59 protein-coding genes, 3 tRNA genes and 2 pseudogenes (1 of these 64 cut by a window edge) are annotated in these 56383 nt (G+C 55.6%); 30 read left to right on the plus strand and 34 right to left on the minus strand.

Features of this window, described 5'->3' with window-relative positions; genetic code table 11:
• The 3 genes from FYJ63_RS08550 to FYJ63_RS08560 form a co-directional block, all read left to right on the plus strand.
• On the plus strand, positions 1–280 hold a 280-nt coding region (locus FYJ63_RS08550), incomplete at its 5' end, for an integrase core domain-containing protein (protein ID WP_154545755.1).
• A complete protein-coding gene (locus FYJ63_RS08555) occupies positions 277–906 on the plus strand; it encodes a type IIL restriction-modification enzyme MmeI (protein WP_338106899.1) in 630 nt (209 codons plus the stop codon). The genes FYJ63_RS08550 and FYJ63_RS08555, both read left to right, overlap by 4 nt.
• A gap of 367 nt (positions 907–1273) precedes the next feature.
• Positions 1274–2236, plus strand: a complete 963-nt coding sequence (locus tag FYJ63_RS08560) for an amidohydrolase family protein (protein ID WP_154545759.1) — start codon at positions 1274–1276, stop codon at positions 2234–2236.
• Here the strand turns inward: FYJ63_RS08560 and FYJ63_RS08565 are convergent.
• Positions 2233–4080 carry an ABC transporter ATP-binding protein gene (locus FYJ63_RS08565; protein ID WP_154545761.1) on the minus strand — a complete coding sequence of 616 codons (1848 nt, stop codon included), beginning with the start codon at positions 4078–4080 and terminating at the stop codon, positions 2233–2235. The genes FYJ63_RS08560 and FYJ63_RS08565 overlap by 4 nt on opposite strands.
• Positions 4080–5825, minus strand: a complete 1746-nt coding sequence (locus FYJ63_RS08570) for an ABC transporter ATP-binding protein (protein WP_195839372.1) — start codon at positions 5823–5825, stop codon at positions 4080–4082. The genes FYJ63_RS08565 and FYJ63_RS08570 overlap by 1 nt, the downstream gene beginning before the upstream one ends.
• Positions 5826–6014: 189 nt before the next feature.
• Here FYJ63_RS08570 and FYJ63_RS08575 point away from each other — a divergent pair, with 189 nt between their 5' ends.
• Genes FYJ63_RS08575 through FYJ63_RS08585 form a run of 3 tightly spaced genes read left to right on the plus strand, consistent with a single transcriptional unit; the run spans position 6015 to position 8140 of the window.
• Positions 6015–6425, plus strand: a complete 411-nt coding sequence (locus FYJ63_RS08575; protein ID WP_154545763.1) for an ACT domain-containing protein — start codon at positions 6015–6017, stop codon at positions 6423–6425.
• Positions 6426–6470: 45 nt separating this feature from the next.
• A complete protein-coding gene (locus FYJ63_RS08580) occupies positions 6471–7844 on the plus strand; it encodes a DUF4921 family protein (protein WP_154545765.1) in 1374 nt (457 codons plus the stop codon).
• A gap of 38 nt (positions 7845–7882) precedes the next feature.
• Entirely contained in the window at positions 7883–8140 is a 258-nt protein-coding gene (locus FYJ63_RS08585) for a DUF4235 domain-containing protein (protein ID WP_154545767.1), read from the plus strand.
• Between the two features lie 25 nt (positions 8141–8165).
• Here FYJ63_RS08585 and FYJ63_RS08590 read toward each other — a convergent pair whose 3' ends face one another.
• The 3 genes from FYJ63_RS08590 to FYJ63_RS08600 all read right to left on the minus strand — a co-directional run bounded on the left by FYJ63_RS08590 (position 8166) and on the right by FYJ63_RS08600 (position 10568).
• Positions 8166–9197, minus strand: a complete 1032-nt coding sequence (locus tag FYJ63_RS08590) for a hypothetical protein (protein ID WP_154545769.1) — start codon at positions 9195–9197, stop codon at positions 8166–8168.
• Between the two features lie 21 nt (positions 9198–9218).
• Complete coding sequence (gene dcd, locus FYJ63_RS08595; RefSeq protein ID WP_287847917.1) at positions 9219–9890, minus strand: dCTP deaminase; 672 nt, start codon at positions 9888–9890, stop codon at positions 9219–9221.
• Positions 9891–9989: 99 nt separating this feature from the next.
• Positions 9990–10568, minus strand: a complete 579-nt coding sequence (locus FYJ63_RS08600; RefSeq protein ID WP_154545771.1) for an FKBP-type peptidyl-prolyl cis-trans isomerase — start codon at positions 10566–10568, stop codon at positions 9990–9992.
• Positions 10569–10696: 128 nt separating this feature from the next.
• On the opposite strand from FYJ63_RS08600, the gene FYJ63_RS08605 reads away from it, so the two are divergent.
• Positions 10697–10767: transfer RNA gene (locus tag FYJ63_RS08605), tRNA-Gly, on the plus strand.
• A gap of 202 nt (positions 10768–10969) precedes the next feature.
• Here FYJ63_RS08605 and FYJ63_RS08610 read toward each other — a convergent pair.
• Complete coding sequence (locus FYJ63_RS08610; RefSeq protein WP_229770089.1) at positions 10970–13066, minus strand: beta-glucosidase family protein; 2097 nt, start codon at positions 13064–13066, stop codon at positions 10970–10972.
• Between the two features lie 189 nt (positions 13067–13255).
• Between FYJ63_RS08610 and FYJ63_RS08615 the strand changes: the two genes are divergently transcribed.
• From FYJ63_RS08615 to FYJ63_RS08635, 6 genes and pseudogenes are all read left to right on the plus strand, one after another.
• On the plus strand, positions 13256–13876 hold the full coding sequence (locus FYJ63_RS08615; protein ID WP_154545773.1) for a DUF4126 domain-containing protein: 621 nt from the start codon (positions 13256–13258) through the stop codon (positions 13874–13876).
• Positions 13873–14439, plus strand: coding sequence for a response regulator (locus FYJ63_RS08620; protein WP_229770090.1), 567 nt, complete (start codon positions 13873–13875; stop codon positions 14437–14439). Before FYJ63_RS08615 ends, FYJ63_RS08620 begins: the two co-directional genes overlap by 4 nt.
• A 12-nt stretch (positions 14440–14451) precedes the next feature.
• Positions 14452–14637, plus strand: a pseudogene (locus FYJ63_RS11235) (winged helix-turn-helix domain-containing protein); the annotation flags it as partial.
• Between the two features lie 260 nt (positions 14638–14897).
• Positions 14898–15335 (plus strand): annotated as a pseudogene (locus FYJ63_RS11540) (histidine kinase dimerization/phospho-acceptor domain-containing protein); the annotation flags it as partial.
• Between the two features lie 173 nt (positions 15336–15508).
• Complete coding sequence (locus tag FYJ63_RS11545) at positions 15509–15901, plus strand: sensor histidine kinase (RefSeq protein WP_277028059.1); 393 nt, start codon at positions 15509–15511, stop codon at positions 15899–15901.
• 219 nt (positions 15902–16120) lie between these two features.
• On the plus strand, positions 16121–16840 hold the full coding sequence (locus tag FYJ63_RS08635) for a Fic family protein (RefSeq protein WP_154545777.1): 720 nt from the start codon (positions 16121–16123) through the stop codon (positions 16838–16840).
• Positions 16841–16886: 46 nt separating this feature from the next.
• On the opposite strand, the gene FYJ63_RS08640 is transcribed toward FYJ63_RS08635, so the two are convergent.
• The 5 genes from FYJ63_RS08640 to thiM form a co-directional block, all read right to left on the minus strand.
• Positions 16887–17702, minus strand: coding sequence for an alpha/beta hydrolase (locus FYJ63_RS08640; RefSeq protein WP_154545779.1), 816 nt, complete (start codon positions 17700–17702; stop codon positions 16887–16889).
• 147 nt (positions 17703–17849) lie between these two features.
• On the minus strand, positions 17850–18503 hold the full coding sequence (locus FYJ63_RS08645; protein WP_154545781.1) for an HAD family hydrolase: 654 nt from the start codon (positions 18501–18503) through the stop codon (positions 17850–17852).
• Between the two features lie 4 nt (positions 18504–18507).
• Complete coding sequence (cytX, locus tag FYJ63_RS08650; protein WP_154545783.1) at positions 18508–19803, minus strand: putative hydroxymethylpyrimidine transporter CytX; 1296 nt, start codon at positions 19801–19803, stop codon at positions 18508–18510.
• A gap of 26 nt (positions 19804–19829) precedes the next feature.
• Positions 19830–20669: a PfkB family carbohydrate kinase gene (locus FYJ63_RS11450; RefSeq protein WP_338106896.1), complete on the minus strand. Its 840-nt coding sequence runs from the start codon at positions 20667–20669 to the stop codon at positions 19830–19832.
• Positions 20656–21477 carry a hydroxyethylthiazole kinase gene (gene thiM, locus FYJ63_RS08660; protein ID WP_154545785.1) on the minus strand — a complete coding sequence of 274 codons (822 nt, stop codon included), beginning with the start codon at positions 21475–21477 and terminating at the stop codon, positions 20656–20658. Before thiM ends, FYJ63_RS11450 begins: the two co-directional genes overlap by 14 nt.
• A gap of 297 nt (positions 21478–21774) precedes the next feature.
• Between thiM and FYJ63_RS08665 the strand changes: the two genes are divergently transcribed.
• Positions 21775–22983, plus strand: a complete 1209-nt coding sequence (locus tag FYJ63_RS08665; protein ID WP_195839373.1) for a polysaccharide deacetylase family protein — start codon at positions 21775–21777, stop codon at positions 22981–22983.
• A 3-nt stretch (positions 22984–22986) separates the two neighbouring features.
• On the opposite strand, the gene FYJ63_RS08670 is transcribed toward FYJ63_RS08665, so the two are convergent.
• From FYJ63_RS08670 to FYJ63_RS08710, 9 genes are all read right to left on the minus strand, one after another.
• Positions 22987–23385, minus strand: a complete 399-nt coding sequence (locus FYJ63_RS08670) for a type II toxin-antitoxin system VapC family toxin (protein ID WP_154545789.1) — start codon at positions 23383–23385, stop codon at positions 22987–22989.
• Positions 23382–23639, minus strand: a complete 258-nt coding sequence (locus tag FYJ63_RS08675; RefSeq protein WP_154545792.1) for a type II toxin-antitoxin system VapB family antitoxin — start codon at positions 23637–23639, stop codon at positions 23382–23384. Before FYJ63_RS08675 ends, FYJ63_RS08670 begins: the two co-directional genes overlap by 4 nt.
• A 74-nt stretch (positions 23640–23713) precedes the next feature.
• Positions 23714–25192 (minus strand): alanine/glycine:cation symporter family protein, encoded by a 1479-nt coding sequence (locus FYJ63_RS08680; protein WP_277028048.1) that lies wholly within the window; start codon positions 25190–25192, stop codon positions 23714–23716.
• 118 nt (positions 25193–25310) lie between these two features.
• Complete coding sequence (locus FYJ63_RS08685) at positions 25311–26021, minus strand: thiamine diphosphokinase (protein ID WP_338106897.1); 711 nt, start codon at positions 26019–26021, stop codon at positions 25311–25313.
• 9 nt (positions 26022–26030) lie between these two features.
• Entirely contained in the window at positions 26031–26996 is a 966-nt protein-coding gene (locus FYJ63_RS08690; protein ID WP_154545794.1) for an SPFH domain-containing protein, read from the minus strand.
• A gap of 75 nt (positions 26997–27071) precedes the next feature.
• Entirely contained in the window at positions 27072–28463 is a 1392-nt protein-coding gene (locus tag FYJ63_RS08695; RefSeq protein WP_154545796.1) for an MFS transporter, read from the minus strand.
• A gap of 82 nt (positions 28464–28545) precedes the next feature.
• Entirely contained in the window at positions 28546–29604 is a 1059-nt protein-coding gene (locus FYJ63_RS08700; protein WP_277028045.1) for an esterase/lipase family protein, read from the minus strand.
• A 133-nt stretch (positions 29605–29737) separates the two neighbouring features.
• Positions 29738–29983, minus strand: coding sequence for a HypC/HybG/HupF family hydrogenase formation chaperone (locus FYJ63_RS08705; protein WP_154545798.1), 246 nt, complete (start codon positions 29981–29983; stop codon positions 29738–29740).
• A 97-nt stretch (positions 29984–30080) separates the two neighbouring features.
• Positions 30081–31343 (minus strand): nickel-dependent hydrogenase large subunit, encoded by a 1263-nt coding sequence (locus FYJ63_RS08710; protein ID WP_154545800.1) that lies wholly within the window; start codon positions 31341–31343, stop codon positions 30081–30083.
• Positions 31344–31366: 23 nt separating this feature from the next.
• Here FYJ63_RS08710 and FYJ63_RS08715 point away from each other — a divergent pair, with 23 nt between their 5' ends.
• The gene (locus FYJ63_RS08715; protein WP_154545802.1) at positions 31367–31732 is read left to right on the plus strand and encodes a hydrogenase maturation nickel metallochaperone HypA/HybF; all 366 of its coding nucleotides are present in this window, start codon (positions 31367–31369) and stop codon (positions 31730–31732) included.
• Here FYJ63_RS08715 and FYJ63_RS08720 read toward each other — a convergent pair.
• The 4 genes from FYJ63_RS08720 to FYJ63_RS08735 are packed head-to-tail and all read right to left on the minus strand — an operon-like array spanning position 31729 to position 36525.
• Complete coding sequence (locus tag FYJ63_RS08720; protein ID WP_154545804.1) at positions 31729–32286, minus strand: hydrogenase maturation protease; 558 nt, start codon at positions 32284–32286, stop codon at positions 31729–31731. The genes FYJ63_RS08715 and FYJ63_RS08720 overlap by 4 nt on opposite strands.
• Positions 32286–33575, minus strand: a complete 1290-nt coding sequence (gene cybH, locus FYJ63_RS08725; protein WP_154545806.1) for a Ni/Fe-hydrogenase, b-type cytochrome subunit — start codon at positions 33573–33575, stop codon at positions 32286–32288. Before cybH ends, FYJ63_RS08720 begins: the two co-directional genes overlap by 1 nt.
• Entirely contained in the window at positions 33572–35314 is a 1743-nt protein-coding gene (locus FYJ63_RS08730; RefSeq protein WP_154545808.1) for a nickel-dependent hydrogenase large subunit, read from the minus strand. The genes cybH and FYJ63_RS08730 overlap by 4 nt, the downstream gene beginning before the upstream one ends.
• A 5-nt stretch (positions 35315–35319) precedes the next feature.
• On the minus strand, positions 35320–36525 hold the full coding sequence (locus tag FYJ63_RS08735) for a hydrogenase small subunit (RefSeq protein ID WP_338106898.1): 1206 nt from the start codon (positions 36523–36525) through the stop codon (positions 35320–35322).
• A gap of 220 nt (positions 36526–36745) precedes the next feature.
• On the opposite strand from FYJ63_RS08735, the gene FYJ63_RS08740 reads away from it, so the two are divergent.
• The 4 genes from FYJ63_RS08740 to hypD are packed head-to-tail and all read left to right on the plus strand — an operon-like array spanning position 36746 to position 39629.
• Positions 36746–37009, plus strand: a complete 264-nt coding sequence (locus FYJ63_RS08740; protein WP_154545810.1) for a HypC/HybG/HupF family hydrogenase formation chaperone — start codon at positions 36746–36748, stop codon at positions 37007–37009.
• A 3-nt stretch (positions 37010–37012) separates the two neighbouring features.
• Positions 37013–38128 carry a hydrogenase expression/formation protein HypE gene (gene hypE, locus FYJ63_RS08745; RefSeq protein ID WP_154545812.1) on the plus strand — a complete coding sequence of 372 codons (1116 nt, stop codon included), beginning with the start codon at positions 37013–37015 and terminating at the stop codon, positions 38126–38128.
• A gap of 30 nt (positions 38129–38158) precedes the next feature.
• Complete coding sequence (locus FYJ63_RS08750; protein WP_154545814.1) at positions 38159–38434, plus strand: HypC/HybG/HupF family hydrogenase formation chaperone; 276 nt, start codon at positions 38159–38161, stop codon at positions 38432–38434.
• A gap of 55 nt (positions 38435–38489) precedes the next feature.
• Complete coding sequence (gene hypD, locus FYJ63_RS08755) at positions 38490–39629, plus strand: hydrogenase formation protein HypD (protein WP_154545816.1); 1140 nt, start codon at positions 38490–38492, stop codon at positions 39627–39629.
• A 280-nt stretch (positions 39630–39909) separates the two neighbouring features.
• Here the strand turns inward: hypD and FYJ63_RS08760 are convergent, their stop codons facing one another.
• The 3 genes from FYJ63_RS08760 to FYJ63_RS08770 all read right to left on the minus strand — a co-directional run bounded on the left by FYJ63_RS08760 (position 39910) and on the right by FYJ63_RS08770 (position 42948).
• Positions 39910–40725 (minus strand): hypothetical protein, encoded by an 816-nt coding sequence (locus FYJ63_RS08760; RefSeq protein ID WP_287847535.1) that lies wholly within the window; start codon positions 40723–40725, stop codon positions 39910–39912.
• Between the two features lie 102 nt (positions 40726–40827).
• Positions 40828–41457, minus strand: coding sequence for a LytR C-terminal domain-containing protein (locus FYJ63_RS08765; protein ID WP_154545818.1), 630 nt, complete (start codon positions 41455–41457; stop codon positions 40828–40830).
• The gene (locus FYJ63_RS08770) at positions 41458–42948 is read right to left on the minus strand and encodes a uracil-xanthine permease family protein (RefSeq protein ID WP_154545820.1); all 1491 of its coding nucleotides are present in this window, start codon (positions 42946–42948) and stop codon (positions 41458–41460) included.
• A 74-nt stretch (positions 42949–43022) separates the two neighbouring features.
• Here FYJ63_RS08770 and FYJ63_RS08775 point away from each other — a divergent pair, with 74 nt between their 5' ends.
• Positions 43023–43361 (plus strand): hypothetical protein, encoded by a 339-nt coding sequence (locus FYJ63_RS08775; RefSeq protein ID WP_195839375.1) that lies wholly within the window; start codon positions 43023–43025, stop codon positions 43359–43361.
• 39 nt (positions 43362–43400) lie between these two features.
• On the opposite strand, the gene FYJ63_RS08780 is transcribed toward FYJ63_RS08775, so the two are convergent.
• Together FYJ63_RS08780 and FYJ63_RS08785 are read right to left on the minus strand one after the other, a co-directional pair.
• The gene (locus FYJ63_RS08780) at positions 43401–44612 is read right to left on the minus strand and encodes a threonine/serine exporter family protein (RefSeq protein ID WP_229770093.1); all 1212 of its coding nucleotides are present in this window, start codon (positions 44610–44612) and stop codon (positions 43401–43403) included.
• Between the two features lie 483 nt (positions 44613–45095).
• A tRNA-Leu gene (locus FYJ63_RS08785) sits at positions 45096–45179 on the minus strand.
• Between the two features lie 132 nt (positions 45180–45311).
• Between FYJ63_RS08785 and FYJ63_RS08790 the strand changes: the two genes are divergently transcribed.
• Positions 45312–46142, plus strand: a complete 831-nt coding sequence (locus tag FYJ63_RS08790; RefSeq protein ID WP_154545822.1) for a MetQ/NlpA family ABC transporter substrate-binding protein — start codon at positions 45312–45314, stop codon at positions 46140–46142.
• A gap of 135 nt (positions 46143–46277) precedes the next feature.
• Here FYJ63_RS08790 and upp read toward each other — a convergent pair whose 3' ends face one another.
• Positions 46278–46913: a uracil phosphoribosyltransferase gene (gene upp / locus FYJ63_RS08795; protein WP_154545824.1), complete on the minus strand. Its 636-nt coding sequence runs from the start codon at positions 46911–46913 to the stop codon at positions 46278–46280.
• 56 nt (positions 46914–46969) lie between these two features.
• On the opposite strand from upp, the gene tadA reads away from it, so the two are divergent.
• The 3 genes from tadA (at position 46970) to FYJ63_RS08815 (ending at position 48703) form a co-directional block, all read left to right on the plus strand.
• Entirely contained in the window at positions 46970–47443 is a 474-nt protein-coding gene (gene tadA / locus FYJ63_RS08800; RefSeq protein WP_287847542.1) for a tRNA adenosine(34) deaminase TadA, read from the plus strand.
• A 10-nt stretch (positions 47444–47453) separates the two neighbouring features.
• Positions 47454–47855 (plus strand): peptide-methionine (R)-S-oxide reductase MsrB, encoded by a 402-nt coding sequence (msrB, locus tag FYJ63_RS08805; protein WP_154545826.1) that lies wholly within the window; start codon positions 47454–47456, stop codon positions 47853–47855.
• A 467-nt stretch (positions 47856–48322) separates the two neighbouring features.
• The gene (locus FYJ63_RS08815; protein ID WP_154545830.1) at positions 48323–48703 is read left to right on the plus strand and encodes a hypothetical protein; all 381 of its coding nucleotides are present in this window, start codon (positions 48323–48325) and stop codon (positions 48701–48703) included.
• Between the two features lie 39 nt (positions 48704–48742).
• Here FYJ63_RS08815 and FYJ63_RS08820 read toward each other — a convergent pair.
• Both FYJ63_RS08820 and FYJ63_RS08825 read right to left on the minus strand, forming a co-directional pair.
• Positions 48743–48827, minus strand: a tRNA-Ser gene (locus FYJ63_RS08820).
• A gap of 314 nt (positions 48828–49141) precedes the next feature.
• Entirely contained in the window at positions 49142–50203 is a 1062-nt protein-coding gene (locus tag FYJ63_RS08825; protein WP_154545832.1) for a methyl-accepting chemotaxis protein, read from the minus strand.
• A 136-nt stretch (positions 50204–50339) separates the two neighbouring features.
• On the opposite strand from FYJ63_RS08825, the gene mtnN reads away from it, so the two are divergent.
• Positions 50340–51104 (plus strand): 5'-methylthioadenosine/S-adenosylhomocysteine nucleosidase, encoded by a 765-nt coding sequence (gene mtnN, locus FYJ63_RS08830; protein WP_154545834.1) that lies wholly within the window; start codon positions 50340–50342, stop codon positions 51102–51104.
• Between the two features lie 119 nt (positions 51105–51223).
• On the opposite strand, the gene FYJ63_RS08835 is transcribed toward mtnN, so the two are convergent.
• Positions 51224–51685, minus strand: a complete 462-nt coding sequence (locus FYJ63_RS08835; RefSeq protein ID WP_154545836.1) for an S-ribosylhomocysteine lyase — start codon at positions 51683–51685, stop codon at positions 51224–51226.
• Positions 51686–52157: 472 nt separating this feature from the next.
• On the opposite strand from FYJ63_RS08835, the gene nrdH reads away from it, so the two are divergent.
• The 5 genes from nrdH (at position 52158) to FYJ63_RS08860 (ending at position 55776) form a co-directional block, all read left to right on the plus strand.
• Entirely contained in the window at positions 52158–52403 is a 246-nt protein-coding gene (gene nrdH / locus FYJ63_RS08840; RefSeq protein WP_154545838.1) for a glutaredoxin-like protein NrdH, read from the plus strand.
• A 97-nt stretch (positions 52404–52500) separates the two neighbouring features.
• On the plus strand, positions 52501–52944 hold the full coding sequence (gene nrdI, locus FYJ63_RS08845; RefSeq protein WP_154545840.1) for a class Ib ribonucleoside-diphosphate reductase assembly flavoprotein NrdI: 444 nt from the start codon (positions 52501–52503) through the stop codon (positions 52942–52944).
• The gene (nrdE, locus tag FYJ63_RS08850) at positions 52941–55085 is read left to right on the plus strand and encodes a class 1b ribonucleoside-diphosphate reductase subunit alpha (protein WP_154545843.1); all 2145 of its coding nucleotides are present in this window, start codon (positions 52941–52943) and stop codon (positions 55083–55085) included. The genes nrdI and nrdE overlap by 4 nt, the downstream gene beginning before the upstream one ends.
• A gap of 74 nt (positions 55086–55159) precedes the next feature.
• Complete coding sequence (locus FYJ63_RS08855; RefSeq protein ID WP_154545845.1) at positions 55160–55402, plus strand: type II toxin-antitoxin system Phd/YefM family antitoxin; 243 nt, start codon at positions 55160–55162, stop codon at positions 55400–55402.
• Entirely contained in the window at positions 55399–55776 is a 378-nt protein-coding gene (locus FYJ63_RS08860; protein WP_154545847.1) for a type II toxin-antitoxin system death-on-curing family toxin, read from the plus strand. The genes FYJ63_RS08855 and FYJ63_RS08860 overlap by 4 nt, the downstream gene beginning before the upstream one ends.
• A gap of 82 nt (positions 55777–55858) precedes the next feature.
• On the opposite strand, the gene FYJ63_RS08865 is transcribed toward FYJ63_RS08860, so the two are convergent.
• Positions 55859–56383, minus strand: the 3' portion of a protein-coding gene (locus tag FYJ63_RS08865; RefSeq protein WP_321066594.1) for a hypothetical protein. It continues 213 nt past the right edge of the window; only the last 525 of its 738 coding nucleotides appear in the window; its start codon lies beyond the right edge, outside the window — the gene reads right to left on this strand; it ends in the stop codon at positions 55859–55861.

The raw sequence follows: 56383 nt of genomic DNA on the forward strand, positions 1-56383 counted from the left end.
GTATAACGAGAAACTCGCTGATTACGGGATCAAGCCCTCTACCGGGAGCGTGGGTGATTCCTACGATAACGCCCTCGCAGAAACAGTGAACGGGCTATATAAGACCGAGCTGATCTATTCCCAGCCCCGGGCCTCACTGACCGAGGTCGAGTTCGCTACATTGAACTGGGTCCACTGGTGGAACAACGAGCGCCTCCACGAAGCACTCGAATACCGAACACCAGCCGAGATCATCAATATGTATAATCACACCCGGGCCAACGAAATGACCCCCGTATAAGAAGCGGAACAAAACCCAGTACGCTTCAAGTAAGTGCGTGCAAAGAATTTAGGCTGGCCTCTAAAAAGATTCCCACCCAAAAACTCGCCACCACGCCGTATTTGTTTGGGGAACGCCGGCAACCGGAAGTGCCTTATCTGTGCATTCCCCGCCACGTTTCAGAAAACCGGCTGTTCTTCACCGCACAACGTTACAGCGCCGATGTCATCTGTGGCGACGCGAACTTTGCAGCCCCGGAGGAGGACGGGTTCTTGTTTGGGCTGATTTCTTCGTCGATGTTTATTGCCTGGCAGCGCACTATCGGCGGGCGACTCAAGTCCGACCTGCGGTTTTCCAATACGGTCGTGTGGAATAACTTCCCGCTGCCTGAAATCAGTGCCGCCGAGCGTGAGGCGATTATCCAAGCCGGCGAGGGGGTGCTGGCGGCGCGAAACCTACAATCCGAAGAATCACTTGCTGACCTGTACAATCCGCTGGCAATGAGTCCGGAACTACTCAAAGCCCACGCGAACCTCGACCATGTCGTTGATGCTGCTTTTGGACCGACCGCCAAGAACCCAACCGAAACCGACCGCCTCCAACACCTCTTCGGGCTATATCACTCCGCTACAGCGTGCAACCCGTGAAGATTCTTGGAACCAAACCCAGGAAGATATCTCCCGCACTGGAAATAGTGGCAGTGCGGGCCAAATTCTCCCGGGTTAGAACCAGGTGCGCGCGGAGCTACGGGGTAGGAACGGAGCCACGGGGGACGGGGATTGATGGCGTAGTGAAACGTTGCCAGCAAGACCCGTCACTAGTGGCGTAGCGGGATTGGTTAAAACGGCTACGCCGGGGGGTCAAACCCTTCTGGTTCCGTTCCCTCCGGTCACTACGCCAGAGAGGTTCGACCCCGCCGGTTACGCTGATGAGGTTCGACCCCCAGTGACTACGCAGAATCACCCCGGAGACTGTCCGGTGGCTTAAGATCGAGTGCGGGCATAAAATCGGGTCATGGTTATTGATACTCACGCTCATCTCTATCCTGCTCGCTACCTGGACTTTTTGGAGTCTATCGGCATAGATCCGGCTTCAACAAAGATTGCCCGAAATCTTCGCGCCGATGATTCCGAGGCTGACCTCCGGGCTCGATTCCAGATGATGGATGATGCCGGAGTTGACCTCCAGGTGCTTTCCGCAACCCCGCAACTGCCGATGGGAAGCGCTCCCGGCGCAGTTTCCGCCGAGAATGCCGCAAAGGCTGCGCGGATGATTAATGACATCTATGCCGCGGCGGTTTCTACCCACCCCGACCGCTTCCGCGCTTACGGCGCGATTCCGCTACCCTTTGTAGAAGAGTCCCTGACCGAGATCGCTTACGTGCTCGATGATTTGAAGTTCTTTGGCGTCGCGATTAACACCTTTGTGGGCGCTGATGGCGCTTTGACCGACCCCGCGTATGAGCCGGTTTTCGAGGAGCTGAATCGGCGGGGGGCGATTGTCTACATCCATCCGGCAGGGCATTGCGCGGGGTGTCAAACCATGATCGACCACGGTCTAACCTGGGTTAACGGCGCCCCGATGGAGGATGCCATTGCGACTTTGGAACTGCTGAAAGCCGATTACCCCCATCGTTTCCCGAATATCCGCTTCCACATTGCCCACCTCGGTGGAGACCTCGCCTTCCTCTCCCAGCGTCTTGAGGATAACTACGACGACTGGGGATCCTTCGCGCATTCACCGCGCGAAACCTTGAAAAACCTCTGGTTCGATGCGGCGAACTTCTATGCCCCGTCTCTACGGATGGCGCTGGAAACCTATAATCCCGACCACATCATGGGTGGCTCGGATTATCCCTATTTCCAGGACGACAAATACGTCCGCGCCTTCGACTACATCCGCAACTCGGGCGTCGACAAGGCAACAATCAACAAGGTACTTTCCGACAATGCCGCGAGGCTCTACCGCCTCGACTAGCCATTTTTGAACTGGCTAGAATAGAGGCGATAGTAGGCGCCTTTCGCGGCCAAAAGCGACTCGTGAGTGCCGGACTCCACGAGTTCCCCGTTTTCCATCACAAGAATGACATCCGCCCCACGAATCGTAGAAAGCCGGTGGGCGATAGTAAACGTTGTCCGCCCGCGCCCCAAACGGTTCAGCGCTTTCGCGACCAAAACTTCGGTTCGGGTGTCAACTGCCGAAGTCGCTTCGTCGAGGATCATTAGCGGGCGGCGCGCATAAAAAGCGCGCGCAATCGTGAGAAGTTGTTTCTCTCCGGCGCTCAAGGAGCCGGACTCGTTATCGACTTCGGTTGCGAAGCCTTCGGGAAGCGCCTCCACCAGGGGCTCGAGGTTGGAGTGTCTCGCCGCTTCCCTTACTGCCGAAGAATCCGCGGAAGTCTCTCCGAAGGAAATATTCTCCGCAATCGTGCCTTCAAACAGCCAGGGATCCTGGGCGACCATGCCAATCTCTCCGCGAAGTATCTCGATGGGAATCCGACGAATATCAAGCCCGCCGATGGTGATTCTTCCTGAGTCTGGGTCCACGTAGCGTTCCAACAGGTTCACCAAAGTGGTTTTCCCCGCGCCGGTTGGTCCCACAATCGCCACCGAATCTCCGCGATTGACGGTCAAATTCAGGTGTTTGATAACCGGTTTTCCTGGAACGTAGGAGAAGGTTACGTCCTCGAACTTGATGGTTCCTTGCGCTAACGCACCCGAGCAATCAACAGGAGAACCCTCTTCTGTACCATTCGGTCCACAATTAAAGGTCTCTCCTCCGTCAGTCTCAATGGGAGAATCCGTTTCATCCACAAACTGGAACAGTCGTTCCGCGCTGGCTAAGGCGCTTTGCATGAGATTCAGAATCTGCATCACTGCTGCTAGGGGGTTGGAGAAGTTGCGGGAGTATTGGATAAACGCCTGGACCGCCCCGATGGTCATGGTGCCGTTCAAGACGAAAAGCGCCCCGACCACAGCAATGACCACATAAGACAGGTTCGTCAACAGCATCAGCATCGGACGCATGAGCATCGAGATGAACTGGGCTTTGAAACTGGCTTGGGTGAATTCCTCGTTTTCCGCCTCGAATTTTTTGGCATACCCCTTGGTCATCCCGTGAAGAGAGAGGATCTGTTGTCCGGAGAAAGATTCTTCCACCAAGGTCGAAACCACGCCGGTTTTGTCCCATTGTTTACGGAAATACGGCTGCGAGCGTCGCATGATTAGCGTTGCCCCCACTGCGGAAAATGGCACCACCACGAGGGTAATCAAGGCCAGCCAAGGCGAGATGAGAAACATCATGACGAGGACGGCACTCACGGTGAACAGAGATTCCAGGGCCCTCCCGATAGCCATCTGGAGGGTCTGGGTGATGTTGTCCACATCGTTCGTGGTGCGTGACACCAAGTCCCCCACATCGTTGGACTCCACATACGACACCGACAGACGATTGATTTTCGAACTCGCATCTCCCCGCAGTTTGAAAGCCAAACGCTGCACCACCAGACGGTTCACTCTGTTAGCCAAGTAGAGCAAACCGGCAGAGATGACCGACAGTACCAGAGCCAAAATCAAATATTGTACCAGCTGGTCAAAATCGCGGTTGATAATGGTGTCGGTGGCCAAACCGAGCAGAGCGGGAACTGCAACAGACGCGACCGTCCCGAGTGCCGTGGCGACAAATTCCAGCAAGAGCCACCACCCGTAGGGGCGCAGCTCTTTCAAGAGTCGCCGCCACGCGAGACGCGCGTTTTGCGGTTTTTCACTCGGGTTTCCCCCCATACCGCGTCCGTGTCTGGAACCACCACGTCTTGGAGGCATTACAGCACCTCCTCAAGAGTTAACTGCGATTTCACAATTTCTTGGTAAGTCTCGCACTTCTCCAACAAGGTCTCGTGGGTGCCAATACCCACAACCTGCCCCCCGTCAAGGACTATCACCTGATCGGCGTGGCGCACCGAAGCCACTCGCTGCGCCACCAAGACTTGCGTCACTCCTTCGCCGAGACGCTCAAACTCCCCGCGCAGTTGTGCCTCGGTGGCAAAGTCCAAAGCAGAAAACGGATCGTCCAAAACCAGCAAGGGCGCGCGGCGAAACAGCGCGCGGGCCACCGCGAGACGCTGGCGCTGCCCTCCGGAGAAATTCTTGCCTCCCTCATTGACTTCCGCGTCCATTCCTTCCTCGAGAGCCGACACAAACTCCCATGCTTGGGCGGATTTGAGCGCCGACTCAATCTGGGCGCGAATCTCGGGAGTGATGGCTTCGGTTTCTAGTCCCGAAACTGTGGTGGCTATTGTGCCTGAAAACAAGTAAGTAGTTTGTTCCACTACCGCGTGCCGCGAATGCCACTCCTCGAGGCTTAGCTCCCGCAGATTCACGCCGTTGACAAGGACACGGCCGGAACTCGGATCCAAGGAACGCGCCAGAAGGCGTAACAGGGTCGTCTTTCCGGTTCCGGTAGAACCTATCACCGCTGTTACTTTCCCCGGTTCAATCGTGAAATTCATCTCTGCCAGCAGGGGACGGCTAGCGCCCTCAAATTGCATCGTGACGTTGTCGAAGGTGATGGTCAAAGGACCTTCGGGAAGCGGTTTCGGCTTGTCAGGCGACTTCACTTCCGGAATCGTTTTGATGACCTCTTGGAGACGCTTCGCACTGACTTCCGCGCGCGGCACCATCACGAACATGAAGGAAGCCATCATGACGGCGCCAAGAATCTGCATGAGATAGGTCAAGAAAGCCACGATATTTCCGATCGGCATCCCGCCTTCGAGATACCTCCAGGCTCCCAGCCACACCACCGCCACGGATGAGGCCGCCACTATGAGCTGAATAGCCGGCATCATCAGGGCAAACAGGTTCGTCACGCGCAGTGCCACCGTCTTCAAATCCTGGTTGCTTTGCTCGAAGCGACTCTCCATGAAGCCTTTGCGTCCAAAGGCGCGCACCATCCGCACCCCCGAAAGGGCGGTGCGAATCCGACCGGCAACCTCATCGATACGCTCTTGTTGCTCTTTGAACAAGGGCGACATGGCGCGCATGATGAGCCCCACTACCAGCGCCAGAACCGGCACGGCCACCAGGAACAGCATGGACAAGGGTGCATCCAAGGAGATTGCCATCACGAGGGCGCCGATTCCGAGAATCGGGGCTTGAATCATGATGATGAAAGTCATGAAGATGACGTTTTGGACCTGGTTGACATCGTTGGTGGCCCGAGTGATGAGGGAAGCCGGACTGAAACGGCGCATTTCGGAGGAACCAAAGCCGAGAACGTGCTCATAAACCTGCTGGCGAATATCTTTCCCGATCCACATGGCAATGCGACCTGCCAGATAGCCAGACAGTATCATGGCAACCGATTGCGCCACCGTTATCAAAAGCATCAGCCCCCCAAGCCTCCAAATCAGGGGAACATCTCCGGGAATCACCCCCAGGTTTATTATCTGGGCATTCAAAGTGGGCAGCCACAGGCTCATTAATGTGTCTACTACCTGGGAGATCACCAGCACCGCGAGGAGGATCCAACGCCCGGGCATGTGTTTTCGCCACAGTTCAAACAGCATAATGTCCTCCCATCTGGCAAAGTTTGACCTTAGTTATCTATCACATATTTAATCTGTGTGCAGGATATTTTCGCCTCCTTGCGGAGAGGCTGGGGCAAAGAACATAGCTACAATTTAGGCGCGGCTAGAGATTTGCTAGAATACGAAAGTTGTGCCTATGACGTTACGACAGAGATTCAAAGGAACTTAATGAGCGATAATCCGGTTACTTACGAACAGATGCTAGCGAAAATCGACCCCAAAATCGGCGGCACCTACATATTTGCCTCCCTCCCCTCCCTTCCCAAAGAGGTCGAACCGATGGCGCTCATCCAGGAACAAGAAGGCGTAACCGTGGCTCTAAGCTTGGATGATGCTAAGAAGCTGGGGGTGGACTTGAGCGATCCCTACACCATCATCACTTTGTCAGCTCCGGGATCTCTTGACGTGGTGGGCCTCAACTCGGGAATCTCTCAAGTCCTTTCCTCGAGATCCATTCCCGCCAATATCTTCTCGGGGATTTACCACACCCACGTTTTTGTTCCCAGCGAGCGTGCCACCGAGGCGAAAGAGCTCTTAGATGACATCTCCGGTCAAGCCAAGGCTTGGCTCCATATTTGAAATCCTTCCCCAGCCCTTGTTGACGATTGTGAGAGAAACTTACTGATGAATGCGAATTTGCGCGCCGAATTAGCCCTTGACCCTGACCCCCTAGACCGACTGACTGACGGCACCATCAAGCAGCGCAACCCCTTGACCGGAACCCAGGTTTGGACCGTCCCGGGTCGCGCCAAACGCCCCAGCTCTCACCGCGACGATGGCCACGAGATTCCCGGGCGCGATCTCAAGCCCGAAGATTTCACCGACACATGCGCTTTTTGTACCAATCGTTACAGCGATACTCCGCCGGAAAAATCCCGCCTCGTGAAGGGAGTGGACGGTCATTTCCACAAGATCGAGGGGCTGCCAGCAAAGTCCATGCACGACATGGTGGCTGAATTTCGCCGGATTCCTAACCTTTACGAAATCGTGTCCTACGACTACTGGCATCTGAACCACAACCACTATCCCAGTGAGGAACAGAACCGCCGGATGGCGGCCTACCTCGCCACTCCGGAAGGTTACGACCACGTGCTGCACGTTGTAAAAATGCGCTTGCAGGCTTCCGGCGAGGGAGACCCGAACGACCTTCCAGATGAGAAACTGGTGCAATACGCCACCGGACTTTTTGCCGGCGGGCACGATGTGATTGTGGCAAAACGCCACTATATCGACGGCGCCACCAAGGACACCCAAAATGCCTCTGCCGGGACTCTCAGTGTGGCAGAGCATCGCGCCTACACCGGCTACACCATTGCTGCGATGGAAGATCTCTACGGTTTGAATCCGGCGGTGAAATACGTCACGGCCTTCCAAAACTGGCTGAAACCGGCCGGGGCGTCCTTTGACCACCTGCACAAACAGTTGGTAGCCGTTGATGAATACGGGGTCCAGATTGAACAGGAATCCCAGCGAGTCGCCGCGAATCCCCTCATCTACGACCAAATCCTCCACTATGCCGCTCACCGGCAGATGGCGGTTCTCGGAAATGAACACGCTATCGGTTTCGCGGACTTTGGCCACCGCTATCCGACTCTCGCGGTGTGGGCTTTGGGTCCAGCCCTCTTGCCGTGGGAATATTCTCGCGAACAGGTTGACGGGATTTCGGATGTTTTGCACGCCCTGCATTGCGCTTTGGGGCCGGATACTCCCACCAATGAGGAGTGGTATCACCGGCCGGTAGATCTCGAGGTGCCGATGCGGTTTAGGATTTTGTTGAAACGACGCACCTCCACTATCGCCGGTTTTGAAGGCGCGACCAGAATTTATCTCAATTCGGTCGATCCGTGGACCCTGCGCGACGAAATAGTGGAACGACTGTTACAACTTCGGGAACAGGGCTTGATTGCCGAGTCTCTCGAGATTGGCAACGAGTACCGACTTCCGGATAACCCGCTCGGAGATTTCTCGTCTCGTGTGGCGGAATTTCGCTCCCATTAGGGTCGGGAAATAATACGATGGAGACAAAAGGAGGAACTATGGATATCGGTTGGAAAGTAGTGGATCTGGGAGCGCTCGCGGTTGCGGGACTGCTCAGCGACAATATTGTGAAAATCGGGTGGAAACTCGCGACTGGCAGCAACCCGCCGAAGGACGATGACCTGGAAGTTGGAATCGCGGAACTACTGGTGTTCACGGTTCTTTCCGGGGTTCTCTTGACCTTCACCAAGCGCTTCACCGTCAAAACTGCTTCGAAGTGGTACGGAAAGAAACACCCCGCTCCGACCGAGGTTTGAGGGCGAACCAAAAACTCGTTTTTGACTAGAGGGACACCACGAATTCGTCGGCGTCCACTATGACCCCGTCAGTCGCCTCTGCTAGCGCTTTGGCTACCCCCTCGATGGCATCAATCACAGTCAATCGATCCAGTCGATAAGCGCGCCGCGGTTTATTCATCTCTGTCAGAGCAATATCCGGCGCAATCCACTTCAGTTCATAGCTCACGTACCCGTCTTCGCGGTGTCCTAAAGCGGGAGGGACCGCGGTCTCTCCTTGGACCACGATATGAACCGAGGACATTTGCGTCACGTCCGCACCTATCGCATAGGAATCCATAATGGCGGGCATCGACATTGCGGCTTCATCAAAAGCCTCCGCCTCCGCGTGCAGCCACGCCCGTTCATCGGCGCTAACCCCCGCCTGCGCCCGCGCCCGCAAACCATCGGGATCATAGTTGGCTCGTTCCTCCGGAGTCGCAAGGGTACGCTCCCGCCCCGAGAGACGTTTCATGTCAGGCTCATTTCCACTCACGAGTTTCGCAATCGGCAGCACTTCTTGCACTACCTTGAGGCAGGCCGCCGGATCCAGCCAGACCTCGGACAAAACCCGCATCCCTACTGCTGAATCCGGATCCGGAACAATCACCGGGCCGGTGGAAAACCGTAGAGCACCGGCCAGTCGCCGCGCGATGCGCCGCACGGCGGTTAAAACCTCCAGTTCCAGGCCTTCCGGTCCACCCTCTCGAAACGCATCCCACAGCGGATCACGGTTCCACAGCCACTGGGGAACCGGATTGCCCCGCAGCGCTGGAACCGAAATGAGATAGGCGAACTTCAGGTTCAGCGGCAGCCCCAGCCCGACAATGGCCTCCGGAGTCAAATCCCAAGGCCCCGTCAGGAAAGCATCGGTGGTTAGCTCCAAGAGACCCTCACCGAGACGAGTACTTTGCGGCCAAATCTGAGCGGCAAGAATGTCGATTTCCTCGGGTTCAACATCGTCTCCCACCGCCAGGAGATGAAACGGGGTGGCGGCCTCAAGGTCAAGCTGATCGTGTCCGGAAGCGGGGGAAAGCATGGTTTTCTTCCTTTGCTGCACCTATTTTGCCGGTGTCGCTGGCGTGGTCGGTGACGCCGTCGTGGCCGGCGTTTTCGACAGGGAGGTTTCTGCTGGTTCGGCAACGATACCACGACCGGCGGGAATCTCGACACAACTGAAGTTCAGGTATGACCGAGAGGCAGTGGGGCCGCGTTGTCCCTGGTAGCGCGAGCCGTTGGCTCCAGAACCGTAAGGAGCTTCCGAGGGGGAAGACATGCGGAAGAAACACAGTTGTCCAATTTTCATCCCGGGATATAGCGCAATCGGCATGGTTGCCGTGTTGGAGAGCTCCAGGGTGATGTGACCGGTGAAGCCCGGATCAATGAATCCCGCGGTGGAGTGGGTCAACAATCCGAGACGTCCCAAAGAGGATTTGCCCTCGAGGCGAGCCGCCACGTCTTCGGGCAACGAAACATGTTCATAGGTGGAACCCAGAACGAACTCGCCCGGGTGGAGAATCAGTGGCTTATCTCCGGCGTCCACGAGTCGGGTGAGATCCGGCTGTTCTTTTGAGGGATCAATGATGCCGTACTTGTGGTTGTCAAAAAAACGAAAGTACCTGTCGAGTCGCACATCTATGGAGGCGGGCTGGACCATGGCGGGATCCCAGGGATCAAGTTTCACGCGTCCCTCTGCGACGAGAGCGCGAATATCGCGGTCAGAAATTAACACGCTCCCATGCTATCGGGTTTCTTGAAACGATGGGGGCGTACCCTTTCGTTTCATAAAACGGAAAAGCACGCCCCCATTGTTTCAAAGGGGAACTGTTGACTAAGCCGCAGGAGTGGCATCAACGATTTCAACGTAAAAGGCCAACGTGTCATTCGGGCCAATACCGGCCTGCGGCTTCCCGCCAGACGGACCGTAACCGAGCTCAGAGGGGATACTCAAGATGACTTTTGCCCCAACTTTTTGACCGGCAAGACCCTCGCGCCACCCGTCGATAACCCCGCTAAGCGGAAAGGAAATCGCCCCACCGCGAGCAAAAGAGGAATCGAAAGCCACACCTTGGCCCCACACTTGACCAACATAGTTGGCCAGAACCATGTCGGTTTCCTTTACGACCGCACCGGTGCCTTCCTCAACAGGCCAGACTTTGAGCTCAGCAGGAGCCTCCATGTCTTTCGGGAAGGCTAGCATAGTATCCGCGCCCGTTCCGACAACCTCCGGTATGTCCCCAGAGGCTACTTTCGCCTCGGGTGTCGAGGAAGGAACTGAGGTCTCGGGGGTCATAGTCGTGTCCTTTCCGCTGGTGTCTTCTCCCGGAGTGGCAGTAGACGCGCAGGCAGTAAGCGCCAAACAGGCAGCGATTGTCAGGGGTAGAATCTTCATGAAAATCTTTGCGTTCATCTCTCTAGCCTAACCCAGACTGCCGTTATCGCCAGCCCGGGTCTGATGGTTTCCAAGTTTTGGTAAGTCTCCAGACACTGTGAGATACTGGTAAGGCGTTTTTACGCCTCGTCGGGCGTAGTCACAACGCGGGCGTAGTTCATCGGTAGAACGACAGCTTCCCAAGCTGTAAAGGCGGGTTCGATTCCCGTCGCCCGCTCTGCGGTGGCGGGAATCGAACCCGCCTTTAGAGGCTCGGCGGCAACGAGCAAAGCGAGTATGAGCCGCCGAGTGACAGTACGAAGCCGTAAAAAACGGCCACGATTGGCCGTTTTAGGCGAAGTTCCTTTCGAAAAAAATGATTCCCGTCGCCCGCTCAAATCTCAAGATACAGGCGGGGTCGAATCCGCTAGCCCCGCGAATCACACAGTGAAGCTGAACACGTTGGAGTCATCTTCCGAGGAAGTCCCGACATAGACCTTGAATTCCCCTTCCGGCACCACGAAGTCGCGCTCGGTGTAACTCCACACACCAAGCGGGTGGCTCGTCGCGGAGGCGTCAATCTCGACCTGGAAGTCCACGGTCTCACCCGGGTCCACCTCGATCTTTTGGAAAGCCACGAGGCGTTTTGGCGGTTGCCCCTCGGAAGGTACTCCCAGATAGACCTGAATCACTTCTTTACCGACCACGTCGCCGGTGTTGGTCACTTTGCCAGAAACCTTCACTCCGGCCCGCGAGCCCTCAACCGCCACATCAGACAGCTCAAACGTCGTGTAGGAAAGGCCGTAGCCGAAGACGAAGGCCGGCTTGACTTCATTGGCTTGGAACCAGCGGTAGCCCATCTCTAGACCCTCGGAATAGGTGATGGTGTTATAGCCCTCGCCAAGGTTAACCCCGGGATAGCGTTCCGGATGGTCGTGGCCAATCCAGTCTCGTTCCGTCTGGGGATAGGTGGTGGGCGCTTTACCGGAGGGGTTTACCGTACCAAAGATGAGGTCACCAACCACGTGGCCGTCTTCAACGCCCTGGTTCCAGACCTCCAAAATTGTGGAAGCATCCTCAATCCACGGCATCACCGTTGGCGCGGAGGACTTCAAAATCACCACGGTCTTCTCGTTCGCGGGAAGGAGTTTCGCAACCATCTCGTTTTGGTGGTTTGGCATCAACATACTCTCGTTATCAACCCCTTCCGTTGCAATCAGTCCAGCCATCACCAAGACCACGTCGGCCTGTCTCGCGGCCGCTACGGCGTCATCAAGATTGCTCAAGTCCTTGGAAACAATGAATGACGTAACCTCGGCACCACCGCCCAGCTCGGAGACCACATCGCGCAGTCCCGGCTCCGGGTCAACGGTATAGAGCGGGTCTACCTTTGAAGAACCGCCGCCTCCCTGGCAAGCGAATTCCGCGAATTTCGACTGACCGACAATCAAAATCCTGCCTTCCGGCTTCAAGGGTAAGAGCCCCGTCTCATTCTTCAAAAGCACCGCCATATCGGCGCCAATCCGGCGCGCAATCGCGCCGTTACCCCTGGCATCAATCTCGCGCGGGTTATAGACCGTGTCGAAATGATGGAAGCGGAACATTTGGGTGTAGCGGCGCACCAGCGCGCGATCGATGAGTTCAATCTCAAGAGAGGTATCTTCCAATGCTGCTTTGACGTTTTCCTCATTGAGCCACTTGGCATCGGGCATTTCGTGGTCGAGACCGGCGTTAATAGACGCGGCTGCGGAGCGCGTCGACCAGAAGTCGGACTGGACATAGCCTTTGAATCCCCAATCTCGACGCAAGACATCGTTCAAAATGTAGCGGTTTTCCGTGGCATAGTCGCCGCGCACGCGGTTATAGGCCGACATGATGGACGCAATTTCGCCGTCTTTCACGAGCATCTCGAAAGGCAGCAAATAGAGCTCCCGCAAGACGTGTTCATCCACGTCGACGTTTGTCCGGAAACGCTCGAATTCCTGGTCATTGACAACATAGTGCTTTCCCATCGCGATAATGTCGTGGCTCTGGATGGCCTTGGTGACTTCCACGCCCATCACGCCGGACAGGTAGGGATCTTCGGAAAAGTATTCAAAGTTTCGACCCGCGGTCACCGTGCGATGGAGACATACCCCGGGGCCCTCCAAAACGTGTTGACCAAGGTCGGCGGTTTCAGTTCCAATCACATCGCCGTATTCATAGGCAAGCTCCGGATCGAAAGAGGCCGCCACCCCGATGGTCATTGGCAAAGCAGTTGCCGGCGGAGAGGGATGCCCATCGCCCATGCCCACACCGACCGGCCCGTTGGTGATCCGGAAACGCGGGATGCCGAGTTCGGGAATTTCCGGGACGTGGCGCTCAATCTGGACTTGGGCGCTCAATTGCTCCATCTCTTCTTCACTCGAAACATTGTTCGACAAATCGTAGATATTGATGGTTTCCATCCCGCCGTGAAGCTGGGCTATCTTCTGCTCCAGGGTCATGTTAGCGACGAGGAGCTTCGCGCGCTCTTCGTCACTTAAAGTTTCATCCATCCACGGACGGTTTTCCGAATTCATCCCGAAACCTGCTTTCTTCATCGTTGAAAAATGTGAGCGATACCGTTCATACTACGGTCATGTTGGCAATATCGGGTGAGGTTGCAATAAGTTGCCAAAGCTGTCAGACCTGCTAGAAAACTGTCTAAAAACGTAAATCTTTCAACACTGCGATAAACTGGCTTTATGCTAGCCACGCTCACCGGTCTGGGACTTTCCGCAGCCGCTGGACTGAACGCCTATATTCCTTTCCTTGTCGTGGCTTTGGTGGCGCGATTCACCGATGTCATTAATCTTCCCTCTGAATACGTCTGGATTGAGTCTCCCTGGGCTATCGGCATTGCCGCTGTGCTGCTGCTGGCGGAGATTTTTCTCGACAAGGTGCCTGCGGTCGATACCCTAAATGATGCAGTAGGAACCGTGATTCGTCCCCTCTCCGGAGGCCTGATTTTTGCAGCGACTTCCGCGGCGCAAAGCTTCGAGGAAAACTCTACCTTCATGACGGAAAACACGTGGATCGGAATCATCCTCGGAGTAGTCGTGGCGCTAATCGTCCATAGCGGAAAAGCGGTCAGCCGTCCGGTTTTAAACACGACAACCGCTGGTTTTGCCGCCCCCGTAGCCTCCGCCGGAGAAGACACCTTTTCGGTGGCCATGTCGCTCAGCGCGGTTTTCCTTCCGGTTCTTGTGATTGCCTTTCTGATTATCCTCGGTGGAATTTTGTTCGTTCTAATCCGAAAGACTTCCGCCCTAGCAACTCGTCGCGGCGCCAAAGACTCCGAAGTAGCTGAGGCAGACCCGCAATGACCACGGTTTTACCCGTGGAAGATAACTCCCAGATTCGAAATATTCTCAAAAGCTATCTGGAACGAGACCACTTTGACATCCTCGAAACTGGTGCCGGAAACTCTGCGGTGGCGATAGCCCGTGAGAGCACTCCGGACGTCATGTTGCTGGATTTGGGCCTTCCCGACCTCGACGGCCTGGAAGTCATGCGCCAGATACGCATATTTTCCGATGCCTTCATCATCGTTATTTCGGCTCGTAGCGAGGAAGTGGATCGCTTGGTGGGATTGAGTTCCGGGGCAGATGATTATGTGACGAAACCTTTTTCAGCGCGGGAAGTTATGGCTCGGATTCAGGCCTTGTTACGACGTCGTTCCATGTCAGCAACGCCCATCCCCGATACCGACGCTGGTGAAACCAAAGCATCTCCTACCACGCCTGTAAAGTCGCTCGATTCGACAAGTTCTGAAACCGCGATTTTCGGTGGTATCACGATTAATTCCCTCACTCGCGAAGTGACTCGTCACGGAGATCCGATATCACTCAGCGCTCTGGAATTCGACCTGTTGTGGGCCCTGAGCTAAAACCCGGGATACGTCTTGTCGCGCGAGCAGCTCCTGAAAAAAGTGTGGGGCTACGACTATGCTCTTGATGAACGAGTAGTTGACACTCAAATCCGTAACCTGCGAAAACATCTTGGTGATGATGCCGCGAACCCCACGGTTATCGGCACTATGCGCGGGGTGGGCTATAAATTCCTGCCTTTTCGGGAGGCCTCATGAATGACACGACAGTCACTGGAACCGACTCCGCGGAAAACCTAAAACCGAGTCACCTGCGTCTTTCCACTAAGCTGGTGATCTCTCACCTCGCCGTGGCGGTGGTTGCCATCGGCGCCAGCTTTCTTATGGTGAAAGCGCTCTCCCCACAGCTATTCGCGCGGATGACCCACATGTCGGGGATGGGACGCGGCAGGCGGGCGATGCTCGAAGAAGGCGGTTCTGTTGGACAAGTCGGACCACTCGGACCGGCTCCGCAAAGTATGGGAGCCGCTTTTACCTCGGCCATCAACAATGGTCTCATCTGGGGCCTAGTACTGGCCGTGGGGGTCGCTCTGTTGCTGAGCCTCCTGGCGGTGCGTCAATTGTTGTGCTCTTTTCGGAGCCTGTCGCGCACCACGCGCCTTTTAGCCGCCGGTCAATACCAAGAACACATCAGTCCGCCTCGCGAACCGGAACTCGCCAAACTGGCAGCGGACATTAACGGCTTGGGAGCGGCCTTGGCACAAACTGAGCAGCGTCGCACGCAACTGTTGAGCGAAGTTGCCCATGAAATGCGCACTCCGTTGACCGTTTTAGAGGGAAATCTGGAGGGAATCCAAGACGGGGTGTTTTCCCTTGATGCGGAGCGGATTGCTACCATGCAAGCTGAAATTGCACGCCTCCAAGACTTGTCCCAAGATTTCAGTATGCTGTCGCGTTCGGAAGAGGGCCGCTGGGATTTGGATTGTAAGCCCGTGGAAATCTCGCGAATTGTGAAAGAATCCGTGGAGCGTTTTCGCGAAGCCGTTAAAGCGAAAGGGATAGACCTCAGGGTTGAGGATGAAGCACCTCGAACGACCCTGAACGCAGACGAGAAACGCCTCGTTCAGGTATTTTCAAACCTGTTGAACAATGCGCTTCGCGCTACCCCGAGGGAGGGACTGTCACAGTCAAGACGACAGCAGCTCCCCCACCTACTGGAACGGACGGTACAGATTCTCTTTCAGCAAGTGCTTCCTCGGTCACTCCCGGTAACCGCTGGGTCTCCGTCAGTGTCACCGACACCGGTATTGGACTGAGCAGTACAGAACTTTCCCGCGTGTTTCAACGCTTTTTCCGCGGCGCTGCTACCCATGACCAGCCCGGCTCCGGCATCGGATTGACCATTACCAAAAGCCTGGTGGAAGCCCACGGCGGGCGGGTTACTGCCGCTTCCGCGGGGGCAGGTCAGGGCGCTACTTTTACTGTCCTCTTGCACAGCGCGGCCCCATACCCCCGCGGATAGCGCCAGGTGTCTGACCTGTTGATTGGAGTTGTTCCATTCGGTCACACACCCCGTTCTGGTTTTCATCAATCGGCCCGTCGCAAACCCCATCGCCATTGGTGTCGCAAGGCATCTGCCAATCGCAGGTTCCGTCCCCATCTCGGCCGCAAGGCAAGTTACCATCGCTCCTCGCACGGTCGCCCAGAGCCAGGCCTTGCCCTTGGAAGCCGCGGCCGCAGTTTGGCACGGACTCACGAAGGATGCGGACGAAAACGGACGGATTCCCTGGAAAGTTTTGAGGCCGACTTCTTGAATCGACTGGCCTGCCACAGCGCCGCCATTGAAGGCTCAACCTTGGATGCGCTGCAAACTCAACTCGTGCTTGAAGGCGAGTTTGTACCCGCCGATAACAAAGAATTGTCCGATATGTTTGCCGTTCGCGGGGTCGCGGAAGGCTATGACTGGGCACGACGAGAGATGGCAAAGGGGCGCCGGATTGATGCGGAGTTCATCAAGGACATTCACGAGCGCACCGCCCTTGATGCCCAACCGCGAGTGCGCGGCACCTATCGCGTTGCTGCGGAGCGAATTGTCGGTGCCCCGTTCCGCCCTCCCCCACCGATTGAAATTGCGCCGGACATAGAACTGCTTTTAGAACAGTTTGCCGCTTCCTCCCAGCATCCTTTGGTGTCGGCAGCGGCTTTTCACGCCATGTTCGAGATGGTTCACCCGTTCCTGGACGGTAACGGGCGGGTCGGTCGAACCGTGTTGAACCTGATGCTACTCAAGGCTGGTCTACCTGCGGTGGCGTTGAAGTCCAACAACCGTCTGGCTTACCTGGAAACGCTGGCCGCCTGGCAAACAACCGGAAACGGCGCGGATTTCATTGCAATCCTTACCGAAAATGTCGAGGCGGAGCTCGAGGCTCGCCGCGAAATTCTTACTGAATCCATGGGATAAAACTGACCGCCGGGGTCTTCCCCGACGGTCAGTAAATCGCTAACTACTACGCTTTGAGGTACCGCGCGAAGAAGGCGAGCACGTCGTCCTGGACCTCTCTCCAATAGGCCTTGGCGTGGTGGTTTTCATCCACGAAACGGGTGGTGACGGGGACACCGGCTTGGACGAGTGCGGCGGAAAAGTCCAAAGCCTCCTTGGCCGGCACCAGTTCGTTCAAGGCATTCGCAAGGAACATCGGACCAGATTTTACGCTCACGTGGTGCAAAGGTGAACCCTCTTTGTAACGATCGGTCAAATGCGGGTCGTCTTGGTCAAAGAAGCTCGTGACGAACCACACGAAGAACTCGTTGACTGGGCCAATCGGGCCGGCGTCCCCAAAGCGCTCCGGAGTGGCAGCCTTTATCTCCGGCGGTGCCATCGGCTTCGTCTTGCCGTGCGCATGCATCCAGCCGTCAATGTTGAAGATGCCAGAAACAGAAGCGGTGGGAATTCCGAACTTGTTTGCGAGCTCTACCGCCATGGTTCCGCCGACTGAGTAGCCGTAAGCGCCAATACGCTCGTGGTCGAAGGCCAGGTCGCTGGCCTGCAACCATTCGTAAGCAGAAAACACGTCGTTGTAGGCGGCGGGGAACTTTGCAACGTCGTTGAGCCGATAATTCGGCACTGCCACCAGGTAGCCGTTTTCTGCGAACCAAGTCGCAATATCGGCGTCCGCGCTCTTGTCTCCACCGAACCAGCCGCCGCCGTGGACCAGGATAATCGCCGCGCGCTTCGACACTTCCCCACCGTCGGGCTCGTAGATATCCAAGCTCAGCCCGTTTTCTGAATCGAAAATCACATCTTTAGTCGTTGTAATACTCATGAAACTCCTCTCGACACTTTTCAGTCTATGCCCCTTTGAAACGTCCTGCCCCCACTTAGTCACATTTTTTAGACCCCTAAAAAGAGTTCAAAACGACCCTACCAGGCAATTTACCAAGCCCTACCGGTCGGTAAAGGTTTTGAACGTTTATAGCAACCAAGACTCAGGCACGTTTGGAGGAAATACCTCCCAGTATTCCTCCGCCTCTGCCTCGAGTTCCGTGCGCTCCCCCAGGCTGGCTTCGTCTCGCAAAGCAATGGAGTGAAATCCTGCTTCATTGGCAACTCTCACTGCATAAAGCGCGTCTTCGAATACCCAGGTTTCCCCAGGTTCAGACCCCATCGACTCGGCGGCCTGCAGAATCATCGTGGGTTCGCGCTTGTGCAAACCGGTTTCTGTAGAAGCGAAAACCTCTTGAAAATACTGCATGATTCCGAGGCGTTCAAAGGCGGCGCGAATCAGCAGCTCCGAACCGGAACTGACCAAGGTCATGGGAACTTCTCGCACCCCCAAGGCCTCCAGAAACTCGCGAACGCCGGGTTTGAGACCGACTTCCTCGCGATAATCGGTGTAAACCGTGTCCTTTATCCCATGAACAACCTCGGCCACACTCAGATCCAGACCAAAACGTCCCCGGATGAGATGGGCGGATTCCTCAAGGGTTAGCTCGAAAAACTCATCTCCCAGATTTTCATCGGCTCTCACCCCGTAGTGTCCGAGGAATTTTGCCGCCGCACCGCGCCAAATCGGCATGGTGTCAAGCAGGGTTCCATCAACATCAAAAATCGCGCCTTTAATCATGTCTTCAGGATACCGCCTCCGAACTTAATGCCGTCGTCTCCTCGCGTTCCGGCGTCGCCTTCTTGGCGGAGTCACCAAGTCTCTCCCGCAATTGCCCAATCAATATCGCAATCCCCATCGTGATGACCATATCCGGAAGGGTGTTGCCGAGGATGAAGTCCACGTTCATCAAGAGCCGATAGATAATGAAGCCGGCCACCCATATCAAGAGGTTTACCCAGTCGAAAGACTGCTTGGAGTAGTCGCGCTTCAAAATAAAGAAGTCCACAATCAGGATGGCGATCATCGGGGCAAACACCGAGCCGATGAGATACAGGAACGGGGTGATGTTATCCATGTTGAAAGCCATTGCGGCCGCGGTTCCAAGAGCGGTGGCTCCAAGTGCGACATATTTCCCATTGAGCTTCGGGACGATAGCGACGCTGGAAATCCCTGCTGACCAGGCATAAAGGAAGGTGGTAGTTACCGTGGAGAACACAATAATCAGCAACGCCGCAACTCCGAGCCCCGCTTTCAACATCATCTGCGCGATATCGGATGTGCCAGCAAAGATGGCGGCGGCAAGGCCAATCACATACATCCACATGCTGACCAGTCCATAGACGACCGTGCTGACCGCGGTGGCCGCAACCGGACGTGCCGTCTCGCGAGTATAGTCCGAAATCAACGGTAGCCAGGACAAAGGCATCGCAATTGACAATTCCAAGGCCGCCCCGAAACTCATGGCCTCCGGGCTTACGCCAACGGGAATTCCCCCTGAAAACACTCCCACGGAAAGAATTACCGTGAGGATAAAGAGGCCTGCCATCGCGACAATGTTCACTGGACCGAGCCTCGTCACTCCGATGCCTATCCACGGGGCAATGAACGCCCCGATAATCAGTACCCACGCCCAGTTCCCCAGCGCAAAGATGCCGTTAGCGGCCAAAACGGCATCGTAAATCATGATGGAAGTCCACCCCAAGAGCTGCAAGACATTGAGTCCCGCAAAGAGCCAAGCACCCTTGGAACCAAAGGAGATTTTAGTGGTGTTCATGGCGCTTTTACGCGTTTTCCCGCCAATATATCCGGCCAGGAAGAGAAAGGTGCAACCGATGAGGTGCCCGAGCAAAATGGCGAGCAGTCCGTTGGTGAAACCCAACGGTGCAAAGTAGGTACCGGTCAGGATTTCTGCCACCGAAAGTCCGGCACCGAACCAAATTAGCCCGTTTTCCAGCAGGTTCGCGCGTTTTGTACCAGCAGGTACAGATTGGGTGGTGGTTGCGGTTTCTGTTTCAGAAGCCAGCAGTGTGTCAGTCATTAGTTTCCTCTCCAAGATCCAGAAGTTTAGTTCATACCTTCAGCAAAACGACCGCGAAGGTCGAAGGCATGGTTCATTGGTCCGCTTCCCGCGCCCAAATCAAGCCCGTAACCGAGCTCTCCGGTAATAAAGTCCTTGGCGCATTCAATGGATTGACCGAGGTCAAAGCCTTTAGCAAGGTTGGCAGCAATCGCGGAAGATAAGGTGCAGCCGGTTCCGTGGGTGTTATTCGTGTCGATACGCTCTCCCTCGAACCAGCGATAATCACCGCCTGCTAAGAGTAAATCATTGGCGTCATTCAAGTGGTGACCGCCCTTGAGCAAGACCGCGGTGTGATATGTTTCGCTGATTTCTTTGGCGGCTGCAATCATGTCATCGGGAGTTTGTATCGGTCGTTCCACAAGGGCTTCGCCCTCCGGAAGATTCGGAGTGATGAGCTCCGAGAGCCCAAACAGCTCCGCTTTCAACACGGATATGGCATCGTCGCTAATCAGCTTCGATCCGGAAGTCGAGACCATAACCGGATCGGTCACGACATGCCCCGCCTCCATGTCGTCTTGACCCACATGGACACCATCCGCGTTCATCTCGAGGGCAATCTCTACATTGTCGTTTACCAAAAAAGGCACCCTGCGGCTGTGGCAAAGCGCCTGAATCTCCACGGCTTCGCGGTAAAAGTCATCGTGTTCAAGTGTTTTTTCACGTAGCTGGATAAAACTCGCGCCGCCGTTGATTGCCGCACTCACGTCGCCAAGAAGGCTCCTTCCATCCAGCCACCGCCGGTCAGTCACGGCGTAAAGTGTGAGCGCCTTAGTGAACTCTTCACGGCTCCAAGTGGCAGTTTCGTTTTTCCTAGCGTTCTTCACAGCGAGTCATCCGATCCAAAGTCGCTCCGTCGAGATGGTAAAGTGCGTCAATAATGCGCTTAGCGAAAGTAGCATTGCCGTCACCCTCAAGTTGGCGCGACCAGCCAATTTCCCCGGCAATACCCATCGTAGCCACTGCCGCAGCCAGGGCTTCCAAGCGATTGTCCGGATTCGCAATCAGGAAGGCGGTGGCGATGCCGGAAAGTTGACAACCGGTACCGGCAACGCGCCCCATTTCGGCTCGCCCGTTGCGAATCACGAAACATTTGTCGCCGTCGGTCACGAGGTCAATTGCGCCAGTAACCGCGAGTAAAGTTTTGTGCTCGCGGGCGAAATTCTTGGCAAATTCGACGCTGGTTTCGAGATTCTCGTCGGTAACCGCATCGGCTACGTCTGCATCCACGCCCTTGGTGGTGCCGGAGCCAGAAGCGAGAGTTTTAACTTCTGACATATTGCCGCGCACCGCCGTGAGATGAAGTTTTTCAAGCAGCGACACCGCCGTTTCGGTTCGGATGGCGAAGGCTCCGGCTCCCACCGGATCGAGCAAGACAACATGGCCGAGCTCACTGGCGCGCATTCCGGCACGATGCATGGCCTTTATGGAACGTTTGTTCAACGTGCCGATGTTGAGGTTTATTCCCCCGCAAATCGCCGTGATTTCAACGGCGTCTCTGGGGTCATCGGCCATGACAGGGCTCGCTCCGATTGCCAGAATTGCGTTGGCGACATCGTTGACGGTGACATAGTTAGTGATGTTGTGCACGAGCGGACCGGTTTCCCCCACTCGGTCCAAAATGTTTCCGAACATTTCGGCTCCTTCTCTTCGTCTGGTGACGATATGAAAAATCGGCGGAATGCCAACGCATCCGCCAACCGAAGCCGACCTATTGTCCCTACGTTGGCATTATCCACATCAGGTTCAGGGTCGGAACGGTGTCAGTTCCCTCTCAGCGCGCTGCCGCGAGCTCCCCTTTGTCGGTTTCATCATATACACGCTTTTCCCGAGGGCCTGACCGCACGATCTCAAGTTGACAGTAATTTTGTTTATGAATTCAATCATTTTCGAGAGGATTCAAGTCCGAATTATCCGGCTACAATGAGAGTGATGAAGCGTCGTCGTGTTCTGGTAATTTCTTTGATTGTCCTGGCTTTTGCCATGGTCGCGCTAGCCGCCGTCCTCATGCATGTGTTGCGGGTGCAGGTGGTTCTAAGCGGAGATTCTGACCTGAAAGTTAATGTGGGCCAGCCTTACCACGAGCCGGGAGCCAAAGCGTTCTTAGGTTCCTCCAGTCTTCCCCTGCGCCTTGCTGACCTGGAAGTGCGTTCTTCCGGCAAGGTAGACACCAACAAGTTGGGTGAATATCGGCTCAAGTATTCCGCTAACTGGCTCTTCTTTGAGTCCTCCTCCACGCGCCGAGTGCTCGTGGTGGACACTACCGCTCCGGAGCTAACCCTCAAGGGGAATGCGGAGGTGACCATCAATGCTGGTTCGGATTTCACCGATCCGGGCTGTTCGGCAGTAGACAATCTCGATGGGGATTTGAGCCAGAAAATCAAGACAAACGGCCAGATTGACACGCTCACCGTTGGTGACTATGTCTTGAACTATGAGGTGAAAGACGGTTCCGGTAATACCGCCACTGCCAAACGAACCGTGAAAGTCGTTCCGGTAAAACAGGTCAGCCAAGTTAACCCCGGACACAAAGTAGTCTATCTAACCTTTGATGACGGACCGAGCCGCTACACCGGCGCGCTCCTCGATGCCCTGGCGGCCCGCAATGTTCACGTCACTTTCTTCGTGACGGGTTCCGGCGATCCCGCTCTGATTGGGCGCGCCGCGAGAGAGGGCCACACGGTCGGTATCCACACTTTCTCTCATGATTACAAGAAAATCTACGCCAGTAAGGCGGCCTATCTGGATGATTTGAACGCTATCAACAGTGTCATTGCCGCCCAGACCGGATCTCCGACCCACATCATGCGTTTCCCCGGCGGCTCTTCCAACACGGTAAGTTCTTTCAATCCCGGGATTATGACGACTTTGACGCGAGACCTCACCAACATGGGGTACTACTATTTCGATTGGAATGTGGAAAGCGGGGACGCCGGTCGGGTCAAGACTTCCGATGCGGTGTTCAACAATGTCATTGCCGGAATTCAGCGCCACGATGTCTCAGTGGTTCTCCAACATGATTCCCACGGTTTCAGCACGGAAGCGGTCGGGCGCATTGTTGACTGGGGAATTTCCCACGGCTACACGTTCCTCCCCCTAGACGAAACCAGCCCCCAAGCTCACCAACGGGTCGCGAACTGAGGTTTACGCCAGTTCAATGTCGGTTTTGTCGAAATCAGAGCCTTTGAAAAGCAGTGGCTCGCCGCATTGCTTTACGGCGGCATACGTAAGGCAGTCTCCGAAGTTGAGTTTTGCCGGATGGTTTCCCTTGCCATATCTAGCGAAAGCCTTCCCCGCGTGTTTGGCTGTCTCACTGTCGAAGGGCAAGACCTCGATTCCGAACTCATCGAGAAGTCCCCACGCATCCCGACGAGCCTTCTCATAATTATTTGCGGAATATTTGCGCTGTGCAACCTGTAGAAACTCCGCAACCGTAGCAGCTGAAATCATCACGATTGAGGACTCAGACATTTTCCGTGCAAACGAGTCAGCTTCTTCTTCGTTCATCAGAACACAAATTAACGCCGAAGTATCGACAATCATGCAGGTAACCCGTCCTCGTCGTAAAGAATTTCCCCATGCGGACGCGGGTCGGTCACCTTCCAACTGGAAAATTCAGCCTGATATTTCTTCAAAATAGCCATCCGCTTGGCGACGCGTTCCTCCTCGGCAGCCTCCAGCCTTTCGAGCTCCCCGCGCAATCCATCTTTGACGGCTTCCGTGATGGAGACACGCTTGAGGCTCGCCACGCGCCTAGCAAGCTCATCGGTTTCGGGATCTTTAATGCTCAGTACCATGCCACAATTGTACGAGGTAGAAACGTTTTAATCTAGGTAGAAAATTTCGGTGTTGCCTTGGCTCACGCCAGCAATCATCCCTCAGCAGGGTCTAGCTTATCCGGCGCGTCCTCGGCATCAGCCGCTCCGGTGTCCCCGCGTCGAGTTACCTTCGGCCCCTTGCGTTCCAGGTAGGATTTGGTTTCAGCAAAGATGACTCCGGAAAGTGCCAGCAAACCGATGAGGTTTGGAATCGCCATCATGCCGTTCAGGGTGTCGGAGATGTCCCACACAAACTTGATGCCCGCGTTCGACCCCGCATAAGCCCCGAGGACGCAAACGAGCGAAAACACGATGCGGTAAGCCATCACGGCAATCCTGGAGGCGCGATCCGAACCGCGGAACAGGTATTCGAGGCTCTTTTCCCCGTAATACGACCAGCCGAGAATGGTGGAGAAAGCGAACAGGGCAAGCCCAATTGTGAGCCCCCAGCCACCCCACTGCCCGGGCAGGCCGTGGTTGAAAGCGGCGATAGTCAAGGCCGCGCCTTCATACTTCGGATTTTCCCCTACTCCGTCAGTCCAGATGCCGGTAGTCAAAACGACCATCGCGGTTAGAGTACAGATGATGATGGTATCCACGAAGACCTCGAATACTCCCCACATGCCCTGCTCCACGGGCTCTTTCGTGTTGGAAGCCGAGTGGGCAATCGGTGCCGAGCCGAGACCGGCCTCGTTGGAGAACACACCGCGAGCCACGCCCTTTTGGATCGCCATCATGATGGTGTAGCCCGCCACGCCACCCACCGCGGCCTGCGGATTGAAGGCAGCGTAGAAGATGAGGCCGAGCGTCGGGATGATTTGGTTCGCGTTTACCACGAGCAGAACGAGGGATAACAGGATATAGAAGATTGCCATAAACGGCACGAGCTTCTCGGTCACTCGCGCAATGGATTTGATGCCACCAATGATGACGGTCGCGGTGACGGCGGCAAGCACAATCCCCACCACCAGCGGATCCCATCCGAAACTCGTCTCAAAGGCAGTAGCAATAGAAGATACTTGGGAAATGTTGCCAATCCCGAAACTCGCCAAGGTGGCGAGAACCGCGAAAATAGTTGCGAGCCACCCCCAATTGAGGCCGTTCTTGATGTAATACATCGGACCACCAACGTTTTGTCCCTTAGCATTCTTTTCGCGGAACTTGATGGCCAAGACGATTTCGCCGAACTTTGTCATCATCCCGAAAAAGGCAGACAGCCACATCCAGAACACCGCCCCGGGACCGCCGGCGGTAATCGCGGTGGCGACGCCGACAATGTTGCCAGTTCCGACCGTCGAAGCCAGAGCGGTTGAAACGGCTTGGAACGGGGAAATATTCGTCTCATCAGCCTTGTCACCTTGGCGGCGCAGCAACTTGCCGAGAGTCGAGCGCATCGCGAAGCCAAACTTGGTGACTTGGAAGAACTTGGTGCGGATGGTGAGGTAGATGCCGGTTCCCACGAGGAGGGCGAGCATATAGGGCCCCCATACAATGGAGTTTAGTTGGGCATTAATATCTAGGATAATCTTCACAATTGTCGCCTTTTGCCGAAGTTGTTTGAAATCATATCCTTAGGCGATACTTATTCACAAATACGCATATTTATGCCACAGCATCATCGAGGTTCCCTGAGGCGACACGAAACCTACATTACTGCCCTACTCCGTCGCGAGAATTTATCACTAAGGCTCGCCCGAAGCCGATAGTGACTTGGGCTGATTCTCCGAGGATCTCATTGCTGACCCCGCGGGTGGAACCGGCTGACAGGGTAAAGTCTTCGACCTCATATTTCACTCCGGTAAGACCGAGACCCTTTACCTCATCACTTTGCGGAATTACTCCGAGATACTGATATCTCCCCCGAGGCACCTCGTGAGTGCCCGGCCCGAGCAGCCGCACGCGATTGATGCCATCAAAGAAACTCACCGAGACTTGCGACTCGCAATATTTCTCGAGAATTGCAAGGTTTCCCAGAGTGTGGTCGAGTCTTCCGGCCAGACCTCCCATAACATCGATAACCTCAAAACCTCGGCTAGCGGCATAGTCCACGGCGGCTTCCGAATCGGTAACGTTCTTCTCGGCGGGTAGTACTACGACCTTGGCACTCCCCTCTGAGCTCGAATTCTGCTCCTCTAAATCGTTTTCCGCGGTTTTTCCGTCGAGGTCCGCGTGAACCACCCTCCCCGCAGGAGCCACCGAAGAATCGAAGTCTCCCAGATACACGTCCACATCTAGCCCGAGCCGCTTGGCAGCAACCTGGCCGGAATCGGCGCAAATCACGAAGTTATAGCCGTCTAGGCTCTCTCTTTCGATTAAATCCAGTCCCTCAACTCGCCCGACGACGACTAAACAACGTTTCACAAAAAGAGTTTACTGCTGGGGCCTCGTGGCACGTGGCTCCGGAGCGGGAGCCGGTCGCTGTTCTCCCGCTTTCACCGCCGTAAACAGCGAGTTGCGCAACTCCGTCATCGCATCGTTGACCCCACCGGGATTGGAGGGGAGCATCAGGGTTTGAGTGTTGGAGGCCTTCGCCACCTCTTGAAGGGTGTCAAAGTACTGGGTCAACAAGAGCATTTCTTGAGCCTCCGCGCCGATACCGGCATCACGCAAGGACTCGTACTGCTCCACGAGGCCGTCCACAATGGCTTTACGCTGAGCCGCAATACCCTCACCTTGGAGGCGTTTGTATTCCGCATCAGCCTCGGCCTGCTTCACAATCTTGATTTTTTCCGCTTCGGCGAGGCTGATAGCGGCTTCGCGCTCCCGCTGGGCGGCGTTAATGGAGTTCATCGAGGCGCGCACTGTCGGATCCGGGTTGATGTCGGTGACGAGTGTGTTGATGATGGCGAAACCATAGGCATTCATCGCCGCAGACAGCGTGGTTTCCACGTCTTGCGCAATCTGGTCTTTGGAGGAAAACGCGTCATCAAGGTCGAGTTTAGCCAGCGAAGTACGCACGCGGTCATAGACGTATGACTGAATCTGGCGTTCCGGGTTCGCCAGACGGTAGTAGGAGTCGGCGACGCTCTGGACCTGGTATTGCACCGAGACAGGAATCGTCACAAAGACATTGTCCTTGGTCTTGGTTTCCACCACGGAGTCGAGTTGCATAATCCGCAGGGGGACTTTCTTGGCGATACGATCCACAATCGGAATTTTTATTCGCAAACCGGGCAGAGCCACTTTGTGGAATTTACCGAAACGTTCAATGATGTAGTTGGTTTGCTGTTTCACCACGTAGATCGAGCCGGTCGCGAGAAAAATAATCAGGAGAACCACAATCAGTCCGATGATGAAACTCATCATCCCACCAGCAAGGGTAACAAGAGCTTCCATGTTTAACCTTTCAATCAACTATCCACTGCCAACACTTTCACTTTACCTTTAAATCGATAAATTATTCTCTGTAATTTACTTAACTTCTTCAGGAAAAAGCCGAGTGCCGGCCCACAGTGCCACGAAGATGAGCAGGCATAGCATCCCGATCGTGAAGGCGAAAGCCAGGGAACCGAAATGGTAGGTGAGAGCGTAGACAATGCCGGCGTAGGCGATTAGGGAAGAAGCGCCGAAGGTGTCAGACACTTGCAGGGCAGAAGAGATTTTTCCGTGTTTGGCCGGGGGAGTCATGCCCAAGGAATGCACCGAAGTAGCGGGATAAATCAGACCTACACTGAAACCGGCTAGACACCAGCCGATCAAAACCCACCAGCCGCCAAAGCCGTGAACAAGGGAAAGCATCGTAATCAAGGTTCCCAAGATTTGACCAAGCGGTCCAATTTTTGCGAAGAGGCGGAACTGTTTTTCATCAGGATAGCGCCCTTGAATCCACGAGCCTACCGCCCAGGTGACTCCACTCGCAGTCATGACCAGACCGGCTTGAGTGGGATTCCAGCCATGTACGTTCTTCAACATGAACGGGAGGAAAGTCTCGGTAGCGATAAATGTCCCGTTCAAAAGACCTCTGAAGGCGATAGTGGCCGGCACCCCGCGGCGAGCCAGGAATGTACCGGTCGGTAAAAGACGGCGGATAAAAATAAACAGCAACACCGTGATGACCAAGGTTCCGCCGAGAACATAGGCGTCAATCTCCTGGGGCTTGATGCCGGAAATAATCTGAAGCGCCCCGATGAGAGTGCCACTGGCCAAGGTGGCAAACATGAAACGTTTGCGCATTTTCAAGGGTTTAGTCGCGTGCAGAGGAGGAAACTGTTTGAATTTCACCCACATCACTGGCAAAAATATGATGAAAGCCAAGGGGGAGGAACCGAAAACCCACCGCCAGTGCACGTAGTCGACTAGGAATCCCGCCACGAGCGGCCCAAAGAGACTGGGAAGAACCCAGGCAATCGCGAAAGCCGCAAAGAAAGCGCCCTGTTTTCGCGGTAACACATAGGCACCCACCATGACATAGAGCGGCACAATCAGGAGCCCGCCACCGAGCCCCTGAATGCCGCGACCGACAACCAGCCAGCCTATCCCCGGAGAAAAAGTCGCCGCGAGAAGGCCCGAGAGGAACAAGACAATACCGGTGTACATGACGGGCTTGGGTCCCTTGGCATCCACCCACGGACCGGCCAAACCGGTGGAAACCAACTGGGTAGCGAGGGGAATCCCCGAGGCCAACGCATAGAACCGATTTCCCTGTAGCGAGTCCACAATAAACGGCATCGCGGTGGCTACAGCGACGGCCTCAAAGGCAACCAAAGTGATCATCCCCACGGCGATGATTTTGAACCAGGCCGCTAGATGCCCACTTAAATACAGGTTTTCGCTGTTATCGGCGGGAGAAGGGTTGGAACTCATCGCACTCATTCTAGCGTTTCAACCGAAAAGTCCGGAACTCGCCAAGTGGCTTTGGTTCCGGACTTTTCGGATTGTGCAAGGACTAAATCAGGTCTGACGCCTTCAGGTAGGCCTGGTAGCGGTAGCATTCCACCGGCATCTGCCAAGACAGGTTGTCGGCGTTGAGCGCCCGCAACGTGAGCTGGAGAGCCACGTCGGAATACGGGATATTTTGGTGAAGATGCGCATCCGCGGGGCAGACGTCTTGCAAGGTCAGATTCTTAACCCCGGGCTCTTCGATAAAGGCATTGGTGTAAGGAGTCACCACGGTATCGAGTTTCGTGGAGATAACAGTGTACTTGATGTCAGGGTAAGTCATGCCGCCCTCGTTCAGGGAGGTCAGCAATTCAGAATTGACCAACTGTTCCAAAAGCCCCTGTTGATTCGTCGCATCCAACACATCTGTTTTTATGCCGGGCCACTTGACGAGAAGTTTGTTGAAAAGTTCGTTCATCCCACCCATGGTCGTGCCGTGATTGTTCGGAACCAGACCGATGAGCTTGTCAACTTTCTTATCCCCGCCGTACCACTTGATGTAAGACCGCGGCAAAACGCCGCCACCCTGGGAATGTCCCACCAGGTCAACCTCTTGCGCACCGGTTGCCGCCAAGACACGGTCAACAAAACCGGCCATGAAAGCCGCGGTCTGTTTAATATCACCGGAGAAAGCCTTGTCATCATCGGTTACCACGTTGCCGTGAATATCTTTATGGGTAGAGGGGTTGTAGTTGAAAGTGAAAACACAGTAACCGGCCTGTTTGAGCCGAGGGGAGAAATAAGCCCAGGCCGCATAGGCATCTTCGGCAGTTCCAGGAACGAGAACCACCGGATTTTGGCCCGCCTGCGGGACACAGTTGAAATCATTGGCTCCGAGAGGATTCAACCCGGGCTGCATGCCGGAGCGCGCCTTCGCAGAGAGGAACAAATGCAAATCCGGCCCATATCCGTTGGCCGGAACTCCCGCGGGGGAAGTGACGGCCTCAATACCGCCGGGGTTATCAATCGTGGGTTCACTGGGGGCACCAACCGCGGTAACGGCGCCCAGGGAGACACCGAGCAAAACTGCCGAAGCTGCCAAGGCTAGGCGGGTTAAAGATTTCACGTTTACTCCTTTGTAGGTTAAAACACCCATAAGGGTCAGATTTGAACCCGAGCGGGAGCAAATCGTTACGACCTGTTTACAAGTTGAATCCTAAAAGAAAGCTGGGAAAACTCCAAAAGTTTGTAATTGACAATCAATTTACCAGGACTTTTTCGTCCACCATTCCGAGGTCAACCCAGGTTTCCAAAGACTCTCGAGCCTCCTCGGGAGTGAGGAGATCCATTGCGAAACCGTTCTGGATGAGAACATAGTCGCCAACTTTAGCCTCCGGGACATAGGCCATGCAGGCATCCTGCACCTGACCGGCGACATCGATGCGCCCCATTGGCATCAGCCCAGGGGTGATAGACAGGATGCGGCACGGCACTCCCACACACATTGTTTCGCCTTTCGTTTACTTGCTTCACGATTCTGACGTCGGTTCTTTTCCGCTCGGTTTACTGCGTTCACTTTCCAGCAAAGTAGCCGACTCGGAATCACTCCGCTCCAATAATATCGAGTTTGAGTCCCATCTGTCCGGGAGGCGCGGAACTAATCGGGAGGCAGGGATCGGCTTCGCGGATGGAGTCCTCCAGCGCCGCCTCGCGACCATCTGGGGTGGTCTCAGTCTCCGCGGCGCGGGTGAGGAGATCGGCTAGCCACGGTTCGTTTTGAGCCGTCGGGGTGAGAATGATGGATCTGGTGATAGTTCCACTGTCATCCACTTCGTAAGTGTGGGCCAAGATCCCCCGCGGACCATCCACAAGTCCGGTCGCCGTGCCAGCATGGATGGGTTCGGGAGACGCCACGACAGTTTCTGCGTCGGTTTCTACAAGGCGTTGCTGAAGTTCGGAGACAAGTTGAGAAGTCCGCTCCAGTACATGCAAAGTCACAATGGCGCGGGCTTCAGCAGCATCGCGGGCGCCTTTGAGCCAGCGTGCTTGCGCTGTTTTGGCTCGCACAGTGGAAAGTGAACCTATCGAGAGTTGGGATACCGGCCCGACTCGATAGCGTCCCGCTTCTTGACCAAGTGGTACAAAATAGGGGCGGGGCGCTGGCGAGCCAGGAATCTCCTCGGCAATCTTTTCGTTCCATTCACTAAACCCAAACTCCTCCACAACCTCGCCGTTTCGAGAAACCCGCATTCGCGTTCCGAAAACGTCCGGATTCCCCTTCGCGTCAATCAGCGCCACGTCGAGGATTTGAGGTGAAACGATGGGGGCGTGCTTTTTCGTTTCACCAAAAGCCGCCACCACCCGCTCGGCCGTGTCTATTGCCGCACTCACCCCATCGACCACCGCCTGCAGGTCCGTGGCGGCTGGCCAAGAAGTCACTCCCCCCGGACGCGCCGTTACCGGAAAATGCCCCGGGGAACCAGCCCCCACCAACATCAACTTGGAAAACTTTTTTAACGCAATCCCCGCCTCGCGATCCACACTCACAAACCGCAGGGAGTGTGTCTCTACGATGGATCCGTAGTGCAAGAGTCGGCGCACCATTTCGGCGAGGTCACTAACCGCACCGTCGCTGGTCAAAGCGTCCAAAGCGCGCATCCCCGCCAGATGATGAGCCACTGGGCAAATCCCACAGAGATGTTCGGTCATCTTGAGAGCCTCTCCGGCACCTTTTCCTACGAGCAAACCCTCAACCCGAGGCAGTCCGGTGAGGTCGAAGCGGGCGTGGCGTTTCCCGGACTCGTCAACTTCGACGACGACGCGGCCCTCGGTCGGGTCGATAATCTCCCCAATATTGATTTTCATAGGACTCCTGGGACAATAGGCGTATGCATGAACTCGGGTTATTGACTTCCGTGGTGGAGGCGGTTGAGCGCGCCGCCGCGGAGGCTACCTCCAAGGTTAGCCGAGTTGAGAATGTCGCGCTCAAGGTCGGCACCCTTTCCGGTGCTGTTCCCGAGGCTCTCCACGGTTCTTGGCCCCTTGCTAAGGCCGGAACCATCTGCGAAGACGCGAGGCTCACGCTTGAGGTGATTCCCGCGACCGTTTTCTGTCCGACCTGTAATCGTGACGTAGAGATTGATGAATTCTTCGCCCTGACCTGTCCCGAGTGCGGCACCCCGACCGGGAACATGACCCACGGTCGCGAATTTGCGCTGGACTACGTGGAGTGGTCAACAGAAGACAGTCCCTAGACCAACCACCTATCAAGGATTTCAGCCGCCATTTCAACCGCGCGGGGAATCCCACCCGCGGCCGCCGCGGTTAAACCGAGCCGCAAATCGACGTCTTCACCGACGACCCCGGCCACCTCCAACACGGCAGGCTCTCGCCCGGTCAACCGCGCGGAAGTTAAGATATCCAACAAGCCGACCTGGTGGGGCGACATTTTCATCGACAGCAGACGCGGGACATGGTCTCCGCTCAGATGCACGGCATCGCCGGCGCGGCGCCCCGCCCCGCCCGCCACCGAATCCAAGATCAGCAAATGCTCGGATTCTTGAACGACCGGTACAAGTTCCATGCCTCCGGTGCCACCCTCGACAAATTTCAGCTCCCCACCCGCTAGAGCCGTCGTCCACGCGGGCCGAGAATCAATCATTGCCTGGAGCCGCGAAAAAATCTCGAGGCCAATCCCGTCATCTCCCATAATCGGGTTGCCGACTCCGAGGACTACAAAGCGCGCCCCACCAAAGCCAGAACCATCCACGCGGGAGAAGTCCGGCAAATCCTTAGTGAACTCGCCCATCACACCTCGGGAGCGTCTACCGGCTTGGAACCGCGGCGGAGGTAAACCCCGCCGTTGATCATGGCCGAAACCCCGCCATTGCGCTCGGTGGAATCCGCGCGGAACGCCAGGTAGATGTGGGCAATAACGAAAGCCCAGAACAGGAACATAATCACCGCGTGGAAATTCCGCAAGGCCGGAACCCCGAAGAGATAGTTCGGCGTGGCCAAAAAGCTCCAAATCGGATTGGCCGAAACATGCGGCAAAGCGTACAGCGCCAAACCGATAAGCATCTGGAACGCTCCGATGACGTAGATTCCCGTGTAAGTGAGCTGCTGCAAGGGGTTGTGCGCCACATAGAGTGGGCCTTCTTTGCGCAAGAACAGATATGCCCCGAGCGTCTCGCGAAGATACCGGAAGTCTTCCTTCTTCTTGAACGGCCAGAATGTTGACCAGCGCAGGTACCTGTCCTTCGAGGTGAAAGCCATGAAGGCACGCACCACCCCGACCGCAATCCAGGTGAAGGCGGCGGTGAAGTGGATAAAGCGCATCCATCCCATCAGGTAGCCAATCTCAATGCCACGGAAATAGGTGTCGCCGAAGAAAGGATTCATGATGTAGAAGCCGGTTACTGACATGGTCACAATGAGAAACACGTTCAGCCAGTGCAAGAACCGCAGCCCTCCGGACCACACCTGGAGGCGAACCCAGTCGTCGCTGGTGGGAGTCAGGTCCTCGCCACTCAGACCCGTCCCGCGCGGACGCACATTGATGAATCCCTCCATCTGGAACGGCCCCAACTTGCCGTCTTCACCGACAGTTGCGGTCGCGACCCCGAGACAGCGGAAACCGCGAGAACCCGCCATTTGAGCGTTTTTGCGAAGCAAAGTGCGCTCCTCGCGCTTGACTTCGGCCACGTTCATGACTGATTCCAAGTCGCCGCGGGCGATAACCATCTTCAAATCGGGACCGAATTTGGTGCGTTTGAAGTTCGAAATCCGCGCCAGAGAATAGCGTCGGCCTTTCGGCGGGTCGAAATCCTCCGGCGGCACCTCGACGTTCGGAGCCCCGTGACGGAACTGGTAGGTCAGGGAGTCTTTCAAGGCGATGTCAACCGGATCGGTGCTGCCTTCGGGGGAAACGGCCGCCATGGTCAGTAAGCGCCGCATCGAAAGATCCCCGGAACTGAAACCGCCACCCACCTCGATACCTTGAGAGATGGTGTCCTCTTGAGAACCGGGAGCAAAGAATTCCACTTCCTTTTCGGGAACTGCAGTTTTCTTCTCCGGGGTCTGAGTTTCGGTGCTCATGACGTCATCACCTCTGTAACTGGATTTCCATCGGGGTCAAGCACGTGTACCGCGCAGGACATGCATGGGTCATAGGAGTGGATGGTGCGCAGCGGTTCCAGTGGTTCTTTCGGATTCACCAAGGGGTGATTTCCGTTGCCCATCAAGGACTCCTCGTAGGGGCCGGTCACGCCTTGCGGGTCGCGGCCTCCGGCAAGCCAAGTGGTTGGAACCACGGCTTGATAGCGTTCCACCTTGCCGTTCTTGATGGTGACCCAGTGGGAGAGATTGCCGCGCGCCACTTCCACAAAAGAGTAGCCGGAGCATTCCGCAGGCCAGCTTGCTGGTTCCCACTTGGTGGCATCGAAGACATCAATATTGCCTTCTTTGATGTTTGCCACCAGCGCGTCGTAGTCCTCTTTCAACAGTTGGGAAGACACCATTGCTTCGGCTGCCCGCGCGAAAGTGCGACCCATTGTGGAGTTCAGTTGAGCGGGAGTGATGCCGAGTTTACCGGCGGCTTCATCCACCAGTTTCTTCACTGGCTCGAAGCCTTGGGCGTAGGCGAGGATGATGCGAGCGATCGGGCCGACCTGCATGGACTTGCCGTCATAGCGTGGCGCCTTGCACCAAGTGTATTTATCATTGTCCGCTAGCCACTTGTAGGGCGGTTTGGGGCCGGTGTATTTAACCTTGGTCTCACCCTTGTCCGGAGTCAGACCCTTATCGTCTCCCACCGAGTACTCATACCAGGCCGAGGTGACGAACTCTTCAATCTTCTTCGGGTCAAAAGGCAGCACCTTGGTGAGGTCGCCGTTCATGACCACCCCGGGCTTAATCGCTGTGTGGCGGGACTTTACGCGAGATTCCGCCGGATCGCCACCGTAGGTAGCGCCTGCTAGTCCCACCGCAAGGTAGTTAGGGTGGCTCGCGCCGATATCGAAGTAGTCCTTGTAAACTCCGGCCACCGCCAACACGTCCGGATAGTAGCAATCGTTGACAAACTCGATGGTTTCTTCAATCCACGACTTCACCTGGTCGAGTTGAACCTGGTTGATGGACTCCGAAGAATTCGGGTCAATCGAGCAGGCCATCCCCCCGACGAGGAAGTTCGGGTGGGGGTTCTTCCCGCCGAAAACCGTGTTGATCCGAATCATGGAACGCTGGAACTCCAGCGCATCGAGATAGTGGGCCACGCACATCAAATCTGCCTCCGGAGGGAGACGATAGTCGGGGTGATCCCAGTAACCGCCGGTGAAAACGGACAATTGTCCGGAATCCAGCACTGACTGAACCGTGTCGCGCACTTCCGTAAAACGCTTCAAGTTATTGCCCCGCCACTTGGAACCAATCGAGTTCGCAAACTCGACGGCTTTGGCAGGGTCGGCCTTCGCCGCGTTCACCACGTTGACGAAGTCGAGCGCGTGGAGGTGGTAGAAGTGAATCACGTGGTCTTGAACCTCTTGGGAGCCCAAAACCAGGGAGCGAATCAGGTAGGCATTATCCGGAAGCTTCGAGCCAATAGCGTTTTCAACTGCCGTGACGGAGGCGATGGCGTGAACGGAAGTACACACGCCACAAATGCGCTGGACGAAGGCCCAGACATCGCGAGGGTCGCGGTTCTGGACGATTTCTTCGATGCCGCGGAACTGGGTGGTTTCGCTCCAGGCCTTCGAGATTTTCCCGCCTTCAGATTCGAGTTCGATGCGGAGGTGACCCTCGATGCGGGTCAACGGGTCAATAACAACTTTCTCTGCCATGTGGTTTAGGCCTCACTCTTCTCGGTCGTTTCGGTGGCTGGTTCGGGTTTCTTGGCGCCAGGGGCGGTGTCACCAAAGGCCGCCATGGGTGAGTTCTTGGTGGCCCGTCGATCGGCTGCCTTCTGGGCGGCGGTAATGCCGGCATGGACGGCCACGCCCGCAGCAACTACCCCAGTCAGGCCCAAGCCGATTTTCTCGGTTGTGGATTCCACGCCGAAGCCTGGGGCAGACGGCAAGGTCTGGTAGAACGGGGTGAAACGGTCGTAGAAGTCGCGCTCCGTGCATCCGATACAGGGGTGACCTGCGCCGATAGGCCAGCCAGACTTCAGGTTCCATTGCACAATCGGGCAGGGGCTGAAGGTCGAGGGGCCCTTACAACCCACATCGTAGAGACACCAGCCTTCGCGCGCCCCGGCGTCATCAAAGGTTCGCACGTATTGACCGGCGTCGTAGTGGGGTCGACGCGGGCACGAGTCGTGGATGCGCTGGCCGTAAGCGAATAGCGGGCGCCCTTCCGCATCAACCTCAGGAGCCTTCCCGTGGGTCAGGATGTAAGCCAGGGTGGCGGTGATAACTTCCCCAATCGGCGGGCATCCGGAAACATTAATCACCGGCTTGTCCTTGATGATTTCATCCACCCCGACGGCACCGGTCGGGTTCGGCTTGGCGGCTTGGACCGAGCCGAAAACTGCGCAGGCTCCCACCGCGAGAATCATCGAAGCGTTCTTCGCGGAATCTTCCAGAATTTGCTTGGCAGACTTACCGCCGATGGTGCAGTAGATACCGTCGTCTTTAAGCGGAACCGAGCCGTTTACCACCAAGATGTGGTCTTGGTTATTAGCGTCTTCCAAAGTCTTCTCGGCCGCTTCACCCGCCGCAGCCATCACCAGCTCGTTGTAGTTCACGGAAAGGAGATTGAGGACTACTTCCTCAACTGTTGTCCCGCCCGAACGCAACACCGATTCCATACAACCGGTGCATTCTTGGAGCTGGAGCCACACCACCAGCGGTTTCTTCACCTCCCCCAGAGCCTTCGCAATTTGTTCAGCACTCGGCTTCAGAGAGGCAGCATTTGCCATAGCGGGGGTTCCAACTGCGAAAATCGCGGCGAGGCCACTGCAGAATTTCATGAAATCTCGCCTGGAGACGCCGGCTTTAGCAATGTTCTCTGCCAATGTGCCTTGGGTCCAGGGTTCTACGTTATAGGTCACTTCTTTATGCCCTTCGTCTTTAAACTGGGAAAAGCGTCGATAAACGCCTTGTTTAGGCTACCTGATGAGATTTCAGTCATTTCACACTTTAGAAAAGATGTCCCAAAATTGGGACTAAATGCCCTTGATAACGCCATTTTTTTCGACCGTAGTAGGATAGCAGGTGGAATTTACAGGCAAAAGACCGGCGGATTTAGCGCGGGATTAAGGAAACTTTGAAATGACCGAAATCACTTTGTCGGGGGATTTAACAGATTCCATAGCCACCGCAGGCTTGGGCGATATCGAGGGCGATGTTTGTATCACCTGCTCCGATGAGGGGCGCCCGCTGGAGATTGTGGGTTTAGAACCCGATGGGGTCACCGCCCGGGCTTTGGGAGCGCGAGGGGAGGAAACTGTGGATGTGAGCCTCGTTGGTCCGGTTGCTATTGGAGAGAAAATTTTGGTTCATGCCGGTCTCGCGATAACGAAAGTGGAGGACTGATTGATGAGTAATGCCGCTGATGAAGCCACGGTTCTGGAACGCATCGAAAGAGTGCGGGCGCACGGGGACAAACTGAAAGACGAGTTTGTGACCCTCGCCCACGGCGCCGGCGGAAAAGCCTCCGCGCAACTCGTGGAGCAAGTGTTTGTGGCCGAATACGGCAATGACACCTTGAACGAGATGACCGACGCTGGGGTGATGGGCCTTGCCGCTCTGGCCGCGGCCGCCGGGACGTCGCTGTCAGGCGGGGAACAGCTCGCTTTCTCTACAGATTCCTATGTCGTCAACCCAATTTTCTTCCCCGGCGGCTCGATTGGGGATTTGGCAGTAAACGGGACTGTCAACGATTTGAGTGTTTCCGGAGCCGTGCCTTACGGGATTTCCGCGGCTTTCGTCATCGAAGAAGGGCTAGAGATAGATGTGTTGCGGCGAGTGGTTGCCGACATGCACCGCGCTGCTGACCGTGCGGGAGTAAAGATTGTAACGGGCGATACAAAAGTAGTGGCGAAGGGGGCTGCCGACAAGTTGTTTATCACCACGGCTGGGGTCGGGATTGTGCCGGCGTCTGTCGCGTTGCGCGCCGGGGCGGTCTCGGTAGGTGATGCGATTTTAGTCTCGGGACCGATTGCGGATCATGGGATGGCGGTGATGCTCGCGCGCGGCGACCTCGCGCTGGCGGCTCCGATTGAGACCGATTCCAAACCGGTCAATGGGCTGACCCGGGCGCTTTTGGAGGCGGCTCCGCAGACTCGCTGGATGCGCGATGCGACCCGCGGAGGGCTGGGGACCGTGTTGAATGAGCTGGCGAAGACTTCGGGTAAAGGAGTGGCGGTTTACGAAGAGAAGCTTGTGGTTCGCGAGATGACCCGCGGGGCTTGTGACATTCTCGGGATTGATCCGCTCTATGTCGCCAATGAGGGCATGTTTGTCGCGGTGGTTCCCGCCGATGAAGCCGAGGCTGCTTTGTCGGCGGTTAAGGCGCTTCCCGGAGGCGAGGAGGCGGCGCTGGTCGGGAAGATTGTCGCTGAGCCGGCTTCAGCAGTAGTCATGGTCACCGGATTCGGGGGTACGCGGATGGTGGACATGTTGGTGGGGGATCCCCTGCCGCGGATTTGCTAAATTGAAGAGGTCGAAGGAAAGGAACAAGTTATGTGTCTGGGTGTTCCCGCTCAAATTGTGGATTTCGAGAAGGCGGCGGAACGGATTGCGACCGTGTCGATTTCGGGGGTGAACCGTGAGATTTCCGTGGATTTAATGGAAGGTGAGCCGCTGGAGGTGGGTGACTGGGTCCTGGTTCATGTCGGTTTCGCTTTGGCCAAGATTGATGCCGAGGAGGCCGCGGCGACTTTGGACCAAATCAAGAAACTCGGGGGCAACACCTTCGAAGACGAGCTCGACTCCTTCGCCACCTCAGCCATCAGTTAGTCCTAGCCTGGGACGATAAACCACGCCCCCATCGTCCCACCAAAGAAAGATAAGCATGAAATACGTTGACGAATATCGCGATCCGGTGGCGGCTAAGGCCCTGCTCCGGAGAATTGAAGAGCTCGCGGAAAAGCTCGAAAAACCGCTGGCCTTTATGGAAATCTGCGGCGGACACACCCACACGATTTACCGCCACGGGCTCGAACATTTACTTCCGAAAAACGTCGAACTCATCCACGGGCCGGGATGTCCGGTCTGTGTCATTCCGCTCGGGCGCGTTGACGACGCCGGTTGGCTCGCCCGCCAACCCGGGGTTATTTTCACGACTTTCGGCGACATGATGCGCGTCCCCGGCACTGGGGGATCCCTTCAACAAGCGAAAGCCCAGGGCTGTGACATTCGTTTTGTTTACTCCCCCCTTGATGCACTCCAGATTGCGCGGGAAAACCCCGATCACGAGGTAGTTTTTTTCGCCGTCGGCTTCGAGACCACCGCGCCGTCCACTGCCGTCGCACTCGATCGAGCGATAAAGGAAAACCTCGATAACTTCTCGATTTTCTGTAACCATGTCCGTATCGAGCCGCCACTTCGCGCGATTCTCGGCATGGATCAGGGGCGCATTAATGGCTTCATCGGGCCCGGTCACGTCGCTACCATCGTGGGAACAAAAGCATTCGAGTTTATTCCCCGCGAATATAACCTTCCGGTGGTGGTGACAGGTTTCGAGCCTTTGGATATTTTGCAAGCGGTGGAGATGCTCTTGGAACAATACGTTTCCGGCGACGTTGCCGCCGGAGACGCCCGGGTCGAAAACCAGTACGCGCGCGTGGTATTACCCGAAGGAAACGTTGCTGCGCTCGCCCTCATGGACAAAGTGTTTGTCCGGCGCGAGACTTTCGAATGGCGCGGGCTCGGATTCATCCCCGATTCCGGATTCGCCGTCGCCCCAGAATACGAAAAATATGACGCCGAAAAACGCTTCCACCTCCCGAACCTGCGCGTCGCCGACCCGCCCGCCTGCCAGTGTGGCGAAGTCTTGACCGGTCAGATTAAACCCTGGCAGTGCAGCGTTTTCGGGACGGCTTGCACGCCGGCTAATCCGGTGGGGACCTGCATGGTAAGTCCTGAGGGAGCCTGCGCGGCGTATTACAACTTTGGTCGTGTTGACCCCTCGGTTGCGGCGTCTTTAGTTTGAGTTGGAGCGGTTACGCTCGGTGCGCTTTTTCGCTTCGGCGACGCGTGGGGAGGGCTCTCGCAGCTACGAGGGGGCGCCCTCCCCAGGCTGCTTCGAGCCCATCCCCTACGCGCCACCTTCCGCGAACACCCTCCTCGCGCAAGGCTTTTGGTTTACCCCCAAACAGCGACACCGCAACCGGGGTCACGCCCGGTTGTAATACGCCGCGCGACGGCGTTCCTCCTGGAAGACGCGAAATTTTGGGGTGTTAAATTTGAGGATTAATTGAAATTTTGGGCAATTACTTCCCGCCGTCGTGGGTGGGGGTCCAGTGGGAGCCAACGGTGGAAGTATCGCCGGAAACAATGGAGAGATCGTTGCGGATATTCGAGCCGGTAAGCATCCCGCGAGCCACGGGGATGAGCTTGTGGGCGACTGCGGTGCGTACCAAAGGCACTATCAGCTCTGCCTTTTCTGTCGGCACCCGACCCACATAGGTTTTCTTGTCAAGATAAGCCCCTAAACCTCCACCGTCTTCAATCATCATCAGCGCCACCGGCACTGTTTTCCCCGTCGAAATGAAAGGACGCAAAGGCTCGACATTATTCTCGAAATCCTCCAGCAAGATTTCGTCCCCGGGAGGCAAAATGGTGAATGCCTTCTTGGGGAAGAAATTCACTGGCCCCACCCCGCCAACCGGCGGCAAACTCAAGGTGACCCGATTCGCCAGTCGCGTCTTAGTGCGTTGCGCCCACAGATGCGCCGGCACCACGAGATTTAGCTCCTGGGCGTCCAAGCCGTTCATTTCCACCACATATTTACCCGCCGTAGCGCGATCCAGACGCCCAATAAAATGCCCCTGAATCCAGATACAGACTGCCGCATAGTCATCGGGATTGTTTCGTTCGCGAACTAGATAAGCCCAGTCATCAAACTCCGCCCCGTTGATGTCCTCCACGTTTCGACCCGCAAAAAGAGCCTCGAATTCTGCCTGAAACTCCATCGAATCATCAACAGTCGCGAAAGTGGAGGGAGCCTCCCAGCCCGCGAAGCTCTTCGGATAGGGACGAGCCGGACCCGACCCGCGGTTCCCAGACGACTTGCTGAACAACCCCACTGCGTTCCTCCGTTCAATCAGCGCTGACGAATTAAGCATAGCGAAAAATGGCGTTTTCGAGGGCTTTTTCAATCACATCCGACACTTGAACGCCAGCCAAAACTAGTCAAGCGTGGCGCAGTTTTCGGGAGACTCGGGATACTTTCCGAGCTCATCTCCGCCTAGAATCTCCTTTGAAAGCGCCCCCTGAAACTGTTCTCCCAAGAGCACGGTAATCTCGCTACCTTTGACTAAGTCAACCCGAACATCCGAATCCGGCAAAGCCCTTGCCAGCGAGAATGCCTTCACAAGACCCTCTTTTCCGGTGGTAATCCGAGCCGCTCCCGCGTAGGAATCAGCAGCATTCCCGACTGTACCCACCTTCACCCCAAAAGTTTTCAGCCGATCCGCGGTCTCTCGGGCCAGGCCATTCCGAGACGAACCGTTGAGGATATTCGCCTTCACGGTCTTCAAATTCACCGGCTCACCGCTCGGGGCGCAGGGAGGCGCCTTGGCTTTAGCCTCCTCGGAGAGTGTAAACGAGTCACCAAAGGGCAGGGTCAAAATCCCAGTCGCAAAGGGGATTGCCACTACTGCCACCAGAGCCATCCCTAAGACAATCCACCCGAGAAGAACCGTCTGGCGGGCAAACATGTAGCGGCGCCGCCGCGCGCGCCCGGAGGCGGATTGTTGCGAATCCGTCTCCCCCATCACCATTTCGCCAAGAGCGGGAAGGTTTTCCGGTTCACTCATTTAGCTTTCCTTGTCCGCCGCAGGTGTCGAGGGAGGAAGCGTCGCACTCGGCTCACTGTCCCCCACGGTTTCGCCGGACTTCCGAGCTCTACTGGCGTGACGCTTACGGTAAGCCACGGAATCCAGTTCGGTCCCGCCCGGCGCGGAAGCGGGCGAAGCCTGTTCCAGGTTGGTGCCGCGGAGGTTGGAAATCCAGCGCATCAGGTGATAGATGACAATTGCCCCGAAGGAACCCATCGCAATACCCTCGAAACGAACTTCCCCAATCACCAAAGTGTAGTTGGCAATGGCCATCACCATGGCGACCGCAGCCGTGTTCAGGTTTACCGGATCCGAGAAGTCGACCTGATTCTGAACCCAGATTCTCACCCCGAGCATCCCGATCATGCCGTAGAGAATCGTAGCGGCGCCACCCAAAACTCCCGGAGGAATGGTGGCAATAATCTCCCCGAATTTTGGAAGCATCGACAACGCCAAAGCACCGATAGCGGCCACGATATAAGCCACCGTGGAATAGACGCGGGTCGCAGCCATAACGCCAATGTTTTCCGCGTAGGTCGTCGTCCCGGAACCGCCGCCCGATCCAGCCAGCATGGTGGAAAGGCCGTCAGCCATGAGAGCCCGTCCCGAGAGGTCATCAAGGTTCTGGCCGGTCATCGCGGCTACTGATTTGACGTGACCGATGTTCTCCGCCACCAAAACCAGCACTACCGGCAGGAACAACCCCAGTAGCGAGGGGTCGAAAGCCGGAGCGTGGAACTGGGGCAAACCGACCCAATCGGCTTTCGCGATGGCCTCGAAGTTCACTTCCCCGCGAATCACGGCGCAAGCATAGCCAATCAAAACCCCGATTAGGATGGACAGACGTCCAATGATGCCTTTGAACAATACGGTCACCAACAGTACCGCCACAATCGTCACGGTGGCAGTCACGGGAGCTTGTTTCACATTGTTCCAAGCGCTCGGCGCCAAGTTGAAGCCAATCAACGAGACAATGGCGCCGGTCACAATCGGGGGCATAATGCGGTCAATCCAGATTGGGCCGGCAAAGTGAACCACGAGGCCCACCACTAGCAGCAGAGCGCCCGCGGAGATCACCCCGCCTTGCGCCAGAGCCATCTTGGCTGAGTCGATAGGAGCTCCCCCACCTTGCACATAGCCGGTGACTGCCCCGATGGGAGCAATCAGGGCAAAGCTAGACCCCAGATAGGACGGCAGTCTCCCCGAGGTAATCAGGATGAAAAGTAAGGTGCCGATACCGGTGAAAAACAAGGTGGTTGCGGGAGAAAAACCGGTCAGCAAGGGAACCAGGAAAGTGGCGCCGAACATGGCCACAATATGTTGCATCCCGATTCCGACGGTCCTTGGCCAGGTGAGGCGCTCGTTAGGTTGCACGACTTCACCGGTGGTGATGGATTTACCATCTCCGTGGAGTTTCCATTGGAATAACGCCGGTTTCTCATTACCTTTGCTGGGATCAGTTGTCACCATGTCTCCTTGTTGGATTGAGCTTGTTGTCTTTAGTCTAATACGACAGGCAGAGCCCTTTGAGATAGGCTGGGGGCGTGAACGAAGGTTATGTCTCCTATTTCCCCGGAACCGCCGAAGTTGACGCCTCCAAAGTCTTCGGTGTCCCCGGCTATCACGAACAGAGTCAGAAGATTTCGCCGCTGGTGGTGGCGCTTTTCGTGGGGTCACTGCTCAGCTTGTTCCCCCTGATTGGTTCCGTAATTTCCCTCGTCACCCTCCCCGTCTCAGTGATTTTGTATCAGCAACGTAAAGCGAGGCGCGACAGGCTTCCCGGCGAATTGCTTCTGAGAGCGGCAGTTGGGTTGTCGGTTCTGGGTTTTGCAATCGGATTAAACGTAGTCATCTTGATGCTCATCGTCACGGCAACCAGTTGACACTCGGAGTCTCAACCACTAGGGACGGCTCCTGAATGGCTAGATTTGGGCGGCGTCAGGAATTTCGGAAGACAACAACCTCTTGATTTGGAATTCCTGAATCCAGGTAGTCCACAACAACCCACCAAGGGTCGTCGCCACAAAAGCAATTGCCGCCAGCCACGGCTGGGCCACTACCGAACGGGCCACGATAATCGCTGACAGCAGGCCGATAGGCATGAATGCCCCGAGCCAAATCGTCTTGTAACCGGTCGGATCATAGAAACGACCCGAGCCGATACGGGAGGCAAAACTATAGGTGAAGAGCAAAACGATGGCCATCAAGGCTCCGAAAGCGATCAGAGACAGGAATCCGTTCAAGGCGGAGACGGCCGCTCCACACAGTCCTCCAAACAGGGCAATGACCCAACGAACCCAGCGCGGCACCGCGACGATACGAGCCAAAACCTGGCGGGCATGTTCTGGGTCACGAATCGATTCCATGATCAGGGAAACTTCGTAGCCCGTGTAGTAGGAGGGGTGTTCCCGAGCTATATAGGGAATGGGGTAGCGAATATCTGGTTCCGGAACGGAACCAACCGAAAGACCCACGGCGCGGAACTGCAATCCGTCGGAATCCTCGAGTTCTTTCGGGGAGGCAATCGTGGAGGCGGCGAGATTGGAGACCGGCTGGCCCAGAAGCTCCTTGAAAGACAGGGCCGCATTGGGGTCGCCCGGTAGGGAAATGTTACCCAATAGCGAGCCATCGCTGGAACCAGACTGGTTTGGGTCCGTTTCCGCACCGGATTGGCGCTTCTTTCGCCTAGTTTGACGGCTGGCAGAAGAGGGAACGAGACCCGGCATATTGAAAGGAACCCGAGTTCTCAACTCCGCCAAATCCGGGTGTTGTTCTTCAGTCATTTGGGCGACTTGCCGAACGTCCATCGGCTGGTTGGGATAGCCCATCGGCATCCCCATGCCGGGCTGGGGTGGCATTCCCGGGTACATTCCGGGCATTTGCTGGCCGGGTAGCGGCTGAGGTTGGTAGGGAGGCTGGTTTTGGTAGTTCACCGGAACAGAGCCACCCATCGGGGGCATTTGTCCACCGTAAGGAGGATATCCATAGGCGCTAGGGTTAATGGGATTAACGCCTTGCGGACGACCCGCATTCATCGGAGGCACAGGAAGATTTACCGGCGGTACCTGAGGATTTTCCGGTTGCGGGTTCTCATCGCCTGGGAATCCTTCGCGCGGGTTGTTCACCCCACTCATAGACGCAGCCTCCTTGTGTCATGACATTCCTAAACGTATTCTACTTGGTTTTTACCCGATGAGGCACGTTAATGAGGGTGCAATGAAAAAATCGTGTGGGCATATTCGCGCTTTGTACATTCTGCGTGTCGGCGGCTAAAGCCGCCTCAACAGCTTCCTAGGCCTCGGAAATGCCGGGCGCCACGCTCTTCAGACTAGCGCATACGAGGTTACAAGGATGCCACTGTGTCGGCGGCTAAAGCCGCCTCAACAGCTTCCTAGGCCTCGGAAATGCCGGGCGCCACGCTCTTCAGGCTAGCGCATACGAGGTTACAAGGATGCCACTGTGTCGGCGGCTAAAGCCGCCTCAACAGCTTCCTGGGCCTCGGAAATGCCGGGCGCTTCGCGCCGCTCCTTTTTTCTCGAAGTTCGCTTTTAAGCAAGCTTGAGCGAACTTCTCGTAAAAAGTAGCCTTTCCGGCATTTCGCTCGGCCTGCGTTGCTGTGCGCGAAAGGGGAGTTGAACCCCTACCCTATCACTAGGACACGGACCTGAACCGTGCGCGTCTACCAATTCCGCCACTCGCGCGTGTGCGGCTGTTTTGAGAAAAACAACGCCATAAAAACATACCGAATCTTTAGGATTTCAGCAAATTTTTGTCACATTCAAACTCATTAGTTATTCTTTTCTTTATTGTTACTCCTAAGAAAGGTGGGAAGAATGAAGAAATTTTTTACACGTATTGTTGTAGTAGCTGGAGCTGGATTTTTAGCCGCGACTTTGAGCGCCTGCGGTGGAACCAACACCGCCAGCGACGTTACGGAACTAACTGTCGGGGCTTCCCCGGTTCCTCACGCCAAGATCCTGCGGCACTTGGAGGATTCTGGCGAAGCGAAGAAGACCGGTTTGAAGATTACCGTTAAAGAATTCACCGACTATGTCCAGCCCAACGAGGCCTTGGCCGGCGGCGATATCGACGCGAACTACTTCCAGACCGTGCCCTATCTCAAGGATCAGTCCGCTTCTCGCGGTTACAAGTTCGTAGCCGGTGAAGGTGTTCACCTGGAACCCCTGGCTGTGTTCTCCCAAAAAATCAAGAGCTTTGATGAATTGAAAGACGGCGCCACCATCACCATCATTAACGACCCCGCGAACCAGGGTCGCGCCTTGGCGCTTCTCGCCGCCAACGGCTTGCTGGAGTTGGAAGGCACCGACGCTTCCGTCGTTGAAATCAAAGACGATCCGAAGGTGAACCCGCGCGGTTTCAAGTTCCACGAAGTCGAAGGACCGGCTTTGGTGACTTCCCTTCCCGACGTGGATATCGCAGTCATCAACGGTAACTTCTACCAGTCTGCTGGTTTGAAGCCCTCCGATGCCTTGGCGATTGAGTCCCCCGAGGGCAATCCGGCGGTAAACGTGCTGGTGTGGCGGGAAGACGAGAAGGACAAGCTCGATGCCATCAAGAAGCTCGACGAGTTGTTGCACTCTGACGTGACTAAGAAGTACATCGAAGAAACTTGGCCCGGCAAAGAGGTTATTCCCTCTTTCTAAGGCTTAGCGAGGCGGTTCGGGTTTCGACTTTGCTGTAGCGCCAAAGCGCGGAACAAAGTCAAAACCGTCCCCTTAGAGAACGGTTTATTGAACGGTGGCTCGGGTAATCCCGAGCCACCACACGTTTAATGACTTCTAAACCAACCCGTACAACCGGTCACCGGCGTCCCCCAGCCCGGGAACAATATAGGCGTGTTCATTCAGGTGGTCATCCACTCCGGCAACAACCACTTTGACCTCGGCGCGATCTCCGACCGCATTTTTGACCGCAGTAATCCCCTCCGGCGCAGCCAAGAGGCAAGTGCAAGTCACATCACGCGCCCCGCGGTCGAGGACGTAATTAATCGCCGCCACGAGCGTCCCACCGGTGGCAAGCATCGGGTCCACAATGAAGCACTGTCGCCCCGAAAGATCATGGGGAAGACGGTCGGCATAGGTTTCAATCGCCAGAGTCTCCTCATCGCGTTTCATCCCGAGAAAACCGACTTCCGCGCTGGGAAGGAGCCGGGTCATTCCCTCCAGCATCCCTAGTCCCGCACGCAAAATCGGAATCACAATTGGGCGAGGGTCAGCGAGTTTTGAACCGGTAGTTTTTGTCAGTGGGGTCTCCACCTCGATAGTTTCGGTCCGAACCCCGCGAGTGGACTCATAAGCCAGGAGGGTCGTCAACTCGTCAGCAAGTTGGCGAAACACCGGTGAAGGCGTGTTCTTGTCACGCAACAGGGTCAATTTATGGGCGATAAGCGGATGGTCCGCGACATGTAATTGCATGGTTCTAACTTACCGCGCCGGCGCGGGGCGCGGGGTGGCTTCGATAGAGTTGTCTCGTGATTGAGACTGGATTGAGTGAGGCCGAGAGGCGCGCCGTGGACACGGCTTTCGAATTGGCGCGCCGAGCCGCGGAGTCCGGGGACGTGCCGGTGGGGGCAGTTTTATTGACGCCTTCCGGTGTTGTCGCCGGTCTCGGTCTGAATCAGCGCGAGGTGGAGCCTTTTGACCCCACCGCGCACGCCGAGATTGTGGCTCTGCGGGAGGCAGCGGGGCGGTTGGGCCGGTGGAGACTCGATGGCGCCACGCTTGTGGTCACGTTAGAGCCCTGCACGATGTGTGCCGGGGCAATCGTTTCGGCGCGGGTCTCGCGGCTGATTTTTGGGGCCTGGGATCCGAAGGCCGGGGCTTGCGGCTCGGTGCGCGACGTGGTGCGCGACTCCCGCTTGAACCACCAGGTCGAGGTGATCGGCGGGGTGGACGAGGAACGCTGCGGAGGATTGCTGACGGATTTCTTTAGTCGTCAACGCTAGGATTGAAAGCATGGAACTTACTGACGAAGAATGGCGGGAGCGGCTTTCACCAGAGGCTTATCGGGTGTTGCGCGAGGCGGGAACCGAGAGGCCTGGCAGCGGGTCTTTGCTCTATGAAAATCGCGCTGGGACGTATGTTTGTGGCGCTTGCGGGGCTGAGCTTTTTGACGGAGGGACTAAGTTTGATTCCGGTTGTGGCTGGCCGAGTTTCTACGAGGCGAAGCCCAGGTCAGTCAAGATGCTTGTTGATGAAACACACGGCATGACCCGCACCGAAGTCCGTTGTGCCAACTGCGGCTCCCACCTCGGCCATGTCTTCCCCGATGCCCCCCAAACCCCGACCGGAAACCGCTTCTGTATGAACTCGGTAGCGTTGGGATTCAACGCAACTGCGGGGTCATTAAATGACTGACCGGACAGACGCTGCTGCTCTGGATTTCATCCCAACCCGTTACGGGGCTACTTGGCCGTTTTATCAACGGCGACAAAGGCTTGCCCCAGCACGTCAGGATTTGCTTCGCCTCGGTTGATCCCGAGGATGTATTCGATGAAGTACTCCCACGCCACTGCTACCGACATAAACCTCGTTGGCGTAAATCTGCCACATTTTAGCGGCATGCTCCTCTTCGCCAGCCGGAACCGGTTCCTCATCACTCACCTTAGAATCGATTCGGTACCGCGCAGCAAGGGTGGCATCTAGCTTCGGGAACCTTTCGGAACTCCAGTGGCGCAGCACGCGGGTCTTCGAATTGCTTTGATCACCGAAGATGAAGTCCTGCCATTGTTCTTTCCCCTTGCATCCTTCGACCAGAATAGCGAGAGCGTACCCGAACAACCCAAGGGTGTACCTAAATAACCCACAAGAAGGGTAATTCGGCAATGTTTACAGAATCCGGTTTTTCGTTTCCCCAGTTAGAATCATTTTCGCCATTTGTTACATTATTTGGTTGTGGTTATTCAGGTACGGGGGTGGGTTATTCGAGCTCGCAATCTAAGTCTCAATGCCGCCGCGGCTTGGCGGATCCAGCAATCTTGCTTCACATAATTGCGCACCGCTACTTCATTCTCGGGAAAGAAACCGCTCACTGCGTAAGCAGCACACCGCAAGCGCTGCCTCGCAGCGTCGCCGCGGTGCCAGCGGTGTTCGGCGACTTCGTCGCCTCTCGCCGCTGCCTCATCCTCGGGAAAGAAACCGCTCGCTGCGCGAGCTTCGGATTTTTGTTTTACCAGTCCTTTCGAGCAAGCTCGACGGCCTGGTAAAACAAAAATCCGCGGGTTTCTTTCCCTCGGATTTCATTGCGGTGGAGGCGGGATTTGAACCCGCGGTGGGTTGCCCCACACAGCATTTCGAGTGCTGCACCTTCGGCCGCTCGGACACTCCACCATACAGAGTTTTCTCACCCACCAAAAGCATCAAAGATGTTAAAGGCAAGTAAAACGGTCTGTCTTTGGTAGATTCACTACCTTCTGGACTTAATAAAAAGCCCGGCTCAAGATACTAACATTTGTGTGGACTCATTCGCTAGTTAGAGGTTTGTCTTTGACATCTTGGTTGAGTTCAGGACAGCTCCGGATTCATTGCCTCAGCCATTGCGGCGCCGAGCGGATTCGTTGATTTGCCCGCAAAACACCACTCCCTGAGGATGCAGGTTAAGGATTCATTGAAAAACGCCGATGGGGCTGATAGTGGAGAAAACCCTATTGCAACACGTTTTCAAGCAGCTCATCCAAACACTCAACTACCTCTAACGAGGCATCTTCCATAGCCGCTAAAAAACCTGGCACCTGTGCCGTCTCCCCAGAAGCAAGCGCCAACACAGCCTTCTTACCGTTGTCATGAACTGCATCGTGAGCCTTTTCGAGGCGCGTCGCCGCCGGAAAATGTCCATAGTTAGATCGTCCAGTACCCTCGTAATACCATTTGCCAAGCCTGCAAGAATGCGAGTTGGCCACTTTCTCTGGCTCTGGTTCCGCCATCTGAGCAACCTGCTTATATATGCCGCTCTTAAAAATGAAATGATCCAATTTTAGAATCGACATAAATGAGCCACGCTTCGCATTAGCTATCGCCCGCGCCATGTTTTGAACCATGTCTTGGATAATTTGCGCTGTCTCGCTTGACGTCGCTTCAAAGCCGCATGACTCATCTCCCGCCGCGAGAACCTGATCTTTCGCATCTGCTGTGCCTGTGGTGATTTCCTCAACCAAGGCAGCGATTTCTTGCGTAGCGGAGGATGTACGCTCCGCCAAAGTCCTTACCTCACCGGCTACCACCGCGAAGCCCCGCCCTGCTTCACCGGCTCGTGCCGCTTCAATCGTGGCGTTTAACGCAAGGAGATTTGTCTGGGATGCGATACCTTGAATCTGTTTCACAAAGTCACGAATCGCATCAGACGAGGCTGTCAAGCGTTCCATGTGGTGTCCAATCTTCTCAAGATTAGAACTCATAGTAGAGAAGCTCTCTGCCATAGTGTTTAAATCCGACGCTGAGGACTGCACCGTGTCCTTGGCAGAAACAGAAGTATCAAAGTCAATATCCAATCGGTTTAGAACACCATTAAACGAGGTTCTCACCGCTTCTGCGGAGTCATAAAATCGCATCATTTGATGACAGCTCGCTTCATCTATTTCCTGTCCGGTTCTAAGAGCTTCAAGACTGGCACGCAGCTCATTGTTTTCTGTATTCAACGCATCAATTTGTTCTTTTAGAGAGTCAGTGAGTTGCATATAATCGATTCCAGACTGGCGTTTCTTCATCATTTCCTTTCCAGGGACGAGTTCTTGGCATACATTGTAACTGATATGGCACGTGAGTCTCTAGGACTTTTTACTAAATTGAGGGGTTTATTTCAGGTTGTGCTAGCCTCAAAAAATAGGCATAAATCGAAAGGACAAAATGAGCCTCAACGTTAATCTGAACATTCCAATGCTTCCCGCGAGGGTTCCAGTTCTAGCAATTGTCACCGCCGCTATGGAAGACGAGGCCGCACCGCTGTGGGATATCGCCAAGGGTGGGGGAAACATTGTTCGGCTCGGAGCCAAAGGCTCCCTGCAGCTTCTCGCCGTCGAGGACGCCACCATTGCGCTGGTTACGGCCGGAATCGGCCTGGTCAATGCGGCTAGTTCCTTGACCGCTGCTCTCCAATACGTTTCCCCGCGTTATATTTTTTCTTGCGGATCTGCCGGCGGGCTCGATGCCGAGGCTCAAGTCGGGGAAGTCGTGGCCGCCTCGGATTGCGTCTATGGGCGAGCCGATGCTCGCGAGTTTGGGTATAAACTCGGTCAGATACCAGGAATGCCGGAGAGTTTCCTCGCCGATGGGGATCTTCTCGACCGCTTCACTTCCCTTCCCGAGAAGGTTGGTCCGGCTCGCACCCGTAGCGGGAGGTTCCTATCCTCAGACTGTTTTGTGGGAACTGAGTTGGCTCTAGAGTTTCGCAAGTCATTCCCGACCGCTACCACAGTCGATATGGAGTCAGCAGCATTAGCTCAGGTCGCCGCGGGTGTCGAAGTGCCGTTCCTCGCGGTTAGAGGGATTAGCGACCTGTGTGGTCCGGAAGCGGCGGCGGAGAACTATCAGCGCGCGGGGGATGTGGCACGGTTAAGTTTCCTGGTGGCATTGACGCTGATTGGGTTAAGGGAGCCGGAAGAGATTCAATAGCGCTTTGTTCGCTACGCCGGCGCGGGTCAGACCCTTCAGGTTATGCTCCCTTCGGTCACTACACCGGAGAGGTCTGACCCGCGTCGACTCCATGAAAGTCTGACCCGCGTCGGCTACGCTCAATGGGAGTAGATTTTGTCCCACTCTTCGCGGTGGTTGAGCATCTTTTGGGCGGCAGCCTGGGCGCCCTCGAGAGTGTGACTGGCACCCCAACCACATTGGACTTCGTTCGCGGCAGGAACCTCCGTCATGTGAACCACGTCAACCAAAGTGTCTTCCAATACCCGCATAAACTCTTCGGGTTCAATCCCTAGAGTCATGGCATAGAAACCCGTCTGGCAGCCCATTGGGGAAAAGTCCAAGAGCTTGTCGGTATGGTCGCGCATGTGCTCGGCGATGGAATGTTCCAAAGAATGCACCACCGGCATTTCTAGGTGTTCCACATTCGGCTGGCAAAACCGGATATCGTACTTGATGAACTCGTCACCGCCTGGCAAAGTCTCGCGGTGCGCGACGCGCACGAACGGAGCCTTCACCTTAGTGTGATCGAGTTGAAATGATTCCACATTTGTCTTTTCCATAAGACTATTTTATGCCTTTTTCGCTGCGCCGGCGGGGGTTCTCCATCGCTGCGCCGGTGGGGTCAGACCCTTTCGGCTGCACTCGCTTCGCTCGTTACGCCGAAGAGGTCTGACCCGCCGGCTACGCGACACGCCGATAGCATCCACGAAAAATTAAAAATCTTTTTGCACAGCCTGTGGAAAACTACATCCATGTAACTTACCCCTATTACGTGGGATAACACCCTCTTCCACGCCTCCATCCACAGCGAAAATCTCACTTGTCCACAACCTGCCCCGCCAAAAAATTTCAACCACTACATATTGTGGTGCTGGACTCGACTCCCCCCAAGGTGTAGTGTTTTGAACTCGAAAGCACTTTTGTGTTGGAGTATAATAACAACGCTGTAGTTTTCGCCCGTAACTCGGAAATGACGACTATCCGATCGGCGCCAGAACTTCAGGGGAGAAATAGGGAAGACGGAGGAAGAAGATGAGCATCACTGTCTACACGAAGCCGAACTGCGTACAGTGCAACGCGACGAAGCGCGCTTTGGACAAGCAGGGTCTGGATTACGACACAGTGGATTTGACCCAGGACATTAATGCGCTCGATCGCGTTAAGGAGATGGGTTTTTCCCAGGCTCCCGTGGTTTTCGCGGGTGAAGAAGCCTGGTCCGGTTTCCGTCCCGACAAGATTAAGGCTCTGGCTGTCGCCGCCGAAGCGATTGCGATTTAGTTAAGACGACTGCGATTTAGCTGACCTAGCCATTGGCGAAACTCCGGAGAACTCACGGAAAACCCTCCAAAATCTATGTCAAAAGAGGACAGTAACATTGGGACTGATTGTCTATTTCTCTTCCGCCACCGGAAACACGAAGCGATTCGTTGAAAAAGTGGGGATGCCCGCCAAGCGCATTCCCCTGCGTCCCACCGAGGATCCCCTCGTGGTTGACGAAGAGTACGTCCTGGTCGTGCCCTCCTACGGCGGTGGCGACACCAAGAAGGCCGTCCCGAAACAGGTCATTAAATTCCTCAACAACAAACACAACCGAGATCTTTGCCGCGGGGTGATTCCGTCTGGAAACATCAACTTCGGCGAAGCCTATTGCATCGCGGGGGATGTCATCTCTCGCAAACTCGGCGTTCCCATCTTGTATAAGTATGAGCTTTTGGGGACACCAACAGATGTCGAAAAAGTACGTAAAGGATTGGAAGAATTTTGGGCGAATCTACACTCTCAGCCAGCCGACCCGGCCTCGGAAGCGCCGCAGTCATGACGGATACTACGGACGCGGAATTCCTCGATCCGGAACACGACTACCACTCGCTAAACGCGAAGCTGAATCTCTACGGAGCGGACGGAAAAATCCAGTTCGACGCGGATAAAGCCGCGGCGCGCCAATACTTCCTCCAACACGTCAACAAGAACACCGTGTTCTTCCACGATCTCAAAGAGAAACTCGACTATCTCGTGGAAGAAGGATATTACGAGAAAGAAACTCTCGACCAGTATTCTTTCGAGTTCATCAAGTCGCTGTATAAAAAGGCTTACGCCCACAAGTTCCGTTTCCCGACCTTCCTTGGAGCCTTCAAGTACTACACCTCCTACACTTTGAAAACCTTTGATGGCAAGCGCTATCTGGAACGCTTCGAGGATCGCGTCTGTATGGTGGCGCTCTATCTCGCGAGGGGCGACGAAGATCTCGCGGTGGAAATCATGGAAGAAATCATCACCGGTCGCTACCAGCCGGCTACCCCGACGTTCTTGAACGCCGGTAAGAAGGCGCGCGGTGAGATGGTGTCGTGCTTCTTGGTGCGCATCGAGGACAATATGGAGTCAATCGCGCGCGGCATCAACTCCGCGTTGCAACTGTCTAAGCGCGGGGGCGGCGTGGCGTTGCTTTTGACCAACCTCCGCGAGGCCGGCGCGCCGATTAAGAAAATCCAAAACCAGTCTTCCGGCGTCGTTCCAGTCATGAAGTTGCTCGAGGATTCGTTCTCTTACGCGAACCAGCTCGGGGCGCGCCAAGGTGCGGGTGCGGTTTACTTGAACGCCTTCCACCCCGACATCATGCAGTTCTTGGACACGAAGCGGGAGAATGCGGACGAGAAGATTCGCATTAAGACGCTTTCTCTGGGTGTGATGGTGCCGGATATCGCCTTTGAGCTCGCGAAGAACAAGGAGCCGATGTACCTGTTCAGCCCCTATGACGTGGAGCGAGTTTACGGAGTGCCTTTCTCCGATATTTCTGTCACCGAGAAATATCGTGAGATGGTCGATAACCCGAAGATTCACAAGAAGAAGATTGATGCTCGCAAGTTCTTCCAGACTTTGGCGGAAATCCAGTTCGAATCCGGTTACCCCTATATCGTTTACGAAGACACGGTCAACAAAGCAAACCCAATTGACGGGCGCATCATTATGTCGAACTTGTGCTCCGAGATTCTCCAGGTCTCCGAGCCCTCGGAGTTGAACGAGGACCTCACCTACAAGAAGATTGGCAAGGATATTTCTTGTAACTTGGGTTCCATGAACATCGCGAAGGCTCTCGAGTCTCCTGATTTTGAGAAAACCATTCGCGTGGCGATTCGCGCCCTGACAGCCGTGAGCGACCTCACGAATGTCGAGTGTGTCCCGACGATTCAGCGCGGCAACTCGATGTCCCACGCGATTGGGCTTGGCGCCATGAACCTCCACGGTTGCCTCGCCCGCCATGAAATTTTCTACGGCTCCGAAGAAGGCCTCGACTTCACCAATATGTACTTCTATGCCACGGCTTTCTACGCTCTGAAGGCCTCGCACACTCTGGCCGTCGAACGCGGTCAGACTTTCGAGGGCTTTGAGCGCTCCAAGTATGCCACTGGTGAATACTTCGAGAAATACATCAACGGGACTTGGGAACCGAAGACCGAAAAGGTGCGCGAGATTTTCGCGGGAACCTCAATCCACCTTCCCACCCCCGATGACTGGCGTCAGCTCGCCGAGGACATCAAGCGCGACGGGATGTATAACCAGAACCTCCAGGCCATCCCGCCGACCGGCTCGATTTCGTACATCAACAACTCGACATCTTCGATTCACCCGATTGCCTCCAAGATCGAGATCCGCAAGGAAGGCAAGATTGGCCGCGTCTACTATCCGGCGCCCTACATGACCAACGACAATCTGGAGTACTACCAGGACGCTTACGAGATTGGGTATGAAAAGATTATCGACACTTACGCCGAGGCGACCCAACACGTCGACCAGGGCTTGTCCTTGACCTTGTTCTTCCCGGACACGATTACGACCCGCGACGTCAACAAGGCGCAAATTTATGCTTGGCGCAAGGGCATTAAGTCGCTTTACTACATTCGGCTCAGACAAGCTGCCCTGGAGGGCACCGAAGTCGAGGGTTGCGTAAGTTGCATGTTGTAAGCACACTCTTTTACAAATCCACAAATATATCCTAAAATTTAGGGTATATTTGTGGAGCGTAAAGGAGTGGCGACATGAACGTGAATACCGAGACCCTGGTTCCGATTTCCGAAGCAAACCAGAACTTTTCGAAAGTCGCGCGGCTTGTTGATAACTACGGTACGGTTATCATCCTCAAGAACAACGAGCCGCGCTATGTCATCATGGAGTTCAATCAGGCTGATAGTCTCCAGGAAGCGGACGATGCGGAAGTCGCAAGGATCTCCAAGCAGCTAATGGAACGTAATAAAGCGGTTTACGCGGAGCTCGCGAAATGAAGACGCTCAGCAAAGCCCAAATTTTGCGTCTCCAAGAGGATTTGGTCTCCGAAAGTGGAGGAGAGCCGGGACTTCATGATGAGGGACTACTCGAGTCCGCTCTCGAAACCCCGTTCCAGACTTTTGACTGCGTGGAGCTATACCCATCAGTTATTGAAAAAGCGGCACGCCTCGGATTCGGACTCGTGCGCAATCACGCATTTCAGGACGGGAATAAACGCATCGGCACGCACGCTATGCTGGTGCTTTTGGCGTTAAACGGACTGACTTTTGAATATGAGGATGAAGACCTTGTGGCCATGATCATTGAACTTGCCGCTGGTGGGGCCAATTATCAGCATCTGCTTGATTGGGTACGCACGCACCTAGCGTGAATCGCTACGCCGTTGGGGTCAGAACCTTTTGGCCACATTCGCTATGCTCATTACCCCAAAGAGGTCTGAGCCAGCGGCTACGCTAGGGTTGCAGGGCTTCGGAAACGAGGTATTGCAACAACACCATTGCGGTATCGTCCGTGGGCGAACCGCAACCGGCACCGTAAATTAACTCGTTGAAGATCCGCAAAATCCGCGCCTCGGTTTCGACGTCGACTTCGTCGCCCATCTCCGCCAGGAATTCCACCGCGACTCCGGCAGGCTCGCCCGGAAGTGCCCACTCGGCCCCGGCAAAAGCCTGAGCCAGCGCCCCCATAATCATTCTTTGGAAAGCGCCTTCGTTGTCGCAGTCACTCAACGCGAAAGCCATCAGGGGAAGTACCGGCTGTGGGGAGCGAAGCTGCCGGATCCCCATTAATGACAACATGACCTGGTTTCCGGCGATGGTCACCATCCCCGATTTCACCGCCAAAGTGAAGTAGGAACGCAAGCTGTCCTGAATCCGCTCCTGATCCTGAACTGGAAAAAAGGACAAAAATTCTTCATCGGGATGAGCCAAGGCGGCTTCGAATTCACTAAGGTCTATCCCACAATTGCCGCAGCTTTC

Source organism: Mobiluncus porci, from assembly GCF_009695935.1.
Classification (GTDB): Bacteria; Actinomycetota; Actinomycetes; order Actinomycetales; family Actinomycetaceae; genus Mobiluncus; species Mobiluncus porci.

Coding starts and splice junctions, on each gene's coding strand:
- FYJ63_RS08645 (WP_154545781.1), bottom strand. CDS start 18,503: ATGATTAAAGGCGCGATTTTTGATGTTGATGGAACCCTGCTTGACACC.
- FYJ63_RS08590 (WP_154545769.1), bottom strand. CDS start 9,197: ATGCTTTCCCCCGCTTCCGGACACGATCAGCTTGACCTTGAGGCCGCC.
- cybH (WP_154545806.1), bottom strand. CDS start 33,575: ATGAGCACCGAAACTCAGACCCCGGAGAAGAAAACTGCAGTTCCCGAA.
- cytX (WP_154545783.1), bottom strand. CDS start 19,803: ATGACTGACACACTGCTGGCTTCTGAAACAGAAACCGCAACCACCACC.
- hypD (WP_154545816.1), top strand. CDS start 38,490: ATGAAATACGTTGACGAATATCGCGATCCGGTGGCGGCTAAGGCCCTG.
- FYJ63_RS08570 (WP_195839372.1), bottom strand. CDS start 5,825: ATGCTGTTTGAACTGTGGCGAAAACACATGCCCGGGCGTTGGATCCTC.
- FYJ63_RS08715 (WP_154545802.1), top strand. CDS start 31,367: ATGCATGAACTCGGGTTATTGACTTCCGTGGTGGAGGCGGTTGAGCGC.
- FYJ63_RS08665 (WP_195839373.1), top strand. CDS start 21,775: ATGAAGCGTCGTCGTGTTCTGGTAATTTCTTTGATTGTCCTGGCTTTT.
- FYJ63_RS08790 (WP_154545822.1), top strand. CDS start 45,312: ATGAAGAAATTTTTTACACGTATTGTTGTAGTAGCTGGAGCTGGATTT.
- FYJ63_RS08580 (WP_154545765.1), top strand. CDS start 6,471: ATGAATGCGAATTTGCGCGCCGAATTAGCCCTTGACCCTGACCCCCTA.
- FYJ63_RS08585 (WP_154545767.1), top strand. CDS start 7,883: ATGGATATCGGTTGGAAAGTAGTGGATCTGGGAGCGCTCGCGGTTGCG.
- FYJ63_RS08565 (WP_154545761.1), bottom strand. CDS start 4,080: ATGCCTCCAAGACGTGGTGGTTCCAGACACGGACGCGGTATGGGGGGA.
- FYJ63_RS08730 (WP_154545808.1), bottom strand. CDS start 35,314: ATGGCAGAGAAAGTTGTTATTGACCCGTTGACCCGCATCGAGGGTCAC.
- FYJ63_RS08600 (WP_154545771.1), bottom strand. CDS start 10,568: ATGAACGCAAAGATTTTCATGAAGATTCTACCCCTGACAATCGCTGCC.
- FYJ63_RS08765 (WP_154545818.1), bottom strand. CDS start 41,457: ATGAGTGAACCGGAAAACCTTCCCGCTCTTGGCGAAATGGTGATGGGG.
- FYJ63_RS08620 (WP_229770090.1), top strand. CDS start 13,873: ATGACCACGGTTTTACCCGTGGAAGATAACTCCCAGATTCGAAATATT.
- FYJ63_RS08560 (WP_154545759.1), top strand. CDS start 1,274: ATGGTTATTGATACTCACGCTCATCTCTATCCTGCTCGCTACCTGGAC.
- FYJ63_RS08855 (WP_154545845.1), top strand. CDS start 55,160: ATGAACGTGAATACCGAGACCCTGGTTCCGATTTCCGAAGCAAACCAG.
- FYJ63_RS08720 (WP_154545804.1), bottom strand. CDS start 32,286: ATGGGCGAGTTCACTAAGGATTTGCCGGACTTCTCCCGCGTGGATGGT.
- FYJ63_RS08670 (WP_154545789.1), bottom strand. CDS start 23,385: ATGATTGTCGATACTTCGGCGTTAATTTGTGTTCTGATGAACGAAGAA.
- FYJ63_RS08835 (WP_154545836.1), bottom strand. CDS start 51,685: ATGGAAAAGACAAATGTGGAATCATTTCAACTCGATCACACTAAGGTG.
- FYJ63_RS08770 (WP_154545820.1), bottom strand. CDS start 42,948: ATGGTGACAACTGATCCCAGCAAAGGTAATGAGAAACCGGCGTTATTC.
- FYJ63_RS08710 (WP_154545800.1), bottom strand. CDS start 31,343: ATGAAAATCAATATTGGGGAGATTATCGACCCGACCGAGGGCCGCGTC.
- FYJ63_RS08640 (WP_154545779.1), bottom strand. CDS start 17,702: ATGAGTATTACAACGACTAAAGATGTGATTTTCGATTCAGAAAACGGG.
- FYJ63_RS08740 (WP_154545810.1), top strand. CDS start 36,746: ATGACCGAAATCACTTTGTCGGGGGATTTAACAGATTCCATAGCCACC.
- mtnN (WP_154545834.1), top strand. CDS start 50,340: ATGAGCCTCAACGTTAATCTGAACATTCCAATGCTTCCCGCGAGGGTT.
- hypE (WP_154545812.1), top strand. CDS start 37,013: ATGAGTAATGCCGCTGATGAAGCCACGGTTCTGGAACGCATCGAAAGA.
- FYJ63_RS08750 (WP_154545814.1), top strand. CDS start 38,159: ATGTGTCTGGGTGTTCCCGCTCAAATTGTGGATTTCGAGAAGGCGGCG.
- upp (WP_154545824.1), bottom strand. CDS start 46,913: ATGCAATTACATGTCGCGGACCATCCGCTTATCGCCCATAAATTGACC.
- FYJ63_RS08825 (WP_154545832.1), bottom strand. CDS start 50,203: ATGATGAAGAAACGCCAGTCTGGAATCGATTATATGCAACTCACTGAC.
- nrdH (WP_154545838.1), top strand. CDS start 52,158: ATGAGCATCACTGTCTACACGAAGCCGAACTGCGTACAGTGCAACGCG.
- FYJ63_RS08780 (WP_229770093.1), bottom strand. CDS start 44,612: ATGAGTGGGGTGAACAACCCGCGCGAAGGATTCCCAGGCGATGAGAAC.
- thiM (WP_154545785.1), bottom strand. CDS start 21,477: ATGTTCGGAAACATTTTGGACCGAGTGGGGGAAACCGGTCCGCTCGTG.
- FYJ63_RS08705 (WP_154545798.1), bottom strand. CDS start 29,983: ATGTGTGTGGGAGTGCCGTGCCGCATCCTGTCTATCACCCCTGGGCTG.
- msrB (WP_154545826.1), top strand. CDS start 47,454: ATGGAACTTACTGACGAAGAATGGCGGGAGCGGCTTTCACCAGAGGCT.
- FYJ63_RS08675 (WP_154545792.1), bottom strand. CDS start 23,639: ATGGTACTGAGCATTAAAGATCCCGAAACCGATGAGCTTGCTAGGCGC.
- FYJ63_RS08610 (WP_229770089.1), bottom strand. CDS start 13,066: ATGGATGAAACTTTAAGTGACGAAGAGCGCGCGAAGCTCCTCGTCGCT.
- FYJ63_RS08860 (WP_154545847.1), top strand. CDS start 55,399: ATGAAGACGCTCAGCAAAGCCCAAATTTTGCGTCTCCAAGAGGATTTG.
- FYJ63_RS08815 (WP_154545830.1), top strand. CDS start 48,323: ATGTTTACAGAATCCGGTTTTTCGTTTCCCCAGTTAGAATCATTTTCG.
- FYJ63_RS08575 (WP_154545763.1), top strand. CDS start 6,015: ATGAGCGATAATCCGGTTACTTACGAACAGATGCTAGCGAAAATCGAC.
- FYJ63_RS08695 (WP_154545796.1), bottom strand. CDS start 28,463: ATGAGTTCCAACCCTTCTCCCGCCGATAACAGCGAAAACCTGTATTTA.
- FYJ63_RS08615 (WP_154545773.1), top strand. CDS start 13,256: ATGCTAGCCACGCTCACCGGTCTGGGACTTTCCGCAGCCGCTGGACTG.
- nrdE (WP_154545843.1), top strand. CDS start 52,941: ATGACGGATACTACGGACGCGGAATTCCTCGATCCGGAACACGACTAC.
- FYJ63_RS08690 (WP_154545794.1), bottom strand. CDS start 26,996: ATGGAAGCTCTTGTTACCCTTGCTGGTGGGATGATGAGTTTCATCATC.